We start from the raw sequence: 57,671 nt of genomic DNA on the forward strand, positions 1-57,671 counted from the left end.
GAACTCATCGTAACTTAATGCTCCTTTGTGTGAGATTAAGTTAAAGAGAGCCTTTTTACATTATTTACTTTGTCGGCGATTTCTTGGACGATTTTAAATTTTAGGTTGGCACGCGTCACGCAAAATCCGCTGTTTAAAATTTATGCCTACATGTTTATACTCTCGGTTTTATCCGGCTACATCGCGGTTTTTGCAAAAACGTAAATCGGCAGCGCGCTCCACTGGATCAATATCTTGATAACGGCGACGGCTCAAGCTTTGCTCGTTGGCGCATGGTACGGCGTAGAAGATATGGAGGATGTTTAGTCAAATTTGACTATAAAATGCACAGATAACGGCTCTACGCGGTTTAAATTTAACCTGCCGAGCGCCGGTGGAATTTGGCAAATTCGAGTTAATTTTAGCTACGTTCGGCTTTATTAAATTTACAAAAGCGGCTAGTAAATTTAAACAGATGAGTACCGATTTTGCCGCCGTTCCTATCAAAAAGGTGCAGATTTGGCTGCCCGCATATAAATTTGACAGCCGAGCCAAATTTGACAAATTTTGGCAAATTTTAGTGAGGCCGTTTACCGAGCCGCGCGTCAAATTTGACCCAAGCTCGCCCTACCCGTTCATCTTGGATAGCTTCTCGTTTTTGAGATTTGCCTCCATCTGGCGTATCTCCTCCTCGCCGCTCCTTACGACGTTTTCGTCGCACTCGAAGTTTTTGGCGTCTATTTTTTTCGGGTATTCGACATTTGCCAGGATATATCTAAAAAGGTTGATGCGAGCCTGCTTTTTACTGTCTGAGACGATGATCGTCCACGGACAAAACGGCGTGTTTGAGGCTAGCAGCATCGAGTATTTGGCGATGGTGTACTGATCCCAGAGCTCCTGGCTTTTTTCATCCACTGGGGAGATTTTAAACTGCTTTAGCGGGTCGGTTAGGCGCTCTTTGAAGCGCTTTTTTTGCTCCTCTTTTGAGACCGAGAGGTAAAATTTAAAGAAAATTATGCCCGAGTTTTTGATCATCTCCTCAAATTTAGGCACCTCACGTAAAAACTCCTTGTGCTCCTCCTGCGTGCAAAAGCCCATAACGGGCTCGACGCCGGCGCGATTGTACCACGAACGGTCAAAGATCACGATCTCGCCCGCACTTGGCAAATGCGCGACGTAACGCTGAAAATACCACTGCGAGCGCTCAACGTCGCTTGGCTTTTCAAGCGCCACGATACGGCATCCGCGCGGATTTAGGTGCTCGGTTAGGCGCTTTATCGAGCCGCCCTTGCCCGCCGCGTCGCGCCCCTCGATGATGATGAGTACGCGTAGTCCCTGCTCTTTTACGTGATTTTGAAATTTTAAAAGCTCAATTTGTAGTTTTCGTAGCTCATGCTCGTAGTCAAATTTCACGCTATCCGTGCCGTTTTTACTCACTCTAAACCTCCTTTGGGTATTTTTAAAATGTTACTATCAAATAATTAAAATTTAGCTAAAATACGCCTCTTAATTTAACATTTAACGCTGACTTTATGGGAGCTTGTGTAAAATACGACAAAAAATTTCAAGGAATATTATGATTTTTAGGATGATTTTTGCGGCAATTCTGACTTGCTGTGCTATGTTTGCCGAACCGCTTTCGGTCAAAGAAGCCTTCGGCCTCACCGCGCACGCCGACGAGCAAAACGTCGAGTTTAGATTCGCCCCTGCACCAAATATCCACGTCTACAAAGACAGCCTCGCAGCTAGCCTAGAGGGTAAAAATCTAAACTCGTATCTAAACTTTCCAAAAGGCGAAATTTACGACAAACGCGAGGTTTATACGGGCAAATTTAGCCTTTTCGTGCCGATAAATTTACTAAAAGGGCTTAGCGGTGGCGAAAATTTCACCCTAAAGCTCGAATATCAAGGCTGCGCCAAAGACGGCATCTGCTACCAACCGCAAGTGCTCAAATTTAGCGTCAAAAAGGGGCTTGGCGGCTACTCCGTAGCGCAGTTCATAGAGGCCGCCGAGCCTGAATTTGCCGGCTCGCAGGCGCCGCTCTCCGAGCAAGACTCCATCGCCGCAAGCCTTAGCAGCGCAAATTTCTTCCTCTCGCTCGCCACGTTTTTTGGCTACGGATTGCTGCTCTCGCTCACGCCTTGCATCTTTCCGATGATACCGATCCTATCGTCAATCATCGTCTCAAAGCAAGCTAGGGGTGAGAAAAACGGCGAGGTAAATTTAAGCGCGCCAGACGAAACTTCGGCCAAATTTGATAGCGACAACCCGCACGCTAAAAAGGACAAAAACAAAAACTCGCGCGCTACGAGCGGCTTTTTCCTCTCTCTTATCTACGTTTTTGCGATGGCGTGCGCCTACGCGGTCGCAGGCGTGGCGGCTAGCGTTTTTGGCTCGGGCGTACAAAGCGCACTGCAAACCCCAGCCGTACTGATCGGCTTTAGCCTAGTTTTCGTAGCACTCGCGCTTTCGATGTTTGGACTTTACGAACTTCAGATGCCCCTTGCCATGCAAAACGCGCTTAGCAAAAAAGCCCAAAGCAAAGGCGGTATAATCGGCGTTTTTGCGATGGGATTTTTATCCGCGCTCATTGCTAGCCCATGCGTTGCCGCACCGCTTGCGGGCGCGCTGCTTTATATCGCACAGAGTGGAAACGCGCTATTTGGCGGGCTTGCGCTCTTTACAATGGGGCTTGGTATGGGTGTGCCGCTACTACTTATCGGTGCTAGCTCGGGTAAAATTTTACCGCGACCGGGTGCATGGATGGATAAAATCAAGACGCTTTTTGGCTTTATCATGCTGATAATGGCGGTCTGGCTGAGCGCACACGTGCTGGGCGCTATGGCAGAGCTGCTGCTTTACGGCATTATCGGCGTGTTTGCGAGCGTATTTTTCGGAGCTTTTGATGCGACAAAGGACGAGTACGGCAACGGCAAAAAACTACTAAAAGGCACGGCACTGCTAGCCTTTATCTACTCTGTCTTTCTGATCGTGGGCTCATTTTCAGGCGCAAAATCAGCACTAAATCCGCTCGAAGGCTTTAAAAATGCAGGCGGCGCAGGCGTAAATTTGAGCAAAAACGAGCCCAATTTTATCGCCGTCTCAAATTTGACCGAGCTAGAAAATGCGGTAAAGAGTTCGTCCAAACCCGTGCTTATCGATTTTTACGCGACTTGGTGCGCTAGCTGTAACGAGCTTGACGAGATCACATTTAAAGACGAAGCCGTGCTTAATAAGTTAGCAAATTTCACTCTTTTGCGAGTGGATGTAACAAAAAATAGCAATGACGATGCGCAGATAATGAAAAAATTCGGACTCATCGGGCCGCCGGCGATCCTATTTTTCCGTGCTAGTAGTGACGCACAAGACGAGCTAAAAAATGCACGCCTCATAGGATTTTATCCGCCCGAAAAATTTTTAGCCCATCTTGAAAAATTCGGGCTGTGAAATTTGCGTGGCGATTTTTACGGTTTTATTCTTGAAATTTGAGATAATTAAAGCTGATTTAAATTTCGCTCGCTATAATTTCGCCTATCGTTACCCTGTAGTTTAGTGGTAGAACTGCTGACTCTGGATCAGCTAACAGAGGTTCGAATCCTTTCAGGGTAACCATCAAACCCCTTTTAAACACCCAAAATACGGCACTTTAAACAGATTTGTTATACAGTTTGTTGTACACTTGTTGATTTTGCTAGGCCAACACTACTAACGCTCTATTTCTCTAGTCGTTGCAGTAGATTTTTAGCCGCGGATTCTTTTAGGTTAGGCGTTTGTGATACTTCAGCTCCGCGCAGTCAAATCATTGATCAAATTTAGCCTTAGCTATGCTGCTTCGCAGACCCTACTCCGCCGTTTTTGAAAAGGTAAATATCTTTTTAAGTTTTACAAGCCCAAGCTTTACGCCGCTATATCTCATTATCTTTGCCATCTGCGTCCATCTAGGCTTTTCGTAGCACGGATGAGGGCATTTGCGGCAACTCGGTTTGATATCGTGCGAACAGGCCAAAAGCCGCTCATGAGCGTAGAAAAACAGCTGCTCGCACTCCGTACAAAGCTGCGTCTGAACGCTACGGTTTAGACTTTCGCCCTTATAAATTAGTTCCAAATTTATCTCACGCTTTGGCTCTAGTGCGTGTTTATCAGTGCAGTAAGTCTGTAAAAATTTCGCCAGAGTCGTGACCTGTTCGGTAAATTTCTCATTCGTCATGCATTTTATCTTTGGGCAAATTTACCAAATTTCGGGGCTTTCGGCGTTAATCTATCAGAGCGCCGAATTTCGCCCGCGCCCTTTGCAGATCCTCCTCGCAGTCTATGCCGATGCTGTCGCTTTGCACTTCGAGCATGAGGATTTTTTCGCCGTTTGATAGAGCGCGCAGTTGCTCGAGCTTTTCGGTATTTTCAAGCGTCGACGGCGCAAATGAGCAAAATCTTTTTAAATTTGCCGCACTGTAGCCGTAGATACCCAGATGCGCCTTGTACGCGTCAAACGGCGCGCGGTCAAACGGGATGCGCGATCGCGAAAAATAAAGCGCGTAGCCCGAGTCGTCGGTCACGACCTTGACCAGGTTTTTATCGTCCGCTAGCTCGCTACCCACAAATTTAAAGCACGAAAACATAAATGCTCTCTCCGCGTTTTTCTCGCAAAATTCTCTAAATTTGACGATATTTTCAGGCTCGATAAAGGGCTCGTCGGCCTGTACGTTTATGATGATTTGGCTATCTTTGACGCCGAGTATTCCCGCAGCTTCGTTGATGCGGTCGGTTCCGCTTTGATGAGCCTGGCTCGTCATCACGGCTTTAAAGCCGAATTTTTGCGCGATCTGCACCACGCCCTCGTTGTCTGCGGCGATCACGACCTCGTCAGCCGCGCTCACCCTGCGCGCCGTAGCGACCAACATTGGCACGCCGTTTATTTCGCGTAAAATTTTATTAGGCATTCGCGTCGAAGCTAGCCTTGCGGGGATAATAATCATCGCTCGATCCAAGCTAAAATTTTAGCTTCTATGTCGCTTTTTGCGGCGATTTCGTTATGCACGACGGCTTTTGTAAAGAGCGATTTTATCGCGCTTGGCACTTCGTCGTTAAACTCCGCCGCCAAGGCCTCAAGCCCGCTTTTTTCGTCTTTTAGCGTTTTGTTTTTTAGCGCCTTAAACATACTCGGAGCAAATTTGACCCAGTGTGCGGTAGACGTTATCACGCACGGACGCGTCAAATTTGCCGCCGCTTTAAAGCATGTAGCCGTGTGCGGATCGACGGCGACGCCTTTTGCCGCCCACTCTTTTATGTATTTCTCGCACTCCTCGTCGCTGCAAAAATCAGCGTCAAAGTCCTCTTTTAGTGCGTCTAGCTCGCTGCTTGAAAGCTCGTAAAAGCCCTCGCTCGCGAGACTATCCATCAGCTCCTTGGTTCTCACGGCGCCGAATTTATCAAAAAGCAGCCTCTCGACGTTTGATGAAACCAGGATATCCATCGCAGGACTGATCGTCTTAACCAGGCTTTTGCCGCGCAGATCGTATCGCCCCTGCGTGAAAAACTCAGTAAGGATGTTATTTGCGTTTGAGACGATTTTGATTTTACCGATTTTTGCGCCCATTTTTTTGGCGTAGTATGCGCCCAGAGCGTTGCCAAAGTTTCCGCTAGGCACGACGATGTCAAATTCGCCCTTTAGCTCGCCCATTTTTAGCAGATAAACGTGGGCGTAAACGTGATAGATGATCTGAAATAAAATCCGCCCGAAATTTACCGAATTTGCCGCCGAGAGCGAGAGACCGGCAGCGCTTAGGCGCTCTTTAAATTTCTCGCTAGCTAGCAGGCTTTTTAGCGCGAGCTGCGCATCGTCGAAGTTGCCCTCTATGCCGATTACTTTGAGGTTTGCGGCGTCGGCATTTATCATTTGTAGGCGCTGTACCTCGCTCGTGCCGTCTTTTGGATATAGGCAGACAACCTTGACGCCCGGTGCGTCCGCAAAAGTCTCTAGTGTCGCAGGCCCCGTGTCGCCGCTAGTCGCGCACATTATGAGGTATTTTTCGCCTCTTTTTGCAGCCAGCTCGCTAAGCAGCGCGCCAAACGGCTGCAGCGCCATATCCTTAAACGCGCGCGTAGGTCCGTGATAAAGCTCGTTTACGTAGAGGTTTTCGCCGATTTTTCGCACCTGCACGGGATTTTGCGGATCGTCAAATCTCTCATACCGCTTTACCGCCCTCTCAAACATCGCCGCGTCCGCATCAAATCCAAATTTCTCTATGATTTTCAGAGCGATTTGCGCGTAGGTTAAATTTACCGCCTCCGCAAAAAATTTATCATCCAGCTGCGGTAGCTGCGTCGGTGCGTATAGCCCGCCGTGAGCGGAGCTAGGGCTCAGTAGCGCCTGGCTAAATTCCACGCTTTTTAGGCTCTCACCCGCACTCGCTCTAGTTTGAAATAACTTCATTTACTTTCCTTTTTTATCCATTTTTTGTATTTTTTGCTAGCTTTGTCCACCTTAAAAGCCACAATCTCAGGCAGCTCGTAGTCGTGATGTTTCGCGATAAATTTAGATACTTTTTTAAATTTAACCGCGGTTTTTATGAGTAAAACTCGCTCCTTTTCGTCCTTTATCTCGCCGTCCCAAAAATAGACGCTATTTGCCTTAAAAACGCTGACGCAAGCGGCAAATTTAGCTTTTACGAGCTTTTTGGCTAGAGCTTTGGCTGCGGCCTCATCGGCGCAAGAAGTTAGTATAAATTTCATTTAATGCGTCCCAAAATTTTTAGGAGATTATAGAATTTTCTCTTTGATAATTCGTTTAAATTTATCCGCCAACGTCGTTTTTAGCGCGATAACGGAGAGAGGCAGGCTAAACTCCTCCATCTTTACGGCGTCTTTTCGCGTGACCAGTAGCGATGTAGCACCGTAATGAGCTAGGATTTTTGCTAGCTCGTCCCGCGAAAACGCGTAGTGATCGGGATAAATCTCGTGCCCTACGCAAAGTCTAAAGTATGGCTCCAAACGCTGCGGATTTGCGATAGCGGTCACCAAAACCATCTTTTTAGTTTGATTTATGATTTCGCTCGCACGAATAAAATCCTCGCCCTCTTTTACGACGTAGTCGGCTTTGGCGTAAAATTTGCTCGGGTAGCGATACGCGCCGCTAGGCAGGACGAAATCAAAATAGGGCTTTGCCGATGGGCGGATTAGGACGTTAAATTTTTTGATGTGAAATTTACCAAAGCCATCATCGAGCAGCACGTACTTTGCACCCATTTTTTTGGCCTCATTTATCGCGATGTCGCGGTTTTCGCTCACGATGACGTTTGCGTTTTTCACGCTTTTTGCGTACTCCATCGCCTCGTCGCCGCTAACCGCAACGCCTACTAAAATTTCGCCCGAGACTGCGACTTTGACGAGTCCGCTTGAGGCCCTGCCGTAGCCTCGCAGCACGACGAAGCCGCCCTCAAATTCGTTTAATATAGAAATACTCAGCGGCGTCTTTCCGCTGCCGCCTAGGGTTAAATTTCCGATGCTGATAATCGGAATGCCAAAATCCAAAGTTTTGCTAAATTTGGATTTTAAAATCACGCCAGCACAGTAAAGCGAACTGAGCGGCAAAAGCGCGACAGCCAGGCACTTTTGCCATAAATTTGGAGTGTAAAAATACTCCTGCGCGAAGGCGTAAATTTTCCTTTTAAACACGCGTTTTGGCTACTTCTCGCACGCTCTCGCAGATATAGGCGACCTCTTCGTCGCTAAGCGCGTTGTAAACGGGCAGCGAAAGCACCTGCTGATAGGTTTTTAGCGCATTAGGGAATGAATTTACTTTAAGCCCGTATTTGCTTTTATAGTAGCTTAAAAGGTGCATCGGTTTGTAGTGAAGCGCCGTGTGGATGCCGCGCTCTAGTAGCTCCTTAGCAAACCCGTCGCGGTTTTTGTCGATCTTGATGATGTACTGGATATAGACGTGGTCGCGCTTTTTGATCGGTAGCGAGACGTGCGGGCAGCCTGCAAGCTCTTTGTCGTAGATGGCGGCGATCTGTCTACGCCGAGCGATAAATTTATCCGTTTTTTCAAACTGCGCCACCGCATACGCTGCGCAAAGCCCCGTTAGATCATACTTCACGCCGATATCTACGACGTCGTAGACGTAGCCTAGGTTGCCGTCTTTATCTATGCCGCCATTCACAATCGCGTGGTTTCGCAGTAGTCTAGCGCGCTCGGCGATGGCATCGTCGTCCGTTAGCATAAAGCCGGCCGTCGCGATCGGGTTTGTGAGCTGCGAATGCACGTTAAAGCAAGAGATAAGCGAGCGGTCATCAGAGCCGATTTTTACGCCGTTATAGGTTAGGCCGATGGACTTACCAGCGTCATCGAGCACCTTTACGTCGTACTCCTGCGCGATAGCGTAAATCTCGTCCATATCCGACGCCTGCCCTCCGACGTGGTTTACAAAGATACCTTTTAGCTTTTTGTGATTGTGCACTTTTAGCGTATCTCGCAGCGACTGGGGATTCATGTTGAAGTCGTCTTCGTTGATGTCAACAAATATCGGCTCAGCGTCAAAATGCCTGATCGCCTGCGCCACGCTCGGAGTAGAGTTTACCGAGCAAATGATCTTGTCACCGCGTTTTAGATCCATCGAGCAGAGCGCCAAATGGTGAGCGGCGCTGTTGTTATTGGTCGTAACGGCGTGCTTTACGCCAAAATACTCCCTAAGCTCGGACTCCAGCCTTTCTACGATCACCGATCCGTGGTCGTTTAGAGCCTCTTTGATGAGCGTAATCTCGGCCTCGTCGATAGTAGGTCTATAAAACGCTATCTCTTCCATTGTGCCTCCTTGTTTTTATTTTTATCTTACCTAGTTACGTTTCTTTTTTAAATTTACTTTTGCGCCGATATTCGGACGGCTTTCATTTATTTTTAGCCGAGCTTACCTCTGTTACTTTTAGCAAACTCATCGCGACTTTGCCGTTAAATTTCACCGTTTTTGACTTTCAAAACCTCAGCCAAATTTATCGCCATAGCCGTAAATTTAGCTCAAATTTTTACTCGACGTCCACGCTAGCAATCGGCGGCTGCGAGAGCTTAAATTTATTTGCTCTCATCCTTGAAAATACCGTCGAAACGAGCTTTGGGTCAAATTCGCACGCCAGTTCGGCCTCGCTTTTACTCTGCGTCAAACGCAAAACTTCATCCAGTCGCTCGTAGCTATAGCCTATATCGGCCTCGTCGCTTTGCCCTTCCCAAAGGTCGGCGGACGGGGCTTTTGCGATGATTTTTTCATCGATGCCAAGCTCTCGCGCCAGCTCGTAAATTTCAGTCTTAAAAAGCTCGCCGATCGGATTTAGCGCGCACGCCATGTCGCCGTAGATCGTACCGTATCCAAGAAGGCGCTCGCTTTTGTTGCTCGTGCCGACCACTAGCGCATTTACCTTTGCCGAATAGTCGTAAAGCAGGCACATTCTCGCCCTTGCGCTTAGATTTCCCATGCGCAAATTTGACAGCGACTCGCCGATCTGCGCAGTAAAACTATCCAAAATCGGCTGGATTTCGATGATTTTATGCGTTATTTTTAGATCTTCGCAAAGCTTTAGCGCGTCGCTTAAATTTCGCTCATTTGAGTACTTCGTCGGCATCAAAAGCGCATGCGTTTCAAAGCCCGTGCGCGCGCAAAGAGCGGCTACGACGGCAGAGTCTAGACCGCCGCTAACGCCCAAAACAAAGCCCTTTGCGCCGCTTTTTTGGAGGTAGCTCGCTAAAAACTCGGTTAGCTTAAGGCTGATCTGCGAATAATTTTTCATAACGATTATCACCGATAAATTTAAATTCTAAAATATTATACAATCTTTTTATAAAATTTAACTTTTAAGCTTAAAGAATATACAATTTATTTTAATTAAATTTTATAAAAGGACAAACGTGAAAATTTTTTCAAAACCATGCGGAGATTATCAAACCAACTGCTACGTAGTATCCAAAAACGGGCGCGAGATTATTATTGATCCAGGTCAAGATTCATATGACTTTGTCGTAAAAAATTCACACGCGCCACTCACTATTTTAAACACTCACGGGCATTCCGATCACGTTCTTGACAATGTTAGCTTAAAAAATTTTTTTAATGTTCCGGTCTATATCCATAATAGCGATAATTTCATGCTTCACGAAGATCTTTGGGATGCCGGACAGCAGCCGATGTATGACGCGATCTGCGTAGGCGGAGCGAAATTTGAGGATGTAAAATTTAACATAGAAGACTTTGAGATCGAGTTTATGCACTTTCCAGGACATACGCCCGGATGCTGTATGGTGCGCGTGGACGACGTTATCTTTAGCGGAGATTTTTTGTTTAGAGGCTCGATCGGACGCTATGATTTTCCGTTTTCAAACGCCGAGGATATGCGCCAAAGCTTGCTAAAATGTAAAAATTTGCAAGGCGATTTTGTACTGTATCCAGGTCACGGCGACAAAACGACGCTAAAAGCTGAGCGTGCAAATTTAGATTTTTGGATAAATATGATCGGTAGGGAGATGAGATTTTAACGGGTCAAATTTGAGCTTTTAAGATTTTTTAAAAACGCATTAAATTTAAAGCGGTCAAGCCAAACAAAACGGCAAATTTGGCGTTAAATTTATGCTGGTTTTCCCAAAATACCGCCAAAAAACGGCATAAAATCAAATTTAAAAGAAAAGGCGACGCAAATTTACCGCGCCGCCAAATTTCATCAAATTTGACTTAGCTTACGCGTTTTGCTTCGCCTCTTCTTTGCGTTTTGCTTCGTTTCGTCTTTGCGCGGCTTGTTTTTGCAGGTTCGTTTTGTAAATTTTAAAGATATGATCTTCTAAAATCACAACCTGAAAAGTCCCCTCAAACACCTTTATATCGTTCGTCGTGCCAGTTACCCGCACCTCGCGCTTTTTACTCTCGTTAAAGTGCGAGCGCGCGTCAAATTCGATCGCTTCGTTTAGCTTGGTCGGAGCGAAAAAATGTATCTTAGCGCCGATAACGACGCTAAAAGTCTCATTGACCGCCGCCATCGCCGCGTAGCTAGCCGCAGAGAAAACAAAACCGCTGTGTATGAGCCCCTCGCTATCGGCAACCATATCGCTAGTGGCGAAAAAGCGCGTTTTGGCGCGGTTTGGCTCGAGCTGCGTCACGGCGCCGCTAAGACCGATTTTTATATTCGGCGAGGTTTTTAGTTCGTTGCGAAACGGATTTTCATCCTCGGGCAGTACGACCCCGTCGCTACTGTTGTCGTCGTAGATATTTTCGTCCATTTTTCACCTTTTCATACGCTTAGTTTTAGATAGACCCGTTTTGGCGCCGGATAGCCCTCGACCGTGCGCGCCGGGTCTGCGGGATCGAGGAAATCGCCCAAACTCTGACCCAAGATCCACTCCGTTTTTCGCTGCTCGTGCGCGTCCGTCGGCTTTGTAGCCAAAATTTGCGCGTCTTTAAAACTTGCCCTCTCACACCAGTTTAAAAGCGCCCTAATAGTCGGCACGAAGTAGATATTTGGTATCTTTGAGTAGGTATTTTTGGGGCTCAGGGCAAAATCGCCCTCCATATCAAGATACATCGTGTCCAAAAATAGCTCGCCGCCCGCATTTAACGCGCCTTTTAGCTCTTTTAGCGTACGCACGGGATCGCTTCTGTGATAGAGCACGCCAAGACAAAAGAGCACGTCAAATTTGACGCCGTAGTGCGGCAGATGCTCGACGCCCAGCAGCTCGTACTCTATACCTGAGCGCGCGAACGCATCGATAAATTTAAACTGCAAAAAACTCATAACGCCAGGATCAAAGCCGATCAGCTTTTTCGGGCTCTGGGGCAACATACGAAAGAGATAGTAGCCGTTGTTGCAACCGATATCGCCCACGATCTTGTCCGCTAAATCCATGTGCGGCGCGAGCAGGTTAAATTTGACAAAACTCCTCCACTCGCTGTCGATAAGTATATCGTCTATCTTAAACGGCCCCTTGCGCCACGAGCGTAAATTTAGCGCCGTTTGCAGCGTCTCTTCGCGTTCTGCTGGGGTTAAATTTGCGTTTATCTCGACTATATCGTCAAATTTAAGCTCAAATTCGTGCCCCTTAAATTTAGCCGCCAGCTCCTCTATCTCACGCATCAAAGGCGCGTAGATTTTGCCCGCCAGCTCCCTAGCCTTCGCCGCTCTAGCCGCTTCTAAGCTCATCACTCCGTCCAGTCGATGATGTTTTTAGGGCACTCTTTGTGATAGACGCCCGTCGCGTCGTAGTACTCCTTACACTCGTTGTAGTACTTCGTCGTCACGCCGCGGTCGTTTAAAAACACGCAACCGCCCAGCATAGCCGCCAGAGCCGAAAAAAATAAAATTTGCGCTAGAGTTTTCATTTGAAAAATTTAGCGTGCTTTTTCTTCATGTATTCGACGACTTCGAGCACCTCGTCCACGCCCTCGGCACCAGAGTTTTCCAGCGCGTCGTCGATGCACTCGATGTAGGTCTCGGCGGCGTCCTCGAGCCTATCTTTTTTCACGCCGGCATAATAAAGCATCGCCTCTAACATCATCGAAAGCTCGTAGCTTAGCTCGTCTATGGTAGGTTCTATTTCTTTCATTTTCTATCCTTGTAAAATCGTTTTTTTAGTTATTAGGTCGGTTATCTGCGCTTTTACGTTTTCATAGCTAAAGCTATCCTTAAATCCTGCAAAAAGCCCGCCGCTAGCGTTCACGTGTCCGCCGCCGCCGACTAAATTTTTAGCCATCAAGCTCACGTCCGCCTTACCGTTGGCGCGAAAGCTCAGAGTCTTTTTGCTCGTAACGTCGATGAAAAAATCAATATCTGGGTTAGCGACTAAAAAGTCGTTGCCGATAACGGAAGTGTTGCCGATATTGTAAGTCAAAATGCCGTTAAGATCGTTATATTTTATGCTAAATTTCTCTTTTTCCTCGCTTAGTTTTTTTACGACGAAGGCTGAGATCAGATTGCTTAACGTATCGTTTTTATCCTCTTTGAAAAAATCCTTTTTAAAACCGAAAATCGCCTCGTCAAGCCCGACATAGTCGTCTCCCGCGTCAAAAAACTCCCGCGCGCGCTCGATAAGATAAAAAAGATAGCGCGAGTTTTCAGCCTCAAACATCGTTTTATTTATCTCTTTTGCGTTTGCGACGAGCCCAAGTCCGACCTTGCCCATTTCAAAATTTACGTCGTCTTTTAGCCAGATATCGACTGCGTTTACGACGTCGCTAAAGTGATTTAGGCTCGCATCTATGCCGTAAATTTTAGCGAAAAAATCATGCGTGATCTTGGTTGCACACCTTGAGCTATCTAAAAAATACCAGCCAAATTTGCTCGCGCACTCGGCTCCGCTTTGGTGGTGATCGAGGAGCAAAATTTTAGCGTTTTTATTTGCGATCGCCTTTTCGTAGGCTTCGCACTGCTCCACGGTCAAATTTAGATCAGTTATCAGGATAAGCGCTTTTTCGTCATTTTTAGCCGCTTCGCCCTCGCCGCGATTTTCGGACGCATTTTGCGAGTTACCATTTTGCTCACCGCTTAAATTTGACTGCGCCTTAGCTACGCTTTTATCTGAAATTTGAGCCAAAATTTGATCAAATTTCTCGTCAATCTCCTTGCCGTAGTTTGAGTTATAAAATTTAACGTTTTTAAAATAGTGATTCGTTATTACCTGCGCGCCGTATCCGTCCAGATCGGTGTGCGAGAGGTGATGGATGGTCATTTTATTCCTTACAAATTTGATATTTCTATCGTGCCTAGCGTCTCAAACGGCGTATTTGCCGCGACTTCGGCAAAGCTAAGCACCGTGATATCTATGGAGAAATTCGCGCAGATATCGGCGATAAATTTACGCAAGCTAGGCTCCACGCAAAGTATCATCGAACCGTACTCCGAGATCGGCCGCTTCGCCCTTGCCTCACGCAGAGCCTGCACGATCGCCGAGGTCTGCGAGACGTTTATCATCAGGTGATACGCGCCGTCTTTATACTGCACGGCGTCGATCAGTTTTTGCTGTGCGGCTGGCTCCATTACGTAGAAATTTAATCGCCCGCCCTCATCGACGTAAAGCGAAGTGATAGCGCGAGCAAGCGCGGTGCGAACGTGTTCGACGATCATATCGAGGTTCTTGCTAACCTCGGCGATGTCACTTAGCGCCTCAAGGATACTTAGCATATCTTTTATCGGGATATGGTCTTTTAGCAGCGCTTTTAGCACCTTTTGGATCACTCCGATAGGCGCGATGCGCAGCGTATCCTCGACGATGACGGGGTATTCTGATTTTAGCTTGTCGAGCAAATTTTGCGTCTCTTGGCGGGTTAGGAGCTCGGCGGCGTTTTGTTTTATCAGCTCGCTCATGTGCGTGGAGATGACGCTCGCGGGATCTACGATCGTGTAGCCGCTTAGTATCGCGTCCTCTTTTACACTCGCATCGATCCATAGCGCATCGAGGCCAAACGCGGGCTCTTTAGTCGGGATACCCTCGATGTTGTCGCTAACTAGCCCGCTATCCATAGCTAGAAATTTATCCGCGTAAATTTCGCCCTGCCCGATCACGATGCCTTTTAGCTTAAAGCGATATTCGTTTGGCGGTAGCTGAAGGTTGTCGCGTATACGGATCTTTGGCATCAAAAAACCAAGCTGTGCCGCGATATTTCGGCGCATCGCTCGTATGCGCTCGATGAGATCGGTCTCGGCGATCTTTAGCAGGCCATATCCTAGATCAAGCTCTAAAATTTCAAGCTTTAAGATATCGTTTATCTTGGCTTCCTCTTCGCGGGCGATCTCCTCTTCGCTTTTTTTAGGCGGTTTAGGCGCTGCCGGTCCTTCCTCCTCGCCTTGGGTAGAGCTTGCGCTTTGGGCCTTGGCGGTCAAATTTATCTTACCCTCTTTTACCTCTTTCATTATATAACCCATACTTAAAAACAGAAGCGAGATAAAGCCCAGAGATAGCGTCGGAAGCCCGGGAACCAGGGCAAATATAAATAGTATAAAGCCGACTATCAAAAGCGTTTTGTATTCGCCTAGCAGCTGCGTTAGCGAGCCCTCGGCGAAATTTTCATCGTCCTTGCTAGCGCGCGTGATGATAATCGCCGTAGCCGTCGACGTGATGAGGCCCGGGATCTGACTCACTAGACCGTCGCCAATAGTTAGGATCGTATAGTTTTGCGCCGAAGTAGCCATGTCTAGGCCGTACTGAAACGAACCGATGAGAAAGCCGCCGACGATGTTTATGATCGTGATGATGATACCAGCGACCGCGTCGCCTTTTATAAATTTAGACGAACCGTCCATCGCTCCGTAGAAATTCGCCTCGCCGATGATGGCTTCACGGCGCTCTCTGGCTGTCTTTTCGTCGATCAGACCAGCGTTTAGATCAGCATCTATCGCCATTTGCTTACCGGGCATAGCATCTAGCGTAAATCTCGCCTGTACCTCGCTCACGCGCGTCGAACCCTTGGTAACGACCATGAAATTTATAAGAACTAGGATCGTAAAGACGATCACGCCGATGACGTAGTTGCCGCCTACGACGAACTGCCCGAAGCTCGATATTATTTCGCTCACGGCATCGGGACCGTTGTGTCCTTCGCTTAAAATCATACGCGTAGTGGCGATGTTTAGCGAGAGTCTAAAAAGCGTGATGATGAGAATAAGCGTCGGAAACGTGCTAAGATCGGTAGGCTTTGGCACGTAAACGGCGATCAGGATAATGAGCACCGAGATAGAAATAGAAAGCGCAAGAAAAAAATCCAAAACCGCGCTAGGAAGCGGCACGATAATGATCGCTAGGATGGCGATTATGACGCCGACGATCGTGAGCCCTTTAAACCTTACGATAGGCTCTAAAAACGGTGCGACCAGGGTTAGGATATTGCGCTTTTGTTTTGCCAAAATTTACTTCTTGATTATATTTGCTAACGTAATTGTATCTAAAAAATCGTCAATTTTAGACTGAAGAGCGCTAAACATCGGCCAAATTTGGCATATTCCGCCCTTACTAGATGAGCAACCATCGGCCGAGATCGAGCACTCAAATACCGCCATTTTACGCTTTTCAGCGCTTTCTATTATCCTTTTTATGCTGATTTCTTCAGGCTTTTGCGCGAGCATAAATCCGCCGTTTGCGCCCTTAAACGAAACCAAAATTCCCTCTCTAGCCAAATTTTGCAAAATTTTAGCCAAAAAGCTTTTTGATATCTCAAGCTCGCCCGACATCGTATCGACATCTGATGGAGCGTCTTTTTGCGCTATGTAAATCAGCGAAAGCAGCGCGTATTCGCTTGCTTTTGTCAAAAGCATAAATTCCCCTTAAATTTTTTGCGGATATTTTATTAAATTTTATCTGCAAATTTGATTAAATCAATATTTTTTAAAACAGGTGCCGTATTTTTTGATTTTTATGATATAATCGCCTTTTTTAATCTCACCAATCAGGAGGTCATTATGGCTTTGGATTCGGCTAAAAAAGCAGAAATTGTTGCGAAATTCGCTAGAAAAGAAAAAGATACGGGTTCTCCGGAAGTTCAGATCGCGTTGCTAACAGCAAGAGTCGAGGAGCTAACCGAGCACCTAAAAATCTACAAAAAAGATCACTCGTCTCGCCTAGGACTACTTAAAATAGTCGGCCGCAGAAAACGCTTGATGAAATATCTAAAAGCTAAAGATTACGTAGCTTACACAAAAGTTATCACTGAGCTAAATCTCAGAGATAAATAATCCCAAGCCCTAAATTTGGGGCTTTTCTTTCAAATTTTACTTCTTATTATTTTCAAAATTTAGATTCCTAAAATTTAGCAAAAAACCAAATTTACTATCCTATTACATTAAATAGATTTAATTTTTCCCGCATACCGCTCATTTTACTCAAATTTTACCTTTCCAAAGTTGAGCTAACTACGCTAAAGTTATCTAAATAAATTTTTTAAACTCTAGCCCTTGACAATTATCCGCTCAATGTTGTATAATGCGCCTAGCAATTTAAAGGAGAGAGTGCTAATATGATAAAGGTGAGCAAGCGAGATCTGATACTTGATTCTATCATTCAAGCTTATCTTAGCGACAACGCTCCAATCGGCTCTAGCGAGCTTGGTTCGCGCATGGCGATGTCGATCCCGGCCTCTACGATCAGAGTTTATTTTAAAAAGCTCTCCGACGAGGGCGCGATCACGCAGTTTCACGTTAGCGGCGGCAGGATACCGACGGCAGCGACAATGAGGGATTATTGGCGAGCTAGATTAAATTTCGATGAGACGCTAAATATCGCAAATCCAAGCCTGCTAAAGTTGCTAAGCGATGAATTTGAAATTTACGCGATGGTTTTTGAAAACAAAACCCAAACGCTAAACGAGGTCTTAAATTTAAACAATAGATTTTTGATTTTGAGCTTTAGCGAGGACGAGATAGCGCTCAAATTTAACTCGAAGGTAGAGAAATTTTTGAGCAATCTCATCGGCATAGACCTCGATAGGCTCGAGCTTACCTGTATGCAGGTGGGCCTAAACGAGCTAAGAAATAAGATAGCTGAGCTAAAGCGCAACAAAATTCGCTTTTTAGAAAACGAAAAGGTAGCGCTTGAAATTTTCGGCAAGAGCTTTAAAAACGCGCTAAGCCCTAGTCTTGAGATGGTTTTTGACTCAAATTTAGTCTTTTTCGGCGAAAATTACCTAGGCATGAAGCTTGGCGTAAATTTTGACGGCAAAGAGGCTAAAATGCTTTGCGCGGGCAGCATTTATAATGATTATGAAAGATTTTTAAACAACCTAAAGGAGGCGGCATGAACGAGAATGAAAACGTAGAACTTGAGCAGCAAATCCCGTCAAATTTTGACGAGAGTATCAGCTTTGAGGGCCTTGACGCAAAATACGTCGAGCTTCAAAAGCAGCTCGAGGAGCTAACGGATAAGTATTACAGAGCCAATGCGGACTTTGAAAACATCAAAAAGCGTTTTGAAAAGGAAAAAGCGGACATTGCGACATATGCAAACGAGAAATTTGCGCGGGATCTGCTTCCAGTGATAGACGCGCTTGAGATGGCTGTAAATTTTGAAACCGAAGGCGACGAATACGCGGCAAAAATCAAAGAGGGAATTTATATAACGATAGATCAGTTTAAAAAGTGTTTTGAAAAAAACGGTATCACCGCGATCGAAGCGAACGAGGACTTTGACCCGAATTTCCACAATGCAATGCTGCAAGTAGAAAGCGAAGACGTGGAAAAAGGCAAGATCGTACAAGTGATACAAAAAGGTTACCTCATCAACGGCAGAGTTTTGCGCCCTGCGATGGTGTCGATAGCGAAGTAAAATTTGAAAGAAAAATTTAATAAAAAGGATAAACAATGGCAAAAGTAATAGGCATAGACCTAGGAACGACGAATTCATGCGTGAGCGTGTATGAGCGCGGCGAGAGCAAAGTAATCCCGAACAAAGAGGGTAAAAACACGACCCCTTCGGTCGTAGCGTTTACAGATAAGGGCGAAATTTTAGTAGGCGACAGCGCAAAACGCCAAGCCGTAACCAATCCTGAAAAAACCATATACTCTATCAAAAGAATAATGGGCCTAATGAGCAACGAGAAAAACGCGCAGGAAGCTAAAGCTAGGTTGCCGTACCACGTCGTAGATAGAAACGGTGCGTGCGCTATAGAGATCGCGGGCAAAGTCTACACTCCGCAAGAAATCTCGGCCAAAGTGCTAATGAAGCTAAAAGAGGATGCGGAAAGCTATCTGGGCGAAACGGTCGTAGACGCCGTCATCACGGTGCCTGCTTACTTTAACGACAGCCAAAGAAAAGCAACTAAAGAGGCCGGCACGATCGCTGGACTAAACGTGCTTCGTATCATAAACGAACCTACCGCGGCAGCTCTTGCTTACGGTCTAGATAAAAAAGAGTCCGAAAAGATCATGGTTTACGATCTAGGCGGCGGTACGTTTGACGTTACCGTACTAGAAACCGGCGATAACGTGGTCGAGGTTTTAGCTACCGGCGGTAACGCGTTTCTAGGCGGCGATGATTTCGATAACCGCCTAATTGACTGGCTAACGAGCGAATTTAAAAGCGACTCGGGTATCGATCTAAAAACCGACGTGATGGCTATGCAGCGCCTAAAAGAGGCTGCCGAAACAGCTAAAAAAGAGCTAAGCTCGGCTCAAGAAACGACGATAAATTTACCGTTCATCACAGCCGACGCTACGGGTCCAAAACACCTCACAAAAACGCTAACCAGAGCGAAATTTGAAGGTATGATCGAGGACCTAGTCGCTCAAACGATCACCAAGATAAACGAGGTCGTAAAAGACGCCGGCCTAAGCAAATCAGAAGTCAAAGAAATCGTCATGGTGGGCGGTTCGACGCGCGTGCCTTTAGTTCAAGAAGAGGTCAAAAAGGCGTTTGGCAAAGAGCTAAATAAAAGCGTAAATCCGGACGAAGTCGTAGCTATCGGCGCGGCGATCCAAGGCGCGGTTATCAAAGGCGACGTGAAGGACGTGTTACTCCTAGACGTCACTCCGCTAAGCCTAGGCATCGAGACTCTAGGCGGTGTGATGACAAAAATCATCGAAAAGGGCACGACTATCCCGGTCAAGAAAAATCAGGTATTTTCAACTGCCGAGGATAACCAAAGCGCCGTCACGATCCACGTACTCCAAGGCGAGCGCGAATTTGCCCGCGACAACAAGTCTTTAGGTCAGTTTAACCTAGAGGGTATCCCTGCTGCTCCTCGTGGCGTGCCTCAGATCGAGGTCGAGTTTGATATCGACGCCAACGGCATCCTAACGGTCTCCGCTAAAGACAAGGCTACCGGCAAAGCCCAAAATATCACGATCTCAGGCTCAAGCGGTCTAAGCGAAGACGAGATCAACAACATGGTAAAAGACGCCGAGCTACACAAAGAGGACGACAAAAAGCGCAAAGACGCAGTCGAAGCGCGCAACCAAGCCGACGCACTCGCGCACCAGACGCAAAAGAGCCTTGATGAGCTAGGCGAGAAAATCCCGGCCGAGGACAAAGAGCGCATCCAAAAGGCGCTGGACGAGCTAAAAGAGACGCTAAAAGACGAAAACGCTAGCAAAGAGCAGATCGACGCGAAGGTCAAAACTCTAAGCGAAGCCAGCCATAAGCTAGCCGAAGCGATGTATAAAAAAGACGGCGCCGCGGGCGAGCAAGCAAACGGCGGCAAGAAAAAAGACGACGACGTCATCGACGCCGAAGTCGAGTAAAATTTAACCCTTGTTTAGGCAAGGGTTTTAAACCCAAATTTAAGATTTTGGCGTTTTTGCGCGCCCTTAAATTTACTCCGCCCGTTAAATTTGACGGGCGGATTTTCATAAATCTCTAAATTCGTTATCTCAAATTTACCCAATCCAAATTTGACTTCAAGTAGTTTTTGACCCGCTTGTTTTTGCAAATTTGCCGCTCTGCCAGTAGATTAAATTTGACCATTTTCAGCACAATCCTTAACCAAAATCATCAGTTTGGACTACCGATTTAAATATAATCAAACAAAAAAGGTCCTAAATGTATCTATTTTTCCTGATCGTTCATATTTTGAGTGCCGTCGCCTTCGTCGGTTACGTATTTTTCGATGTTTGTATATTTCCGTTTGCAAAAAAGCACGTAGACGAGGATACGCTCGCTCGCGTCAAAAAGGCCTACACCAAAGGCAGCGCAAAGGTTTTTGGCACTGCGTTTTTACTGCTGATCATCAGCGGCGTTTATATGGCAAAGGATTATTTTGGCGGCGAGAACGGATGGCTCGGTAGCTCATTTCAAATTTTACTCGCGACCAAGATCGGCGTGCTGGGGTTAATGTGCCTAATCACGGCGATATCGCTCTTTTATGTCTATAAGCTTAAAAAACCCGATCCCTTCGGCAAATACTCGCACATCATCGCCCTTGTTTTGTGCGTCATAATGATAATCCTAGCAAAGCTAATGTGGAGGGTTTAGGTAAAATTCAGAAAGACTAACGCTCTAAATTTTACCTTTTTATTGAATTTAGTTTAAATTCTACTTCTCGCCGCAGTCAAATATCTGTGCACGCACGCGGTAGCTATTTACGTAAACAGCGTTTTGCGGACACCCAACTAGTCTACCTAGCTCGCCGTAGCAAAGCGCCTGCTCACTCAAAACGTAAAGAGTTATGCGTTTACCGGTACCCACGACGGCGACGGCTTCGTTTCTTAGGTCATTGAGTGCACCTTTTCTTACCTGCTCCAAAGTCGCTGCGGCGTATCCAGTCGCGTCGTCGCTACCTTCAGCCTCGCCCAAAACCCTACAGTTATACGGCGTATCGCGAACCTCGGTTATTCCGCGAGCGCTTGCATCAAGTGGCTTTGGCGAAAACATAGGCACGCCGCAACCGCCAAGCATTAATACGGACATACAAACCAACATTAAATTTGAGATTTTCATCCCCTATCCTTTAAAATAAATTTTATAAGTATTATATTTCAAAAAGAAGAAAAATACAAGATAAATTTGGCGTAAATTTTAGAATTGTAATAACTCTTTCCAAATGCCTTTTATGGGTTTTAAGGGTTTTAAGAGGATAAATTTTACGGCAACTTTGTTGTTAAAATCGGAGTAAAAACAAAAGCATTTTAGCCGCCAAGGAGCATAGCGGCTAAAAGATAAAAGCAGTTAAATTTAACCCAAAAGCCTGTTAAACTGGCTTTGCAAACTTGCGGTATTGTGCGCTTGAGCGAGGATCGCGGCGTTTGCTTGCAGGACGTTTTGCTTAAATGCGCTTATATTTTTAGCGATGTCGTTATTTTGCAGCTGCGACTCGCTTTGTCTTAGTGCGACGTTTTTGGTTAGACTCGCGTTGATGCCCGAGATAATGCCGTTTTGCGCCGCGCCGATCTCACCTCGCAGAGCGTTTACGCTACCGATAAATTTACTCACGCTATCGCCGCTACTCACGTCAATACCGCTAAAATCAGGCGCGTTTAAATTTACGCTCGCCGAGCCGTTACCGGTTAGGAAGCTCATCTGCCCGCCAAATACGTTTTTACCGTTAAAACTCGCCTGCTGCGTGCTCTCTCTCATAGCGCCCACGAGTGCATCCGCTTCGCTTTTTATCATCTTTTGCTGGTCGGAGTTTAGGATGCCGCCGTTATATCTCACTGAGAGCTCGCCGATACGGTCGGCGCTTTGCGTGATATTTGCTAGCGTGGAGTCTGCGATCTGCAGGATACCGATGGCATCGTTTGCATTTGCGACGCCCTGCTCTAGCGTGGAGCTTTGGGAGCGAAGCGAGTCTGCGATAGCAAGATTTGCGCTGTCGATACCGCTTAGAGCACGCTGTGCGGAGATGTTATTTAGGGCTTTTGCGCTGTTATTTTGAGCTTGTTCTAGGTATTGATTGCTTAGGCTTGAGTTTGCGGAAAAATTTCCCAGTTTCATTTGCACTCCTTTTAAATTTGACCCGATTTTAGCGAAAATTTGATTAAAATTTGCTAGCGGCGAGCACAGCGTCAAATTTGAGCGTTTTAAGCAAATTTAACGTCTAAATTTTACTTTGCCTCGAGGTTTTGTCGCGACTTCGTTTTCTACCGCTTTTGCGCGGCTTTTATACTCATAGGCTTTGCCCGCGATCGCCGCCAAAATCGCAACACCTAAAAATATCCAAAGATAATACCTCTCCTCGCCGTCATAACTAGTAACCGCCTCAAAAACCAGCTCGCCTTGCGCCGGTACGAGCCGCCCATCTTTTATCATCTTGTGGATATCCTCGCTGCTCGGATTTTTGCCGCGCGGATCATACGGCCGCGTCAGGATCTCTATGACGGCAGTATCTGCGATCTCGTAGACGCTAGAGTCTATGAGCTGCCTCGTCCCAAGCGCGTCAAAATAGTAAATTTTATCGCCGTTTGCGTAAACCGCGCCGTATACGCCGTTACGCACGAGCCCTATTTTGCGCCATTGCTCGCTCGTTTTAAGCCTAAAAAGCTCCGTGTGGCGCGAGCCCAAATGCCTGCCGCTCTTATTTCTGTGCCATATTTCGCGGCTTTGCACAAAATAAGTGTGAGCGCCGCTAATAAAAACGCTACCCGCAAGTGGCGAAATTTCACCCGCAAAAGGATCGTCTCCCGCGCGTTTTAGCTCGCCGCTTTCGCCGCCGCTATGACGCTGCCAAAAGTAAATCCCGCCCTTGCCGCGAAAAAGTAGATGATAGGCGTGCGCGCCGGAGACGCCAAAGGGTAGCGAATAAGGCGCAAATTTGGGTGCAAACTCGTGCTCGTCCGCATAAACCGCGCCACTAGCGGGCTCTAAAAGATAGTGCACGCCACCAAAATACGCCGCCTCGTGCAGCTCTGCCGTAAATTTTACCGCAAGACGCGAGCTTTTAAAATAGACATTTCGCCCGTCCGTAACGTAAAAATCGCTAGTTCGTCCACGCGCGTCTAGCACGTATCTTAGCGCCATAGCATCTGCGCTCTCTAGCTGCTTACCCTCAAAATACACCCTGCCGCCTTCGCCGCCCAAAGCCGCTTTTTCCGCCACAAATCCAAAATCTAAAATAGGGGCTAAATTTGCGCTTGAAACGCGCTCGGTTTTATAAATATAGCTTTGCGGTTTATCAGCACCAAATATCGCGTACGCCATAGTTTGAACCATCTCGGTAAAGCCGCCTAGCTCGTAGTTCCTCTCGCCTACGTCGCTACAAAAATAACTAATCTCGCCGTCCGTGAAATATCCGTTGCCAATCGCCCTAGCACGAGATGGCTCTAGCCTGGTCATAGCGAGATTGCCGCAGTAGACGGCGTTTTCGCCCATGCCGACGTTTCGGCCGCGGTAACCCTCAGACGCGAAAACCCTAAATTTATCCGCCCGCACGCCCTTTAGCTCAAATTTGCCTCCGCTTGGGATGAGCGCGTAAATTTTACCCTGCGGCGTAACGTAAAATTCGCTGTTACCTATCTGGGTAAAATCATTCTCCTCCTCGTAGCTAGCGACATAAACGTAGTATAAATTTTTTATCTTTCAAAGTGCCGCCTATTTTTAGAAGCTCTGATGTTTATCGAACTCAAATTTTACGCAAAATGCCTCAAAATTTTAAATTTTCCTATCGCATGGTAAGCTAGCGACCAAACAAGGAAGCAAATACAAATAAGCCGAATAATATCGGTAAAATCGCGAATCTCAAATCTGCCCGTAATCAAAGAAAAAATCACTCCGCCCGCGATACAAAGGGCAAGAAGCGTCAGCGAGATAAAAACCGCAATGTTTATAATTTTTGCCGTCTTGCTCCTGTTTTCGCTATTTTTAGCTAGGGTTTCAAGCAGGGTTATTCTATTTATAAAGCCGTCTCTTTCGTACTCTACGCGCACGAGATCGCCCTGTTCCAGACTAAAATCCGCCGAAAAAACGCCGCTAAATTTAATCCCGTCCAGCTCAAAACTAGCGCCGATGAACTCGTCTCGCTTAATCGTACGTAAATTTAGAGCGCTAACTCTGCCCGTTTTAGTTAATTTTTTCAAATTTGCTCCAAATTTTCGGCGATTTCTAAGACTTCAAAGTATTCGTTCTCTAACGTTTCAAGCTCGCCTTTTGCCGCTTCTAGGTCGTTATAAAGCACGGTTAGGCCGATTTGTTGATAGATTTTAGGATCGCTAAGGCCGGCGTTTAGCTCTTTTATCTTAGCTTCCAGCGCGGCGATTTTCTCTGGGTGCGAGGATAAAATTTGCGTTTGCTTGTAGCTTAACTTTGCGCCGGTTTTGCTCTTTTGCTTTTGCGCTTGCTCGGCTTCGCTTGCTAGGCTTGCTTCAAATTTACCAAGCTCGGCTAATTCGTCTTCTAGCTCGAGATAGACGCTGTACTCTTGATGTAGCACCTCTATTTGCGTGCCCTCAAAGGCCCAGAGTTTGTGCGCGATCTTATCGACGAAGTAGCGGTCGTGACTCACGATGATTATAGCGCCCTCAAAGCTTTGCAGGTAGTCTTCAAGGATGTTGATAGTTGCGATATCCAGGTCATTTGTCGGCTCATCTAGTACGAGCACGTCGTACTCCTTGCTAAAAAGCAGAGCCAGCGCAACGCGGTTTTTCTCGCCGCCGCTTAGCACGCCGATGGGTTTATCGAGGAATTCTTTAGGAAATAGGAAATTTTTAAGGTAGCCATAAACGTGCATATTACGCCCACGCACCATGACGTGATCGCCGCCGTTTGGGCAAAAGGTCTCGATGAGGCTTTTATCGTCATCCAGCGCGCTTCTGGACTGATCAAAGTACCCCACGCGCACTTCGCCTCGCTTGATCTCGCCGCTGCTAGGCTTTTCAAACCCGAGTAAAATTTTAATAAGAGTGCTTTTGCCGCTACCGTTTCGCCCGACTATCGCGATACGCTCGCCTTGCAAAACCCGCGCGTTAAAACCCGAAAAAAGCTGCTTGCCGCCGATATTTTTGCTTAATTGCTTGATCTCAAATAGCATCTTTTTGCGGTTTACGCTTTGCGTTTGGTTAAAATTTTTACTCGCGCGCTCAAGCTCGAGCCTAACGCGGCGTATCACGCCCGGGTTTTTCTTCGCCTCCTCGCGCATGGCTAGCACTCGCTCTTTGCGCCCTTCATTGCGTTTTAGACGTGCTTTGACGCCTCTGCGTAGCCACTCCTCCTCGGCTTTTAGCTGTTTTAGCAAAGTTTCGTGAGATTTAGCTAGGCTGGCTAAAATTTCCTCTTTTTTAGCTAGATAGTTTGCATAACCGCCGTCAAACGACGCCAACGCGCCTTCCTCGATCTCGATGCTTCTAGTTGCCAGCGCGTCGATAAAGTAGCGATCGTGCGAGATGAAAACTATCGTCTGGCGCGAGCTTTTTAGCATATCCTCTAAAAATCTCACCATATAGACGTCAAGGTGGTTCGTAGGCTCGTCAAGTAGCAAAATATCGGGCTTTTTAAGGATCAAAGCGCCCAGAGCCACGCGGCGTATCTCGCCTCCGCTAAGGCTTGCGACAGCGCGGTTTTCGTACTCTTTTAGCTTAAACTCCTCCAGTACGCGCTCGATCTTGCGCTCGATCTGCCAGCCGTCTTTCGCCTCGATAAATTTGATTAGTTCGTCTTGCCTCGCGTTTAGTTCTTTGTTGTGCGGATCGCGGCCGAGCGCTTCTAGTACCGCCGCATACTCGTCGCGCGCATCAAATATCTCTTTTAGTTCTAAATTTAGCGCGTCTTTTACCGTCGCTGCATCGTCAAATTTGGGATTTTGCGCGAGCATTTCTACTTTTACGCCGCCTTGCAGGATACGCCTGCCGCTATCAGGCTCTAGCGAGCCCGCTACTAGCTTCATCAGTGTACTTTTGCCGCTACCGTTTTTACCGATGATTGCGATGCGCTCGCGCTCGTTTACGCTGAGGCTTACTTTGTTTAAAATTTCATTCGGACCGAATTTTTTACTAACGTCGATTAAATCAACTAATGCCATTAGTGTCCATTTTTTTATCTTTTATATATTTTTGTATTTTTTCATCATCAAACACATTATCATAATCCCCAGCAATCTTGCCGCCAACTTCGTTTATCTGAATATCTTTAACAATGTCGTTCAAAAATTCTTTAAAATTTGGATTTTTTTCCGTCAAAATATCAAGTGTAACACTATCAATTTGCCTTTGTTTTGATGCAATTAAAATTTTTGAGCTTAAAATCTCAGTGTCGAGCTTTATAAGTCCTATGCCAAAATTTGCATTTAGTCTTCTTAGCTCTTGCATGATCTCATCATTTTCATCAAAATCAAATACTACCAAATATCCTTCATTAGCCCAGCTTGAGTTTGAAACAGCTTGAAAATACGATGATTTGAGATTTGACCAATCAAGTGAAATTTTAATTTCAAAAGAATAAAGTTTATGATTTATAACATTTAGTTTTTTGAGTAGGTCAAAAGAGGTTTTCGCAAAATCATTAAAACCAAAATGAACACCAACTACATCTGGATGTAACCATTCATTTTGACCACCCTTTTCCTTGATGCTTTTTTCGTGATAGATAGTTTTAGCATATACATCAAACAATGGGCTTTCAAGCAAGAATTTTACAAGCAAAGGATGTAAATCTCGTTCTTTAAATTTCTCTTTTTTTACCTTTTGCTCCAATGCTACACAATTTTCCGAATCAATTTCTTTTTTTGATTCTGCAATTTCTTGATATTTACGCCCCTTTAGTCCAAATCTCGTCGGCTGACGAGAAAGTGCAATAAATTTTGAATCTTGTTTTTTTACATTAGTATAAAGCAGTGCAGCCAAACTATCCTTAGGTGTTATACCGCCAGAATTCAGCTTCTTATCAAAACCTAATTCAACTGCTTTTTGCCAAATTTCTTGAGACTTAAGCGGCTCACGGCTATTATTTAAAACATCATACGCTAAATCCGAAAATGTATATTTTTCCACTATCTTCCCCTTTAAAACGATATATGCATGCTAAGCGCGATGACACAAAGCGTAAGCGCCATCGGCACGTAGATATATCTGCCCGTAAAATACCAAAACGCGCCTTGCTTTTTTGCAGCGCCCGTGTTAATCTCATCCATGATCTCTTCTTTTTTTATGACCCAAAACCACGACACCGCGCCGATCACCGCGCCGATAGGGATGATATAGATCGATACGAAGTCCATCCACGGTCCCCAGCTAGTTATGGCTTCCATATTTACGCCGATACCAAAGCATATTATGCAAAGCGCTATCAGCACGACGCCGCGCTTTAGGCTAGGAAATTTGTGCATTATCGACTCGGCGACAGCTTCGAACATATTTTGTAGCGAGGTCACGCCGCCAAAAATCACCGCCGTAAATAAAATAATCGCGAAAATTTGACCGCCGGGCATGTCTTGTAAAATTTTAGGTAGCGTTACAAAAAGTAACCCGGGCCCAGCCGCAGGATCCATGCCGTAAGCAAATACCGCAGGCAGCATAACAAGCGCCGCCGTCATCGCCGCGATCGTATCAAAGATCGCCGTCTTTTGCGCGCTATCTACGACGTCCTCGTCCTTTGATAGATACGCGCCGTAGACGATCATACCGGAGCCCGTGATAGATAGCGAGAAAAAGGCCTGACCCATCGCCGCTACCCATACCATCGGATCGGCTAGCTTGCCCCAGTCGCTGTGAAAGACGAATTTATACCCGCCAAACGCCCCGTCTAAAAACGCCACTCTAATCGCTAAAATAAAAAATAGCACGAAAAATAGCGGCATCATGATTTTATTTGTCTTTTCGATGCTGTGTGCGCCGAAAAATAGCGTAAACAGCGTACCTGCAACGACGATAAAGTGAAACGGCACGACAGAATAGGACGAAAGCGCAAAGGACTCAAACCAAGTGTTCGTATCCACCGTCATCAGCGAGCCTGTGATCGCCTGAAATAGCGCCTTTAAAACGTATGCGATGATGACAGCGTAGCCGATAGCGATACACATCGAGCCAGCTAGCGGTATCCAGCCTAAAATTTTACCGAACGTGCCCCAGTTTCGACTCTTCCACGCATATTCGTATGAGCCTAGCGTGCCGGTTTTGGCGCGCCTGCCGATAGCGTACTCAGCAGAAAGCCCCACGTAGGAAAATATCGCGATAAAAAACAGATAAACGAGCAAAAACGCGCCGCCGCCGTTCGTACCGACCTTATAAGGAAACCCCCAGACGTTGGCCATACCGATAGCCGAGCCCACGCAAGCGATGATAAACGCCCAGCGTGACGTAAAATTTGTTTTGTGCATTTGATATCCGTTTAGATTAAATTTTCTCAATTATACTTGATTAAGCTAATAAAAAGATTATGCCCCGCTCGCCCATAAAATACGCCGCTTCGCCTTAAAACGCTTTAAATTTATATTTGGGTATAATCGCGCGTTATCTAAAATCCACGTTACAAAAGAGAATTTATGAATTTATCGCTCAAAAAGCTCACTATACCGATATTTTTGGATATGTTTTTGCACTTCGTGACGCTCATCATAAACACATATATGGTGACTAAGGTCAGCGTCCATCTAGTCGGCGCCATGGGTGCTGGCAACCAGATAATGGATCTTTTTATGACCATTTTTAGCTTCCTTAGCGTGGGCTGCTCAGTCGTGGTCGCTCAGGCTCTAGGCGCGCGAAATCACAACCTAGCCAAACGCGTCATACACGCTAGCATCACGTTTAACACGATCATCGGCCTTGGCAGCGCGGTTTTTATTTACTTTTTCGGTTTTGAGATTTTAGAGCTTTTAAACGTCCCCGAGCAGCTTCGTGCCCAGAGCTTTGGCTACTTGCATATGCTCGGTATCGCGCTAGCCTTTGACGGTATCGGCATGGTGCTTGCAGCCGTGCTTCGCGTTTACAACTTCGCCACCGCCGTCATGCTAGTTTCGCTGCTCATGAACGTCATCACCCTTTGCGGTAACGCCATCGCACTTTTTGGCTGGCTGGGACTACCAAACTACGGCCTCTACGGCGTCGCGGTTTCGACCGTTGTCGGACGACTAGTGGGCGTTATCGTGCTATTTTTGATACTGACACGCTACGCGAAAGTTAATATTTTCTTTAAACGCCTATTTAGCCTGCCGTTTGCCATTTTGCGTAAAATTTTATCCGTCGGACTTCCGAGCGCGGGCGAAAATTTACTCTGGATGGCGCAGTATATGGTGGCTTTTGGCTTTGTAGCGAGCATGGGCGAGGCCAGCTTAAACGTGCAGACCATCTACTTTCAGATCACGCTTCTTATCCTTCTTTGCGGAGCCAGTATCAGCGTGGCAAACGAAGTCATCGTCGGCCACCTAGTCGGCGCGATGAGATTTGACGAGGCCTACTCGCGCACTTTCCGCGCGCTTCGCATCGGCTTTATCGCGACTCTCGCGGTCGTTTTGGCGGCGTATTTTTGCAAATTTGAGATCATGGAGCGGTTAAATTTGACCGAGGAGCTAAAGGTCGTCATGCTACCGCTTTTTACGCTTTCTATCGTGCTTGAGACGGGACGAACGTTTAACATCGTAATCGTAAATGCTCTGCGCGCGAGCGGGGATGCTAAATTTCCACTGATGACGGGCGCCGTGTTTATGTGGGGCGTGAGCTTGCCGCTAGGATACTATCTAGGCATCGTGCAGGGCATGGGGATCATCGGCGTTTGGATTGGATTTACCGCCGACGAGTGGCTGCGCGGACTCGTAAATACCTGGCGCTGGAGAAGCAGAAAATGGCAATCAAAACGCCTCGTGTAAAAACCGTTTGCGTAAAATGCGGCGAATTTGACGTCGCGCTAAATTTTAAAAAAGGCGTCAAAACAACTAGACTAAAAGTCGCTAAAACCGGCGAGATCTCAGTCTCACTGCCCTTTTACGCCGCGCAAAAATATGCGCTAGAGTTTGTGCAAAAAAACTACGACTGGCTAAAATCGGCTCACGAAAAGACGCTATCAAATTTACCGCGCGAGGACGAGTTTAGACTACTGGGCGAGGTTTATCGCATCAAATTTGAGCCGAATTTAAAGGGCGTAAATTTGATAAGGTTTGCAAGCGGCTCGGGAGCTTTTGACGGTTTAAATTTGAGCTCGGGCGGGCTAGGCCCGCACCTTTACGGCGCTAAATTTGACGCTAGCGAATTTAACCAGCACCTTGACGAAGCCAAATTTAAAAGCTCGGACGAACGCAAATTTGACGGCGAAATTTACGCTGCGAGTTTAGCTGCGCTAGAAAACCACAAAAAAGCTTTTGCAAGGCGCATTTACGGGCATTTTATAGCTAAATTCGCTCCAGCTGTAAACCGCAAGATAAACCGCGTCGTCGTTCGCAAAATGACCACTCGCTGGGGTAGCTGCAACTCGCGCAAAGGCTATATAAATTTAAGTCTAAATTTGATCGAAAAAGCCCCAGAACTAGTCGAATACGTCGTGCTTCACGAGCTAACCCATCTCATCTACCCCCACCATCAAAAAAGCTTTTATGGCTTTATCGCAGGGCTAATGCCTGATTTTAAAACGCGAGAACAACGGCTAAACAAAAAATAATTTTAAATATGCTAAAATAGAATATTTTTAATTTAAAGGGAGATAATGAAAAAACTTCTAATGCTAGTTGCCGCGGTTTTTGCTCTGGGCGGCGATTTTGAGGACGGCGTAAAGGCCTACGAGGGCTCTAAATTTGTAACGGCTCGCGAGAAATTTGCAGCTGCCTGCGACGCGAACAACGGTCTAGCCTGCGCAAAACTAGGCGCGCTTTATCAGCTGGGCAAGGATATCCTGCCTGACACCAAAAAAGCACTTGAGCTATACGAAAAAGGCTGCGAACTAGGCTCTAAAGAGGCCTGCTCGGGTGCCGGCGGGATATACGTATCAAGCGACAAAGAAAAGGCGCGTGCACTGCTAAATAAGGGTTGCGAGCTTGGCGACGGCTTTTCATGCGCGACTGCGGGATCGTATCTGCTAGAGGAGAAAAAATTTAAAGAGGCATATGCGCTCTTTGAAAAAGCATGCAAGATAGGCGATAGCCTCGGATGCCAATTTGCAAGCGATCTAAAACGCTCAAAAAGACTTTAATTTTTCTTACTCGGGTTAAATTTGACGGTTAAATTTAACCCAAATTTATCTTTTCTATACACTACTTCCAAAACGAAAGCTTTTAAAATTTACGAGAGAGTAATCAACAGGCCGAGAAAGCGCAGGCTTAAGCGCCTACGCCAACCCTCTTCTCCGCTTTATTTTGTATCCATTGAAATGCAAATAACGCCGCGTAAAGCGAAACGCCGATCGCGTAAGAAATGTATTCGTTTGGGATAAACGGGATGTACTTGGCGCACATATTAGGCACCAAAGTTAGCGGCACTACGCACAAAAGTAATGCGCGCTCTAGCATGCTTACGCGTTTAACGAAATACCCCTGAAGCGCCGAAGAAAAGGCAAACATACCAACTAGAGCCGTACCGAAAATCAGCGCCATCTCGAGCGGATTTGTTATCCACACTATGCCTTTAGCGTCGTTTGGATTGGCCGAGTTTACGCTCTCTATCAAAAGCAGCTTGTTGTTAAACACGAAAGAAAACGGCAAAATAGTCGTACGCAGGTCATAGAAAAAGCCTTGCACGCCCACGGTTACGGGATTTGCTTTAGCGATACCAGCCGCAGCGTATGCCGCGATACCGACCGGAGGCGTATCGTCTGCTAGGATACCAAAGTAAAAGACGAAAAGATGCACGGCGATAGCAGGAATAAGAAAGCCGTTTTTGTGCGCCAAAAACAAAATCACAGGCGCGACTAGCGAGCTAACGACGATATAGTTTGCCGTCGTCGGCAAGCCCATGCCTAGTATCAGCGACATTATCGCAGTGAGAAATAGGATGAGCACGATGTTGTTGCCGGCTAAATTTTCCACGACTTCAGATAGCACTTGTCCGACTCCAGTTAGCGAGATAGAGCCCACGATAATGCCCGCTAGACCCGTAGCTATAGCGATCGTAGTCATGCTTTTAGCCGCCGTTACCATCGCCCAAAATATATCCGCAAAGCCGATGATAAAGTCCTCTTTGCCGACGTCCTCGCCGTGAGCCATTTTTTTAACGGGTTCCTGAAAAAGGATAATCAAAAACAGCACGCAAATAGCGTTAAAAGCTGCTGAGATCGGAGATTCGTTTGCAATTAACAATGTATAGAGCAAAACCAAAATCGGGATAAGATAGTGCAGACCGCTCACGAAAATCTTAAGCTTAGATATGCTGGCACCCTGTTCCATGCCTTTTAGCCCTAGCTTACAACTCTCAAGGTGCACGATGAAAAACAGCGACAAATAGCACACAAATGCCGGAATCACAGCCGCTATCATGACGTTTGTGTAACTAAGACCCAAAAACTCGGCGATGATAAAGGCCGCCGCGCCCATGATAGGCGGCATCAGCTGACCATTTACGCCCGCAGCCACCTCGATCGCGCCTGCCTTGGTACTAGTTAGCCCCGCCTTTTTCATCAACGGGATCGTAAATGTTCCAACTGTAACGACGTTTGCCGTGGAGCTGCCGCTCACCATGCCGGTTAGTCCTGACGCGATAACCGAGGCCTTCGCCGGTCCGCCGCGGAATTTGCCCAGCAGCGCAAAGGCTAAATTTATAAAGTACTGCCCCGCTCCGGCGCGCTCCAAAAGCGAACCGAACAAGACAAAAAGATAAATGAAACTCACGCTAACGCCAAGCGGCACGCCAAAAACGCCCTCGGTCGTAAGGTACATGTGGCCGGCGAGCTTGTTTAGGCTAGCGCCCTGGTGCGCGATGATGTCGGGCATATACTGACCGAAATAATCATACGCTAAAAATATCGCCGCGATAATAGGAAGCGCTGGACCGATTATCCTGCGACCCGCCTCAAACAGCACGACAACGGCGACACAGGATACGGCTATATCAAAGCTCGTGTAGTCTCCTGGGCGCTGCGCTAGAGCGTAAAACTCTATGAGCGGATAGAGCGCGGCTAGCGTGCCCACAACACAGAGCGCGATGTCGTAAAACGGTAGGCTGGAGTGGGCTTTTTTATGAATTTTAAGCGGATAGAGCAAAAACAGCAGACAAATAGCAAACGCAAGGTGCGCCGAGCGCGACATCGTCGTGTTCATTGGAAAATACGCGATATAAAGCTGAAAAACCGACCATGCAAAGCAGATAATGCTCGTGAAATATACATAAAAGTTCGAGTTTATCTCGCGCGTCTTTACCTCGACGAACTCCTCCTTTTCCTGCGTCGACTCGGTATTTATTCGTGTTTCGTTTAGATTTTTATCCATATTTGCTCTTAACCTCTTAAATTTTCTTTTTATAAAATTTGGCGATTTTGCCCGTAAAATCGGGCTTTATTTTTAAATTTGACCGGCTTTTCCTGCGCCTCAAAATTTGCTTACAAATTTAACCTTGCGCCATAAAGATGCTGGTTTTGCAAGCGGCAAAAAATCAGCCGAAAATTCGCGCATGAGCCAAATCTAAAATTTGACGCTTGATACGGCTAAAGTAAACTCACCGCCCAAAAACAAGCTAGTAAAGCGTCAAATTTTAAATCCTCAAAAACTAAAAACAAGCCTTTAAATTTAAAAAGCAAGCCGCGCAGGTCAAATTTAACCCACGCGGCTAAGCTGGTTTATTTTATTATGCCGGCTTTTTTAAACTCAGCCTCAGCAGCCGGGTGCAAAGGTGCAGAAAGCCCCTCTACTAGGCTCTCTTTGGTAACCGATGCGAGTGCGGGGTGCAGGCTCTTATACTCGTCGAAGTTATCCAAGATAGCCTTTACGACCGCGGCCACCGCAGTGTCGCTCATGCCCTTGTCGGTTACTAGTACGGCTTTAACGCCGATACTTTTTACGTCGTGATCCACGCCCTCATAGGTGCCTTTTGGTATCGTGCCTTTGGCAAAATACGGCATCGCAGCTATCATCTTATCGACCTGCTCGCCCTCGATGTTCACGATGTCGATAGGTAGCGAGTTTGCCGCGTCGGTGATGTTGGCCGTCGGGTGGCCGACCATGTAGAAGTAGCCGTCGATTTTCTTATCTTTTAGCGCGTGCGGGCATTCGCCAGCAGTTAAAACGCCGTGATGTTTTAGCTTTTTCTCGTCAAAGCCAAATGCCTTAAACACGCCAAGCGCGGTCATTTCATTGCCGCTGCCAGGGTTACCGACGTTGATCGCTTTGCCCTCAAGGTCGTTTATCGAGCCGATGCCGCTTGATTTTGAGACGACGAATGCGAGAAGTTCAGGGTAGATCGAGACGACCGCGCGCAGATTTTGATCGCCGTTTCCGTCAAATTTGCCTACGCCGTTAAATTTATCATAAACCACGTCACTTTGGACGAAGCCGAAATTTAGCTCTTTTTTTAGCACGTTATTTACGTTATAGACTGAGCCGCCGGTTGATTGCACCGAACATTTCATTTGCGGGTCTTTATTTACAAGGCGACATATCGCTCCGCCGACTGGATAATACGTGCCCGTCATCGCTCCGGTACCGATAGATACGAACTCCTTTGCGCCCAGCGCAGACGCGAAAAGCAACCCGGCTAATGCCAAAGATGTAGTTTTCATTTAACTTCCTTTCAAAGAATTTTTCTGATTTTACTCTCAAAATCCGCATTTTGCGTATAAATCTCACTCTTTTTACGAGCTTTTTGGAAAAATTGCGACTATTTTACACACTTTAGCCTTAGAAAAATATTTCTTAAGGTAAAATTTATATATTTTTTACAAGCGAAGCGAAAATCGTATTTTTCATGCGACTTAATTTTTAAATTTTACCCGCCGAGACTTGCGCCTTTAAGACGCTAAATTTGGATTAGTTAAATTTGAGGGTACAGCTTTGATTTCTTTGTATAGAGCTTTAAATTTTAGCATTTTCAAGGTGCGGGTCTCGGCGACTCAAATTTGAAGCCGAAATTTGTAAATTTGACTTCAAATTTGAATACAAAACGATAAGGCGAAGTATCGTGAGATGATTTTGAAAGTTGTGCAGAAAATTTTAATCAAGACTAGGCATGTAGCCTGTCGTAGATTAAAATTTTCAAATCTCTTTCAAAAGTGCTCACGAGACGAGCCGCTAAATTTATTATTTAAACGCGACAAACGTCGCAAAATTCGCCCACCTAAAAATGCATTCTACGTTTTTAAATCCAGCGCTAAGCGCCAAATTTCTATTTTCCGCTTCGGTGTATGGTATGAGCACGTTTTCTAGCGCCTCGCGTTTTTGCGCAATCTCGTAGCGAGAGTAGCCCTGCTCGAGCTTGTATTTTTCGTAAATTTCGATCATATTTTTACTCAGCGTCTTATCCTCAAATATAAGCTTCTCGCTAAAAACAAACACGCCACCGTCATTTAGCGCGCGGTAAATTTTAGCTACGAAATCCTGACGCTTGGGCGGACGGATAAACTGCAGCGTGTAGTTCATCAAAACGGCGTCGCGGGCGTCAAATTCGCACTCCAAAATGTCCGCTAGCTCAAGCTCGATCCTAGCGCCGTACGCCTCAATTTTGGCGCGCGCGTTTTGCAGCATCGCAGGCGCGTTATCCACGCCTTTTAGCGCTAGATCGTTTCTCTTGCGCCAAAGAGCCAGCAGCGTCGAGGCGGTCGAGCAGCCAAGATCTATCGCGCTTGCGCCGTGGGGTAAAATTTGAGCTAAAAAATCGGCGATCAGCTTTTGCGAAGCCGCATAATACGGCACCGAACGCCCGATCATATCGTCAAACACCGACGCCACGCTCGCGTCAAATTCAAACTGTTTTTTTATCGGTTCTTTAAAGATTTCGTCTTTCACGGCTCGCTCCTTTGAGGTACACCATCGCCAACGACGTAGAGATCGCACACGCCGACGAACTCCATCGCCTGCTTGATGTCGGTCCCAATTTGCCCTTTTAGCTCCTCTAGACTTTCAAATTTGCGGTTGTCGCGCAGTCGCTTGATAAAGCAAACCGCAACGTCGCGGGCGCCCTCGATATTTTCGTTTAGCAAGTGCGTCTCGACGCTAAAGCTACCATCCGTACTCACGCGGTTGCCGATAAAGGTAACCGAGCCGTAGGTTTTATAGCCGATGCGAGTCCTCGTCGCATAGACGCCCTCGCGCGGCAAAAGGTAGCTTTTGATGTCCAAATTTAGCGTCGGTACGAGCTCGCGCGATCCGATACCCTGCCCCTTTATCACGCAGCCTTCGATCGAGTATTCGCGGCCTAGCAGGCGGTTTGCCTTGTAGATCTCGCCTTGTTTGATATATTCGCGTATGGCTGAGCTGTGCACGCCCATGCCGTCAAAGCAAACCTCGTCTACGACGACCACCTCGCCGTCAAAAATACGCCGCAAATCATGTTTGTCCCACGCCCTGTTTCGCCCGAAACGAAAATCAAATCCAACGACGATTTTTTGCAGATTTTTAAAATCTCGCTTCAAAAGCGCGATAAACTCATCGCCGCCAAGCCCTTTTATGCTGTCAAAATCATACAAAAAACACGGGTAGCTCGAGTACTCGGCGCGCTTTAGCTTTGGCGTGATGTTGGCTTTGTTTTTGTCGATCACGACTAGTCCGCCGTACTCGCCCAGCTGCTTTAAAAGCTGCTTGTGTCCGCGATGCACGCCGTCAAAGTGCCCGATCGCGACGGCAGTGATATTATCTTTTGTTAAAAGCGTAGAAAAATTCGGCATTTCCTTCCTTTCCTTTTACCTCGCATTCGAGCATTTGGCGCATTATCCAGCCCAAATTTGCCGCCGCAAGCTCAAATTTAGCCCTCGCCTCGCGCACGGCCTTTGCGTCCGTCACGACGCCTTTTTTATTTCGCTTGGCGCTCCTGCCGACCTCAAACTGCGGCTTAAAAAGCAGGATAATATCGCAGTTTTTGCCTGCTAGCGCGTCGATGGAGGGCAAAATTTCTTTAAGTGAGATAAAGCTCACGTCGCAGGTGATGAGATCAAATTTGTGTGCGACGTTTTTGGCGGCGTGGGAGTCAAATTTGGCGTTTTGGTTTTTTGCTGCGGAATCTACGTCAGTCAAATTTGACTCGTCCGTCCTGGCTCCAGCCTGCGTTAAATTTGACGGCGCAAAAGCCGGTTCGCATGGCTCGCTTAAAAATCCGTCTTGCTCGGCAAAATTTAATTTGCCGGGATTAAAATTTGGCTCGATTTGGTTTTTTAAATTTTGCCCCACACCATCAAATTTGCCGTCCGAGAGCGAGCTTTGAAACCCAGCCGCAAACTCGCGCACGTCGGTATTCTCAGCCACTTTCACGCGCGCATCAGTTCGCAGGCTTTTATCCAGCTGCGAGCTGCCCACATCTAGCGCAGTAATGCTTTTGGCGCCGTTTTGAAGTAAAATTTGCACGAAACCGCCCGTGCTTGAGCCCACATCTAGGGCATTTTTGCCTTTGACTTCTAGCGGACAAGCCGCCAAAAAGCTTTTTAGCTTTAGCGCGCCGCGTCCAACGTAGATTTCGCCGACGAGCTCTATTTTTGCGCCGTTTGGGTTTAAATTTCGCTCGCCGTTACAGGCCTTTTTACACGCGGTTTCGACAGCGTCCGTCAAATTTGCCTCGCGTAAATTTTTAGTTTCCGCTTCCGCACTATTTTTGCCGGCTTTCAAATTTACACCCGTAGCCTCGTCTAAATTTAGCGCGTCCGTGCCGTCAAATTTATCAAATTCGCCCACCTCAAAGCTAGGCTTAGAGCAAATTTTTCCGTTTAGCAAAATCTTGCCGCTTTTTATAAGTTCAGCGGCTTTGTTTCGGCTGATATTTAGGCGGTTTGCGACAAATAGATCAAATCTCAATCATCCGCCTTAGCTCGTCCTCGGTTATCGTAGCGACGCCTAGCTCGCGCGCTTTATCCAGCTTGCTACCCGCCTCCTCGCCGTAAAGTACGAAGTCCGTTTTCTTGCTCACCGAGCCGCTTACTTTTGCGCCGTTTGCTTCCAAAATAGCCTTAAATTCATCCCTGCTCTTGCTAAGCGTGCCCGTTATCACAAACGTTTTGCCGCTTATCGCGCTTTGCTTTGTCTCAAAACTCTGCGCTTGCGGGCTTACGAAACGCAAAATTTCGTCCAAATTTTGCCTATTTACCTGCATAAACTCCGCGTAACTCTCCGCCATTGCCTCGCCGAAGCCTTCGATCGCGGCCACCTCGCCAAAGCTTAGCTCGCGCCAGTTTTGCGGATAAATTTGAGCTATCTTTTTAGCCGCTACTTCACCGATGTGCTCGATACCCAGGCTCGCTATAAAGCTATGCAGTGCGGGTGTACGGCTAGCCTCGATGGCACCGAGTAAATTTGCGATCTTTTTATCCTTAAAGCCTTCTAACCGCGCCAAATCCTGCGCCGTAAGCTCGTAAATGTCGGCGATTTTGGCGACCAAGCCCGCTTCAAAAAGCTGATTTACGATCGCATCGCCAAGTCCGTCGATATTTAGACACTTTTTGCTCGCAAAATGTATGAGCGAATTTATCACGCGAGCCTTACACTCGAGGTTTTGACACTTGACGAAAACGCCCTCGTCTAGCAGCATCGACCCGCATACCGGGCACTCGCGCGGCCTCTCTATCGGGGTTTGCGAGCCGTCTCTGCGCTGTTTAAAGACTCCCGTGATCTTTGGTATCACGTCGCCCGAGCGGATAATGCTGATAAAATCATTCTTTTGCACGCCTAGGCGCTCGATCTCGTCGAAGTTATGCAGCGTGGCGGACTTTACTATCGCGCCGTCGATATTTACGGGCTCTAGCACGCCCACAGGAGTCACGACGCCGCTGCGTCCGACCTGAAACGCCACGTCAAGCAGCCGCGTGGTCTTTTCGATCGCAGGAAATTTATACGCAACCATAAATTTAGGAAATTTCTCCGTGTAGCCAAGCTCCTCGCTAGCCGCGATACTCTGCACTCGCACCACGAGGCCGTCCATCATAAAGGGCTTGCTATCTCGCTGCGCTACGAGCTCTTTATACGCCTCCTCGATCTGCTCGGCGGTGCGACAAATTTTGAAAAACTCCTCGCGCTCAAAGCCCTGCGAATAGATAAAATCCATCATCTGCGAGTAGGTTTCTAGGCCCAAATTTTGCTCGCCGTAGCCCCATGGCTTAAACCTCAGCCTGCGCGAGGCCGTCACAGCGCTATCTAGCTGGCGCAGGCTGCCGGCGGCTGCATTTCTAGGATTTGATAGCTGCGGCTCGCCCCTTTGTGCGCGGGCGAAATTTATCTCGTCAAAGTCGTTTTTAGCGATCACGACCTCGCCGCGGATCTCGATCCTACCGTTATAGGCGATTTGCAGCGGGATGTTTTTGATGACTTTTGCGTTACTCGTGACGTCCTCGCCCGTTATGCCGTCGCCGCGCGTGATAGCTCGCACGAGAGCGCCGTTTTCATAGAGCAAATTTAAGCTCGCTCCGTCAAATTTAGGCTGAAGCGCAAACTCCAGCCTCTCCTTGTCGCCGCGCTTTAGCCACGCCAGCAGCTCCTCAAAACTAAAAATATCCTCCATCGACCACATGCGCGCGCCGTGGCGAGCTTTTACAAAGCCCTCGCTAACCTCGCCGCCAACGCGCTTCGTCGGGCTAAACATCGAGATCTCGCCGGGATTTACTCTCTCAAATTCTAGCACTTTATGATAAAGCTCGTCATACTCCTCGTCGGTGGCTATGGGCGCGTCGTCGGTGTAGTAGGCCTTCGCCCACGCGTTTAGCGTATCTACGGCCTCTAAATACTCTTTTTTATCCATTTTTCCTCGTTAAATTTGCTTTGCTTACCACGCCGCGAGCTTTCTCATCGCGTTTTCCAGCCTAAACATCTGCGCGTGCTCGGCCACGTCGTGCGTGCGGATGATCTGAGCGCCGTTTTTAAAGGCCTCCAGATGCAGATAAAGGCTACCGGGCAAACGGTCTTTGATCTCGCTGGGGCTATAAAAATTTATGACAGATTTGCGGCTAGCGCCAGCTAAAAGCGGTAGTCCAAAGCGCAAAAAATGCTCCAAATTTTTTATCAAAATCATATTTTGCTCCGCCGTCTTGCCAAAGCCGATACCCACGTCCAGCACGATATCGCGGCATCCAAGCTCATTCGCGGCAGCGATCTTAGCCTCGAAAAACGCGTCTATCTCGCCGAGCAAATCATCGTAATGCGGATTATCCTGCATATTTTCGGGGCTGTTTTGCATGTGCATGAGGCAGTAGGTAGCGCAGTAGCGCGCCGCTAGAGCGCAGAGGCTAACGTCGCCCGTGATGTCGTTTATCATTTTAAAGCCGTGATTTAGCGCGTACTCTAGGCAATACGGATCAAAGCTATCTAGGCTAAATATCGCCTTTTCGTACAAATTTAGGCGGTAAATTTCGGCGAGTATCTTTTCAAGCCTGGCAAACTCAATCTCGCGTCCGACGTATTTGCTGCCTGGCCGCGAGCTGACCGCGCCCACGTCGATATACTCGGCACCCTGCTCGATCATCGCTTCGATTCTCTCGATGCCGCTTTTTTCGTTCACGCGGCTTGCGGCGTTAAAGCTATCTTCATTTACGTTTACTACGCCCATTATCTGTGCGCGCTGCGGTTTTTTAAACGGAGATTTTAAAAATTTAGTCAAATTTTTTAGACCGAAATCCTGTGCGGACTCTTTTTTGGCAAGCGCCTGCACCTGCGCATCGGTCGCCATCAAAAGTGCGGCCGAATTTGCGCCGTTTAAAATCACGTCGCGGTTAGTGACGAGCTCCGCACCCACGCTTAATGCGTCTTGTTTTAGGATATTTGCGGCAGGCGAGCGCAAATCTTTAATCAAAAAAAAGTTGATCGCCGACTTTTTTTTCATCAAATTTCGCCCCTCGTCGCTAGGACGGATAATCTCGCAGATCTCGTTGAAACCCGTTTGCGGATTGATTTTAAAAATTTTCATCTAAGCCCTTTTTCGTAAATCATAAGAAGTATCGGCGTAAGAAGCGCGTGAGTTTTAGTGTTTAGCTCGGCTAGGCGCACGGCTTTGAAAAAATACTCAAGCTCATCGGCGCTAAATTTAACCCCCTGCGCCGTAGCCTCCAGAGCTATGGCTGCGATTAGCTCTTTTAGATCGTTTTTGCCGAGCTTTTCGGAGCGCTCGAGAGCTGATTTTTCATCGATAAACGCGCAAATTTCTTTTAGCTCGAGGCGTTTGTAATCTAGCCCCGTTTTTTCGCGCTGCTTTTTTTCGAGTCTGTTTTCGGTAACCAGACGCGAACGAACGGTCGGCAGGAGCATATTTTTAGACTCGCAGGCTATGATAAAAAATATATTTTTAGGCGGCTCTTCTATGATTTTTAGTAGAGAGTTTTGAGCCTCGACGCGGAAATTTTTAGCGCCTAATACTAGCAGCTTAGGCTCGCTCTCGGCGATGTAGGCCTCGGCGGCAACCTCTTTTGCATTTTCTAGCAAAAAATCATCCGAGAAAAAAAATCTAACCGAATTTATGCCGTAAAGCCCTAAAATTTCCTCTTTTAAGGCTTCAAAATCGCTCGTGATTACGATTTTGCTTCGCATAGATTAAAGCGTTACTTTCGCAAATAAAGCAGCGTCTATGCTCTTATCAAAGAGCCTAAACAGCGACAAAAGCTTGATATCTAGCGCGCCGTCGGAGGAGCTTAGATAAAAGCTATTTTGCGCCTGCTCGTCAAAAAGCCACATGTAGCTATCGTCCTTGCCTTTGGCTATCTGCGAGCTTTTATCCGCGCTTTTGCCGACGTAAAAAAACACGTAACCGTTTGGAAAAGCAAGGCTAAGCATGTCTAAAAGCAGCGAGACTTCCTCTTTTGAACCGATATTTTCAAAAGATGGATAAAGCGCCTTTAGCGAGAAAAAGGGTAGTACAGGGCGGGCGTTTGTCGGCTTGTTTATATTTTTTAAAAAATACTCTTCAAACCAGCCGCGCTCACTATCTGTGATCAGGATAAACGCGCGCCCTTCGAGTAAAAATTTAAGCTTCGAGGCGAGCAGAGGCGTCCACTCGGTGCGCCTCTCCTCCATCCAACTCATCAGCGAACCCTCCTCGCGGATCGCCTCGAGCGTCCATTTTATAAAATCGCTCATTTATCGAGTTTATAAGCTTCGTGTAGCGCGCGAACTGCTAGCTCGCCGTATTTTTGATCGACTATCATCGAGATTTTTATCTCGCTAGTCGAGATCATTTGGATATTTATACCTTCGTTTGCTAGCGTTTGGAAGGCTAGAGACGCCACTCCGGTGTGGCTTTTCATACCAACGCCAACAACTGAGACCTTGACTATCTCGTCGTTGTATAAAATTTCCCTAGACGCGCTTAGCTTATCCATGCACTCTTTTGCGACGTGAAGCTCGTTTTGCGGTACGGTAAAGCCCAGATTCGTAGTGCCGTCTTGGCCTACGTTTTGGATTATCATATCTACGTTTATATTTTTTTCTGCAAGCGCGGTGAAAATCTCAGCCGCGATGCCCGGCTTATCTACCACGCCTCTTAAAGTTACCCTAGCTTGGTTTTTATCTAGCGCGATACCGCTTACTAGCACTGCTTCCATACTCTCTTCCTTTGTTATTAGTGTTCCTTCGTTGTGATTAAAGCTGCTTCTGGTGACTAAATTTACGTTTAGCTTTTTAGCTAGCTCGACTGAGCGGTTTTGCAGCACCTTTGCGCCTAGGCTAGCAAGCTCTAGCATCTCGTCGTAGCTGATCTTATCTAGCTTTTTAGCCTTTGGCTCGATGCGAGGATCAGTGGTATAAACTCCGTCTACGTCGGTATAAATCTCGCAAAGATCCGCATCTAGAGCGCCTGCTATCGCCACTGCGCTAAGATCGCTACCGCCTCGTCCCAGAGTCGTCGCGTCGCCCTTTTCGTCTATACCCTGAAAGCCCGCTACGACGATGATCTTGCCCGCCTTTAGCTCCTCTTTCATACGCTTAGTATCTATCGCCTCGATCCTAGCCTTAGTATGCACGCTATCGGTGATGATGCCAGCTAGCCTACCGCTTAGACCAACTGCGGGGTAGCCTAAATTTATCAGCGCTATCGTTAAAAGCGCGCAGGTAACGCGCTCGCCAGAGCTAAGCAGCATATCCATCGCCACGCCGTCGGGAGCCTTCGTATAATGCTCGGCGTACTCCACCAGCTGATTAGTCACGCCGCTCATCGCCGAGACTACGACTACGACGTCCGCGCCGCTTTTTTTAGTTTCTATGACTCTCGCGGCGACGTTTTCTATCCTCTCAAGCGTCCCAACGCTCGTGCCGCCGTATTTTTGGACGATTAACATTAAATAAATCCTTTCTCTTTAAAGTAGCCAATAACCTTACCGTAGATCGGCTTTTTGAAGTGGTTTACGTCGCTCAAAACCTCGCTTGAGTTTATAAATCTATATTCGTCAAATTCGGGCTTTTTGGTGTTTATATTTATCTTCGCGCTAGGTCTTAGCCGCACCAAAAAATACTTTTGCGTCTGCCCGTCAAAGTTATAAAATTTCCTACTACTCGTACCCTCAGGGAAGTCGTAGCTAAGCCACTGCGGATACTCGCTAAGCACGTCCACGTCGTCTGTGCCTATCTCCTCTTTGAGCTCTCTTTTTAGCGCCTCGCGCGGCGTCTCGCCCTCGTCTATGCCGCCCTGTGGGAACTGCCAGATGCCGGTCATATCGCACCTTTGCGCGATAAATATCCTGCAATCAAACGGATAAGAGGGCGCAAGTATGACCGCCGCGACGTTTGGTCTATATTTCTTTTCCATCTTTTTTTCCGAGAATTTTTAATTGTGGATTTTAACGAAAAATAGTTAAGATATAGCTAAATATCGCGAGGCCGGCGGAAAAATTTGGCGTCTATACTTAAAATTTTTATTTAAATTTTAAAACTACGGATTTTACTTTTTGGGGCGCGGTAAAATTTGCACGTTTTACTTGGTTATACGTCAAATTTTACCGCCTTGCTCGTCAAATTTGAGCCGTCTATTTTAGCTCCAGTATCGCCCGCACCTCTTCGTCGGTAAACAGACTCGCGCTTTCGTGCTTCTTGCGCTCGGGTGCGGATTTTGGCTCGGCGCGCGGCGTCAAATTTTGCCCGGACTCGTTAAAATCAAACAACGCAGCCTGCACAGAGTCGTCCGAAACGGCCGTTTTTAGGGCTTCATTATAAGCGGATATTTTACTAGACGGTGCCGTTTGCGTAGCTCCGTCAAAAACAGGAGTTTCGCGCGGAGCGGCGGTTTGCGCGCTTTGGCTAGTCGGCGCAGTTTTGGTTATTTCGCTTAAAGCGCTGGTTTGCGAAATAGCTTTTCCTTGCAGATTGGCGTCTTGTCGCGGCGCATCGTCCTGACTGTTTTGCAAATTTTGCTCCCATACGGAAGCCGTTTTCTCGCTATCAGCCATTAAATTTTGTTCAAATTTAGCGTCATCGCTAGCCTGAATACCTTCAAATTTTACGTTTTCATCAAATTTGACCGCCGCACTCTCGCCGCTACCGTCAAATTTATCATCTTGCAAAAACAAAGAGCTGTCCGATAAAAGCTCGTCCCGCTCGTATTGGCGCGCAAAAAGCTCGCTTACGTTGATGGCGTTGCCGTTTTCTAGGCTTGACGTCCTCTCGTTTGCGCACTCGCCGAGCTCCTCGATACCAGTTATACGCAGGCTTGGCATCACAGCCTTAAAGCTTTGCAAAATCGGCAAAAAAGAGCCGTCAAATCCATCTAAAATCACTCGCATATTTAGCCTTTTCAGTTTTTTGGAGCGATTTTATCAAATTTATCTTTTGAGCCGTTTTAAGCTCATCCAAAAGCCGCTTATAACGAAAAATAAAACCGATGCCGAAGCTAAACAAAATATAAATTTACCGATCTCGCCCAAAAAATATCCCGAGTGCAAGCTTAAAACCGCCTTATGAATCGCAAAAAGCCTGGGCATCGAGCTTTTAGCGTCGTCAAACCTCGCATGCCTGATAATTTGCCCCTTGGCGGCGTTTATCGTCATCGTATTTACCTTATCGTCCTCTTCCAGCCCTTTGTCAAAGTAAAATATCATAAAATTTTCGCCGTCTTCTTGCGTGATGACGTTAAAAAGCTCGTAATCCTCTCTATCTCGTTTAAAAATATCTATCGCAGTTTGTAAATTGGCTATCTTAGCCTCGTCCTCCAGCGAAAATCCCCTCACTTGCGTAAAGCTCTTTTTTCTGAAAATTTCCTTTTCGCCAAGCGCGTTATTTACGAGCTTTGCCGCCCAGTCATACGACCAGTAAAGTCCCGTAACACTCATAAAGGCTAAAAATAAGCAAAGATAAACGCCGGCAAATCCGTGCAGGCTGTACAAAAACGCATAGCCTTTGGCCTTGATTTTTAGAGCAAACGCGCGCATAAATTTAGTTTTAAAACTAGGATAATAAATTATCAATCCAGATATAACCAAAATAACCAAGGCGATAGAGCAAACCGCAACGATATGCTTGCCTATAAGCCGCAACGTCTCGTTTTTGCTAAGTCCAAGGCCTAAGTTAGTATGCAAATTTAACATTAGTCCGATAAATTTATCGCCGAAATTTTCGCCCGTTATCTCGCCCGTGTATTGGTTTATAAAATACGACTTAAACTCGCCTTTAGCATTCGTACCGGATACGCCTATAGCGTGATTTACGTCTGAGTTTATCTTGTAGTAGCTAAGCGTAAAATTCGCTTCCCTGGCTTTAAAAATATCTAAAATTTCTCTCGCAGTAAGCTCTTTTTCGCCTCGCTTGACGAAGGTTTTTTGTGAGTTTGCAAGGTCTATAATCTCGTCGTGGTAGGATATGACCGCGCCGCTAAGAGCGACGATAAGCAGCGGTAAAACACAGGCTAGGCTTAAAATCAAATGGACGTTAAACCAAAATTTCTTTTTCTTTAAAAACGGCATCTTTCTCCTTAAATTTAAACTCGAATTTTAAAAACCGATAGCAGGGCGGCGATCGATACACACCGCCCCGCTTAAATACGGCTAAATTTAAAAATTTACGTTAAATCCGAGTCTATATTTAATCCCGTCGGCGATCAAAATTTCATAGCGTCCAGATTTTGTCGTTACGTATTCGTTAAAGATATTATAAACGCTAAAATTTACGCTTGCGTTTTTAGTTAGCTTGTAGCTTGCGCCAGCGTCAAATAGCGTATAATCCTTTATCTCCTCGTCTCCCGGCGAGCCGTAAACGGCTCTGGTTTTGCCTAGATAGTTCATCTGCGTCCAGAAATTTAGATCAGGCGTCATATCGTAGTCAAGCCCTAGTTTTACGGTATGTACGGGTAGATTGTTTAGAGATTTACCCTCGTATGCGCCCGATTTTTGCTTTGATCTAGTGTAAACGTAGCTTGAGTGCAGGGCTAAATTTGATAAAATCTGCCAGTCTGAGGCGAGCTCGATGCCCTTTACTTCGGCCTTGCCGATATTTACGCTCTCCCAGATGCCGCGCCTATAAGTCTTGCCGTTATGCACGCAAGGAACGCCCGGGCGTGCGACGCAAACCGGCTTCGTACCTAGACCGTCTTTTATCCGCGTATAAAACGCCATCGCCGAGACGTTAAGGCTCTCGTCCCCGTATGCGACGCCGGCTTCGTAGTTTAGGCTGGATTCGGGTTTTAGGTCGCTTTTGCCCAGCTGTGCTCCCATGCCGCCGGCAAAAGGCAGGGCAAGCCCGTCGGTTCGCATCTTGATATCAGGCGTCGAGTAGCCCGCCGATACTCCGCCTTTTAGCGATAAATTTTCGCTTAGATGATATACGGCATAGCCGCGCGGAGATACGTGTCCGCCGTAGTCTTTGTCGTGATTATATCTTAGGCCGGCAGTTAGCGTGAACGCGTCGGTTACGTCAAAATCGTCCTCGCCGTATAGCGAAAAATCATATCTCTTTATGTTTGCGGCATCGGCCGTCGTTGCCTTTTCGTTTAGCCTTTCTCTTCTGTATTCAGCCCCCAGACTTAGCGTGTTGTTATCAAAAAAATACGTTCCCTTGGTATTTAGCGTCGTCGTTTTTAGCGTGAGGTCTTGTTGTCCGCTTTCTTTCATATGATCGTGGGTTAAAAAGCTTTCAAGCAGCAGCTTGTCGTATTTGCCCGTATGCGAGAGTGAGGCGGTATATCCGCTCATCTTTTCAAACGCAACGCTCGTATTATCGCCGGTAGCCCTTCTTAGCGTCTTGCCTTCGGTGCGCTCGTATTTATTTACTACGCGGCGCAGATCCAGCGCTATTTCGTCGTTTTCGGTGGCGTTATACATGATTTTCGCGCCGAAATTTACGTCCTCGTTTTTGCGGTTCGTAAAGACTTGCTCGTCTTCAAATTTATGAAAATACCGCCCGTAAAGCGCGATACCCAGCACGTCCGGGATCACTGCGCCGTTTGCGTAAAAACCGGTTTGGTAGTCGTCGTTTATCCCGCTTTTGCCTGCAAGCGTGTAGTAGCCGTTTACATTACCGCTAAACTCGTTTGAAAAGCCCTTAGTGATGATGTTTATGACGCCTCCCATCGCATCCGAGCCATATAGCGAGCTCATCGGCCCTCGCACGATTTCGATACGCTCGATCGTGTTTGCCGGCGGGAGGAAATTTTGAGCGCTACCGACCGCGCGAAGCCCTCTATACGCGCTATCGCTGGTCGCAGGGCGGCCGTCTATTAAAATTTTAGTGTATTTTTGACCAAGGCCTCTCATCGTAATACCGCGTCTGCTAGCCGCCCCAAGTGTCGCGCCGAACACGCCCGGAGCGTCTTTTACGACGCTTTCTATATCTTGATGATTGCGCCTGGCTATCTCTTTTTGCGAGATTACCGAAACGGAAGCGGGCGCGTCTTTGATATTTTGCTCAAAACCCGTCGCGCTAGTTACGGTAACTTCGTTTAGTTTCACTTCGTCGGCCGCCTGCGCGCAAGATAGCGCTAAGCAAGCTAGCATAGGAATTTTAGGCATACTTTTCACCTTTAGACTCCTTATTTAAATTTAAACCCTATTTTACTATAATCAGATAATTATTATCAATACTCCGATAAACGGTAGAGGGATTTTTTATCAACGCTAAAAGGATAAAAAACAAATGAAGGTCGAATTTAAAGATATTTTACGCGCAAACGAGCAAGAAGTCGCGCAAAATTCGGTGCGCTACGGACAAAGCACGTGGCAAGAGCAAGATAGAAAATGTAAGGTTGAGTTTTTTAAAGGCACAAGCGGCGCAAGCTACTGCAGGAGCGAAATAATCTGCAACAAAAGCGTAAAAAGACGGCTTGAAAGGAGCGCTGGCTACTGCTTTTTGCTCTTTAACGACGCAAGGCTCGATACTGGGCTTAAAGCGGATAAAAAAACTTTTTGTCTAAAGGCCGGAGAGTTTTGGATGGGGCGCGTGGATAGCGGATTTGAGGGTATCTGCGAGTATCAGAGCAATAACTATGCAGGACGATGCATCGTGCTAAAAAACGAACTAGCCGACGAGCTAGCGGTATTTAAAAACCTAGGCGAAGAAAACGAAATCTGCATCCAAACGGCTAAGATAAATTTAGCCCAAAGCCTGATTTTACGGGAGCTTTTAGCTGCGAGCGAGTTTGAGGGCAAGATGCGCGAAATCTTTATGGAAGCTAAAATTTTAGAGCTAATCTACAAAAGCTTAGGCGCGCCTAAAACGCCAGAAGCCGATGAAAAAAAGCGCGATTTTAGCGACGAATACGTAAAAATTTTAAATAAAGCTAGGCAAATTTTACTAAGCGACGTCCAAAATCCGCCCAGCATAAAAGAGCTAGCCAGAGCGTGCGCGACGAATGAATTTAAGCTAAAAACAGGCTTTAAAAGCTACTTTGGCGATACGATCTACGGGCTGCTAGCAACCGAGCGGCTAAACGCGGCGAAAAAACTTTTAGAGCGCGGAGACGTCTGCGTGAGCGAAGCCGCAAAAATCGTCGGATACGCCAGCGCTCCGCACTTCGCAAAGATTTTTAGAGAAAAATTCGGCGTTTTGCCGACGCAAATTTTAAAACAAAAGAAATTTTATACGTAAATTTAACGCTCTTGCGGAGCTTTGCGGGAGTTAAGTTAAAATCAAATTTAAACATATCGGCGCGACTTTTTAAATTTAACGGGCGGCAAAAACGGCGGTAAATTTTAAAATTTAAAAGCGTCAAATAGCTTACCGGAGTCGGTTTTGCGCCTAAACCCGGCCTAAATTTACAGCAAACCGATCGCCAAACGGCGCGAAAGCCAAAACACCGCGCGATAAAGCCGCAAAATCTGCTAAAATACGGCAAAAACAAAGGTCAAAATGCTTCTTTACGTCCACATCCCGTTTTGCGAGAGCAAATGTCCATACTGCGCCTTTGGTTCGGTGGTGGGCAAACGAAATTTAACGAGCGCGTATTTTGACGCGATGATTGCGGATTTTAGGGAGCAAATTTTAAAATTTGACGTAAAAAACGGCGAGATCGAGACGGTTTTTATCGGCGGAGGGACGCCTAGCGCCGTAGACGCGGGCTACTACGAGCGGCTATTTGAAGCGGTCGCGCCATATCTGGCAAAGGACGCCGAGATCACGACGGAGGCAAATCCAAACTCGGCAAGCCTAGCGTGGCTATCGCAGATGAAATCATACGGCATAAATCGCGTGAGCTTCGGCGCTCAAAGCTTTTTTGAGGATAAACTGAAATTTCTCGGGCGCATCCATGACGCGAGGCAGATCTACGAAGCAGTCACAAACGCCAAAACCGCGGGGCTAGAAAATATAAACGTCGATCTCATCTACGGCACGAAGCTAGACACCAAAAAACGCCTCGAGCAAGAGGCACAAAATATCCGAAATTTAGGCGTTTCGCACGTATCGGCGTATTCGCTAACGCTTGAGGAAAATACGCCCTTTGCCGGCAAGATAAACTACGCAAAAGATAGTCCGAGGCTGGCGAAATTTATGATAGATCGCATCGAGGAGATAGGACTAAAACAGTACGAAATCTCAAATTTCGGTCAAATTTGCAAGCATAACCTGGGCTACTGGCAGGGCAAAAACTACCTTGCCATCGGTGCATACGCAGTCGGATTTTGGCGAGATCATCGTTTTTATAACGCCTCAAATTTAAACGCTTACGTAAAAAATCCGCACGCTAAAAAAATAGAAAATTTAAGCGCGGACGAGCTAAATTTAGAGCGCATATTTTTAGGCGCTAGAAGCATCGTGGGCATCGATCAAAACAGCCTAAACGCCGAGCAAGAGCAAAGAGCGCTGCTGCTAAAAAATAGCGGGAAATTAAAATTTAAAAACGGGCGATATTACGCCAAAAATTTCCTCACTGCGGACGAAATTTCTTTATTTATCGCGGGCTGATTTATGCAAATTTGAGATAAAAAACGCTAAAATGAGCACTTTAAAATAAAAATTTAGGATAAAAAATGTTTGGCATGAGCTTACCAGAGATCATCGTCATAGCCGTCATCGCGGTGCTATTTTTGGGGCCCGATAAGCTTCCTAGCGCGATGGTCGAGATAGCGAAATTTTTTAAAACCGTCAAAAAAACGGTCAATGACGCAAAAAGCAGCTTCGATCAAGAGATAAAAATCCAAGAACTCAAAGAGGATGCGAAAAAATACAAAGAAAGCATCGCAAAAACCACCGAAACAGTGCGAAAAAAGCTTACCTTTGAGGAGCTTGACGAGCTCAAAAAAGGCGTAAACGACGTCACTAGCGGCATCACGGACGGCCTAAACGACGTAAAAAAGAGCGTCGAAGCGGTCAAAAATCCAGGCGAAGCCGTCAAAAACGCCGTACTGGGCGATAATGAGAAAAAAGAGGCGTAATGTTTGAAGAGCTAAAACCGCATTTAATAGAACTTAGAAAAAGGCTTTTCATCAGCGTCATGACCGTGATCGTGATGTTTGTCGTGTGCTTTAGCTTTTGGAATCAAATTTTAGACTTTATCATCGCGCCGTTGCAAAACACCCTGCCTGACAATCAAAAAATGGTCTTTCTCGAGGTGCAAGAGCCATTTTTCGTAGCGATGAAGGTGGCGTTTTTTACGGGGTTTTTGCTCTCGTTGCCGATTATTTTTTGGCAGTTTTGGCTCTTTGTGGCGCCTGGACTTTACGAAAACGAGAAAAAATACGTCATACCGTTTGTGATCTCGGCGACCTTTATGTTTCTCGTTGGCGCGGCGTTTTGCTACTACGTCGTCGTTCCTATCGGTTTTGCATTTCTTATAAATTTCGGCCAACAACTATTTTCCGCGATGCTAAATATCGGCGGCTACGTCGGCTTTTTTACGAAACTGGTCATTGCGTTCGGTATCGCGTTTGAGCTTCCCGTTATCACCTTTTTTCTCGCTAAACTCGGCCTAGTCGATGATAAGATGCTTAAAAACTCCTTCCGTTACGCTATCGTCGTGATTTTTATATTTGCCGCAGTTATGACGCCTCCGGATATCCTCAGCCAGTTTTTGATGGCCGTGCCTCTCATCGGCCTTTACGGGTTTTCTATCTTTATAGCCGCCCGCGTAAATCCGGCTAAAAACGAGGAGTCGGAAACCGACGAAGAAAAAGAGGACGAATAATCATGAAATCAAGTAGGCTAGCCAAATGAGTCAAATTTTAAATCCAAACTCGCTTGACGCCTACGACTACGAGCTACCGCCAGAGCTGATCGCAAATTTTCCGACCTTTCCCAAGGAGGACGCCAGACTGCTAGTCTACGAGCGAGCTAGCGGGAAAATCTCTCATCTAAAATTCGGCGACTTGCCTGAAATTTTACCGCCTTGCGATATTATTTTTAACGATACCAAAGTCGTAAAAGCTCGAATTCTCGGCAAAAAAGATAGCGGCGGAGAGACGGAGCTTTTGCTAAACTCTCCGCTAGCGGACGGTAAATTTAGCGTCTATATAAAAGGCAAAGTTCGCGCGGGCAGCGTTTTAAATTTTAACCAAAATTTGACCGCCGAGGTCTGCGAACTCTTTGACGACGGCTCGCGCACGGTCAAATTTAGCCAAAACGGCGAACTTTTGGACACGGCCGCGCTTTATAAAATCCTATCTCGCATCGGTCACGTGCCTCTACCGCCATATATCAAACGAAGCGACACCAAAGACGATGAGAGCTGGTATCAAAGCGTATTTGCTAAAAACGAAGGTGCGGTGGCTGCTCCAACGGCTAGCCTGCACTTTAGCGACGAGATGATTGACAAGCTAGCAAAAAACCGCGAGATAGCCTACCTCACGCTGCACGTGGGCGCTGGGACATTTAAGGGCGTGGAGAGCGAGGATATCACGCAGCACAAGATGCACGCGGAGTTTTACGATATCCCGCAAGATACGCAAAATTTAATCAACTCAGATAAGCAAATCCTGGGCGTGGGCACGACGGTAACGCGCTGCGTAGAGGAGTTTGCTAGAAGCGGCAAGTCTAGCGGAGAGTGCAGGCTGTTTTTAAATTTAAACAACAAACCCATCCGTCAAAACTACCTGCTGACAAATTTTCACCTACCAAAATCGACGCTAATCATGCTAGTAACCAGCTTTATCGGACTTGAGCAGACTATGCGGATTTATAAAACAGCCGTGGAGCAAAAGTACAAATTTTACTCCTACGGCGACGCGATGCTGGTTATATAGCCGTGAGTTTCGCGTATATTTTCCTGATTTTTGCCGCGTTTTATATAGCGGTTTTGGGCAGTTGCTATTTTATGGATAAATTTAGAAGGTCAAATGGCGTGATAAAAAAAGAAACTATGCAAAAAAACGGTACGAGCGAGACCAGCAAATCTAGCGAGGCAAACACGCTACCCAAAGTCGATATCGCGGGCGGTTTGCTGTTTTTGGCATCCTCGCTAAACGAGGACGCGCAAAAAAACACGAACTACGTGCTGCTAGACTACGACATCGCCTATCCTAGGCTATTTTACGCAGATATCGCGGCTCTTGCAAAGCTCATCGACGCGATGGCTCAAATTTTCCTTTTAAACGTCTCAAACTCGACCGTTACGATCAAATTTTTACTCTCGAACTACTACAAAAACAACATCAAATTTACACTTAGCGTCCACTGCGATCATGACTTTTTTACGAGCAAAAGCACGCCTCGCGTAAATATGAACGCGCAAAGCCGCAAATACTACGAAACGGCGATGGCGCTAGCCGAGCAAAACGGCTCAAGCATCAGATTTGAGTTTGATCACGGCGCACGCATTAGCACCGAGATTTCGTTGCGTCTTTGCGACGACAAGCTCGATCTCATGCAAAGTTTTAAGATAAAAAATCCCAAAAATTTTAGCGCCCTCATCGCCGAGCCAAACCCCCATTCATTTAATATCATCAAAAAAGATCTCGAGTTTATCGGTATCGACGTGAAGCCGAGCAACGAGTGGAGCATCGTAAAGCGCCACATAGAGGACATGATCTTTCGTCCTAACGTCGTCTTTATCGAGGAGAGCCTGCTACGCGAGATAGATGATGCTCTAGCTACGCTTTTGATAGAAAAAAAGATCGCGCTAGTCGTGCTAAAAACCACGAACGCGGCGATAAATTTAAACCCAAAAATCCGCGTTTGGACGCTAGTTCAGCCCTATCTATCCGACACTCTCGTGCGTATCTTAAATGAAGCTTACGAATTTGAGATGCAAAACGGGGATAAAATTTAGCTTTCTGAAATTTTACTCGCATTTTTAAACTGCCTTGCTTCGTTTGATAACGCCAAATTTGACCCAAAACCACTAGCTCCAAAATGATATAATAAACCAAAATATCGGAGGCTAAAATGAATAAAATAACCTGCATCTGCCTAGGCGTACGAAGCATGCAAAGGGCGCTGAAATTTTACAGAGACGGCCTGGGATTTGAGACGGACTGCAAAGAGGACAATCCGCCCGTATGCTTTTTTAATACGTCCGGAACCAAATTTGAGCTCTATCCCTTGGGCGCGTTGGCGCGAGATATCGACGAAAATAATCCGCCAAAGGGCAGCGGATTTGGCGGCATCACGCTAGCCTATAACGTAAAAAACAAAGAGGACGTGGATAGCACCATAGAGCTAGTAAAAAAAGGCGGGTGAAACTATCGTCAAGGAGCCTCAAGATGCGTTTTGGGGCGGATATCACGCGTATTTTGCCGATCCGGACGGATACTACTGGGAGGTGGCTTGGGGGCCTGATTTTAAATTTAACGAGGACGGACTACTCAAATTTTAACTAGTTGCGGCGTTAAAGTGCTTTTATTTTAGCCCCTTACCCGCTGCAAAAAGGCAAAATCATGAAAGATATAGTCGTATACATACACGGAAAAAACGGAAGCGCGCAAGAAGCGGCCCATTATCAACCGCTTTTTGCAGATAGCGACGTGCTGGGATTTGATTACAAGGCTCGCTCGCCGTGGGATGCGAAAGAGGAATTTATGCCGTTTTTTGAGCACATCCTTAAAAACCGCAGATCCGTGACAATCGTCGCAAACAGTATCGGCGCGTTTTTTGCCATGCATGCCTTACAGGGCATGGGGATAAAAAAGGCGTATTTTATTTCGCCGATCGTAAATATGCAAAAATTGATCGAAAAAATGATGTCGCAGGCGTGTGTGAGCGAGGAGGAGCTGCGAGATAGGGGCGAGCTGGATACAGAATGCGGAGAAAAACTTTCGTGGAAATATCTTTGCTACGCTAGAGAGCATCCTATCTGCTGGACGGTGCCGACGCATATTTTATACGGCGAAAATGACGATCTCACCTCTTTTGAAACGATTTGCGAGTTTGCAAACCAAATCGATGCAACGCTTACCGTTATGAAAAATGGCGAACACTGGTTTCACACAGCAGAGCAAATGCGTTTTTTAGATGACTGGATACGGAGCTATAGCTGATCGGGGGGCTAGGTTTGGATAAAATTTGACTCCAAGTCGTAGCGCTCCCAGTCTATGCGATCAAATTTAACTTGCAAATCTGCCGCTCAAGTCGCTTTTAAATTTTATGCAAAATCTCGGCTAAATTTAGCGCCGAGCCGTAAATTTGACTCAAATTTTACTCACTCTATACGAGGTAACGATCGGCCGAGACGGCCTCAACGCAACTCTGGCGCAAAACTCAAATTTGCCGCCCTTTTACCGCGCGCCAAATTTGCCAACCGCCTCAAAGCCCCAAATACCGCTTTAAAATAATCATCGCCGCGATGCTATCTAGCCGTCCGTCGCGCCTGCCATCGGCGTAAATTTCGCTCGCCTCAAAGCTACTCATCGACTCGTCTTGATAAACGACCTCGCCGTCAAATTCGAGTAGCGATACAAAGTGCGCGATCCGCCGCCGCATCTCGTCCTCGCTAGATCCCCCAAGCGGCACACCCACGACAAGCTTTTTTGCTCCGTATTCGCGCAAAACTGCGCTAACGTCGCGCGCTGCTTGGTTACGATTTTTGCGCAGTACGGGCGTTTGTGGCATCACGGTTTGCCCGACGGCTAGCGCCACGCCAATACGTTTTAGCCCAACGTCGATGGCCATTATGCTCATTTTTATCCTTTAGATTTTCAAATTTAGCGATAAATTTGACGGCCGGCAAGCTCAAATTTGACAGTATCGCTCCGTCAAATTTACAAAAATAAAACGTCGCCCGGGCGCATTTGATACCGTCAAGCCGCCAAAATTTACTTCAGATTTTACCGCCGTTTTAACAAAAACTTGCGCGGCATAAATTTAACGCTAAATTTTACTCCGCAAATACCGTAAGTCCAGATATTCGCAGTTTGCCTTCGAGTTCGTATTCGTAAATTTTATCGCCGAATTTTGCTAAGGCCGCATCGAGACTCGCGCCGTTTTTACAAAATTTTATCACCTCGTCCTCTTGCACAGGTGCGGGTTTACCGCCGAAACGAAGCGCAAAGGCGTCAAAATCGTTTATCAAATTTGCCGCGCCGCTAGCTATTAGCTCATTCGTCCCGTCGCTCTCGCCTAGGCGCTGAGGCAGCGTAAATATCGGCATGCCAAGCTCTTTTGCCATGCGCGCGCTTTGCATCGAGCCGCTTTTAGCGTCGGCCTGCGCGACAACTAGAGCCTGCGAGAGCGCGACTACGATGCGGTTTCGCTCCAAAAATCTATAAGCAAGCGGTGGCTCGCCTGGGTCATACTCGCTAAGGGCTAGCGCATTTTGATAGATTTCCTTGATAATTTTGGCGTTGCTTGGCGGGTAGATTTTGTTTAGTCCGTTGCCAAAAACCGCGATGGTATGCGGATATGCACCCTTGTGTGCGGCGATATCTACGCCGATGGCCGCACCACTAACTACGCAAACGCCGCTGTTTGCTAGCGTCCTAGCTAGCGCCTCTACGCACTGCCTGGTGTAAGCGCTTGCCTTTCTGGAGCCTACGATCGAGACCATCGGACGCTCAAGCAGGGCTAAATTTCCCTCAAAATAGAGCTTTTGCGGTAGCTTTTTTAGACGCGAAAGTCCGCTAGGAAGCTCGGTTAAGACGTTCAAAAAAGATCCTTTAAATAGACGACTTCGACCTCTTGCAGGAGTTTTGCGCTTTCTTGCAGGACTTCGATCGTGTTTTTGTGCGGATGGCCGATCGCGATGGCGTATGAGCGCTTTTTAGCCAGCTCGACGGCGTATTTTAGCTGCTTTCGCACCGCCGCTTTTGAGCCGTCGTGATCCAAAAATACGTCGCGCGCGATGTATGGCATCGAGTATTTTTTCGCTGCGCCGTAAACCTTGGTCGGCGAAGTCGTCTTACTATCGACGAATATCAAATTTTCGTCCCGCATCGCCCGCATCATCCTATCCATCGCGGCCGCATCGCTCGTAAATCGGCTGCCCGTGTGGTTGTTGATGTATTTTAGATTTGGAAAGTCTCGCTTGATACTTTGCAGTTTTTTTGCAATCTTTTCATAGTCGTCGTCGACCGCGAGAGTGCCGATCTCAGCGCCCTTAAAGCCGCCTAGAGCCTGCATAGGCAAGTGAATCATATAAAAGCTAAAACGCCGCGCCAAAACAGGCGTCTCGGGGTGGGCGGAAGTAGCTGGGAAAAAGGACGGCGTGAGCTTTAGATTTACCGCTTTTATCGCGTCTGCCTGGTGCTTGTACGCCACGTCGTCAATGATGATGACTAGGCGCGGTTTGTAGCCGGCTTTTACGGCTGCCTTTACCTCGTTTGTCTCGGTCGCGCTTTTTTTATCCGTCTTTTTTGTGTCTGCAAATTTGGCTTTTTCGTCTTTTTTAGGCTTTTCTTTTTCTATTTTTTCTTGCTCGTTTTGCTCGGCGCTTTGCGGCGCATTTTCGGCGTCAAATTTTACTTCAACCTGCCCCACCTGATCGTTTGCGGTATCTTTTGCGTCGCTAAATTCAATATGGATTTT

At 46.8% G+C, this 57,671-nt stretch carries 56 protein-coding genes, 1 tRNA gene and 3 pseudogenes (1 of these 60 running past the window's edge); 19 read left to right on the forward strand and 41 right to left on the reverse strand.

Features of this window, described 5'->3' with window-relative positions; genetic code table 11:
- Positions 1-606 precede the first annotated feature (606 nt).
- Positions 607-1,416 (reverse strand): polyphosphate kinase 2, encoded by an 810-nt coding sequence (gene ppk2 / locus Q0394_RS00690; RefSeq protein ID WP_002946546.1) that lies wholly within the window; start codon positions 1,414-1,416, stop codon positions 607-609.
- Between the two features lie 139 nt (positions 1,417-1,555).
- On the opposite strand from ppk2, the gene dsbD reads away from it, so the two are divergent.
- Both dsbD and Q0394_RS00700 read left to right on the forward strand, forming a co-directional pair.
- A complete protein-coding gene (gene dsbD, locus Q0394_RS00695; RefSeq protein ID WP_298944975.1) occupies positions 1,556-3,427 on the forward strand; it encodes a protein-disulfide reductase DsbD in 1,872 nt (623 codons plus the stop codon).
- Between the two features lie 91 nt (positions 3,428-3,518).
- Positions 3,519-3,592: transfer RNA gene (locus tag Q0394_RS00700), tRNA-Gln, on the forward strand.
- Positions 3,593-3,821: 229 nt separating this feature from the next.
- Here the strand turns inward: Q0394_RS00700 and Q0394_RS00705 are convergent.
- From Q0394_RS00705 to Q0394_RS00735, 7 genes are all read right to left on the reverse strand, one after another.
- Positions 3,822-4,187, reverse strand: coding sequence for a nitrous oxide-stimulated promoter family protein (locus Q0394_RS00705; protein ID WP_298944977.1), 366 nt, complete (start codon positions 4,185-4,187; stop codon positions 3,822-3,824).
- Positions 4,188-4,233: 46 nt separating this feature from the next.
- Positions 4,234-4,953, reverse strand: a complete 720-nt coding sequence (gene kdsB / locus Q0394_RS00710) for a 3-deoxy-manno-octulosonate cytidylyltransferase (RefSeq protein WP_298944979.1) — start codon at positions 4,951-4,953, stop codon at positions 4,234-4,236.
- Entirely contained in the window at positions 4,950-6,410 is a 1,461-nt protein-coding gene (gene thrC, locus Q0394_RS00715; RefSeq protein WP_298944980.1) for a threonine synthase, read from the reverse strand. Before thrC ends, kdsB begins: the two co-directional genes overlap by 4 nt.
- The gene (gene cutA, locus Q0394_RS00720) at positions 6,407-6,709 is read right to left on the reverse strand and encodes a divalent cation tolerance protein CutA (RefSeq protein WP_298944982.1); all 303 of its coding nucleotides are present in this window, start codon (positions 6,707-6,709) and stop codon (positions 6,407-6,409) included. The genes thrC and cutA overlap by 4 nt, the downstream gene beginning before the upstream one ends.
- A 27-nt stretch (positions 6,710-6,736) precedes the next feature.
- The gene (locus Q0394_RS00725) at positions 6,737-7,651 is read right to left on the reverse strand and encodes a tetraacyldisaccharide 4'-kinase (protein ID WP_298944984.1); all 915 of its coding nucleotides are present in this window, start codon (positions 7,649-7,651) and stop codon (positions 6,737-6,739) included.
- Complete coding sequence (locus Q0394_RS00730) at positions 7,644-8,780, reverse strand: DegT/DnrJ/EryC1/StrS aminotransferase family protein (protein WP_298944986.1); 1,137 nt, start codon at positions 8,778-8,780, stop codon at positions 7,644-7,646. The genes Q0394_RS00725 and Q0394_RS00730 overlap by 8 nt, the downstream gene beginning before the upstream one ends.
- A gap of 217 nt (positions 8,781-8,997) precedes the next feature.
- Positions 8,998-9,753 carry an NAD+ synthase gene (locus tag Q0394_RS00735; protein WP_298944988.1) on the reverse strand — a complete coding sequence of 252 codons (756 nt, stop codon included), beginning with the start codon at positions 9,751-9,753 and terminating at the stop codon, positions 8,998-9,000.
- Between the two features lie 118 nt (positions 9,754-9,871).
- Here Q0394_RS00735 and Q0394_RS00740 point away from each other — a divergent pair, with 118 nt between their 5' ends.
- Entirely contained in the window at positions 9,872-10,495 is a 624-nt protein-coding gene (locus Q0394_RS00740; RefSeq protein ID WP_298944990.1) for an MBL fold metallo-hydrolase, read from the forward strand.
- 198 nt (positions 10,496-10,693) lie between these two features.
- Here Q0394_RS00740 and Q0394_RS00745 read toward each other — a convergent pair whose 3' ends face one another.
- From Q0394_RS00745 to Q0394_RS00775, 7 genes are read right to left on the reverse strand one after another with little or no spacing between them, the layout of a single operon-like run.
- Entirely contained in the window at positions 10,694-11,230 is a 537-nt protein-coding gene (locus Q0394_RS00745; protein WP_002946525.1) for a hypothetical protein, read from the reverse strand.
- Between the two features lie 11 nt (positions 11,231-11,241).
- A complete protein-coding gene (cmoB, locus tag Q0394_RS00750) occupies positions 11,242-12,147 on the reverse strand; it encodes a tRNA 5-methoxyuridine(34)/uridine 5-oxyacetic acid(34) synthase CmoB (protein WP_298944992.1) in 906 nt (301 codons plus the stop codon).
- Positions 12,147-12,326, reverse strand: coding sequence for a hypothetical protein (locus tag Q0394_RS00755; protein WP_002946522.1), 180 nt, complete (start codon positions 12,324-12,326; stop codon positions 12,147-12,149). The genes cmoB and Q0394_RS00755 overlap by 1 nt, the downstream gene beginning before the upstream one ends.
- A complete protein-coding gene (locus Q0394_RS00760) occupies positions 12,323-12,550 on the reverse strand; it encodes a hypothetical protein (protein WP_298944993.1) in 228 nt (75 codons plus the stop codon). The genes Q0394_RS00755 and Q0394_RS00760 overlap by 4 nt, the downstream gene beginning before the upstream one ends.
- A 3-nt stretch (positions 12,551-12,553) precedes the next feature.
- Entirely contained in the window at positions 12,554-13,672 is a 1,119-nt protein-coding gene (locus Q0394_RS00765) for a 3'-to-5' oligoribonuclease B (protein WP_298944995.1), read from the reverse strand.
- An 8-nt stretch (positions 13,673-13,680) separates the two neighbouring features.
- Positions 13,681-15,843 carry a flagellar biosynthesis protein FlhA gene (gene flhA / locus Q0394_RS00770; protein WP_298944997.1) on the reverse strand — a complete coding sequence of 721 codons (2,163 nt, stop codon included), beginning with the start codon at positions 15,841-15,843 and terminating at the stop codon, positions 13,681-13,683.
- Positions 15,844-15,846: 3 nt separating this feature from the next.
- A complete protein-coding gene (locus Q0394_RS00775; protein ID WP_298791755.1) occupies positions 15,847-16,251 on the reverse strand; it encodes an Rrf2 family transcriptional regulator in 405 nt (134 codons plus the stop codon).
- Positions 16,252-16,395: 144 nt separating this feature from the next.
- On the opposite strand from Q0394_RS00775, the gene rpsO reads away from it, so the two are divergent.
- From rpsO to dnaK, 4 genes are all read left to right on the forward strand, one after another.
- Positions 16,396-16,668 (forward strand): 30S ribosomal protein S15, encoded by a 273-nt coding sequence (gene rpsO / locus Q0394_RS00780; RefSeq protein WP_298944999.1) that lies wholly within the window; start codon positions 16,396-16,398, stop codon positions 16,666-16,668.
- A 281-nt stretch (positions 16,669-16,949) separates the two neighbouring features.
- On the forward strand, positions 16,950-17,729 hold the full coding sequence (locus Q0394_RS00785) for an HrcA family transcriptional regulator (RefSeq protein WP_298058218.1): 780 nt from the start codon (positions 16,950-16,952) through the stop codon (positions 17,727-17,729).
- Positions 17,726-18,253: a nucleotide exchange factor GrpE gene (gene grpE, locus Q0394_RS00790; protein WP_002946505.1), complete on the forward strand. Its 528-nt coding sequence runs from the start codon at positions 17,726-17,728 to the stop codon at positions 18,251-18,253. The genes Q0394_RS00785 and grpE overlap by 4 nt, the downstream gene beginning before the upstream one ends.
- 35 nt (positions 18,254-18,288) lie before the next feature.
- On the forward strand, positions 18,289-20,166 hold the full coding sequence (gene dnaK, locus Q0394_RS00795; RefSeq protein WP_298945002.1) for a molecular chaperone DnaK: 1,878 nt from the start codon (positions 18,289-18,291) through the stop codon (positions 20,164-20,166).
- Between the two features lie 14 nt (positions 20,167-20,180).
- Here the strand turns inward: dnaK and Q0394_RS00800 are convergent, their stop codons facing one another.
- On the reverse strand, positions 20,181-20,354 hold the full coding sequence (locus tag Q0394_RS00800) for a hypothetical protein (protein ID WP_298945004.1): 174 nt from the start codon (positions 20,352-20,354) through the stop codon (positions 20,181-20,183).
- Between the two features lie 110 nt (positions 20,355-20,464).
- Between Q0394_RS00800 and Q0394_RS00805 the strand changes: the two genes are divergently transcribed.
- The gene (locus Q0394_RS00805) at positions 20,465-20,896 is read left to right on the forward strand and encodes a trehalose-6-phosphate synthase (RefSeq protein ID WP_298945006.1); all 432 of its coding nucleotides are present in this window, start codon (positions 20,465-20,467) and stop codon (positions 20,894-20,896) included.
- Positions 20,897-20,956: 60 nt separating this feature from the next.
- On the opposite strand, the gene Q0394_RS00810 is transcribed toward Q0394_RS00805, so the two are convergent.
- From Q0394_RS00810 to Q0394_RS00840, 7 genes are all read right to left on the reverse strand, one after another.
- The gene (locus tag Q0394_RS00810; RefSeq protein WP_298945008.1) at positions 20,957-21,361 is read right to left on the reverse strand and encodes a hypothetical protein; all 405 of its coding nucleotides are present in this window, start codon (positions 21,359-21,361) and stop codon (positions 20,957-20,959) included.
- A gap of 234 nt (positions 21,362-21,595) precedes the next feature.
- Positions 21,596-22,354, reverse strand: a complete 759-nt coding sequence (locus Q0394_RS00815; protein WP_298945010.1) for a flagellin — start codon at positions 22,352-22,354, stop codon at positions 21,596-21,598.
- 96 nt (positions 22,355-22,450) lie between these two features.
- Complete coding sequence (locus Q0394_RS00820; RefSeq protein WP_366115498.1) at positions 22,451-23,932, reverse strand: DKNYY domain-containing protein; 1,482 nt, start codon at positions 23,930-23,932, stop codon at positions 22,451-22,453.
- Positions 23,933-23,985: 53 nt separating this feature from the next.
- Positions 23,986-24,432, reverse strand: a complete 447-nt coding sequence (locus Q0394_RS00825; RefSeq protein ID WP_298945012.1) for a hypothetical protein — start codon at positions 24,430-24,432, stop codon at positions 23,986-23,988.
- A complete protein-coding gene (gene abc-f / locus Q0394_RS00830) occupies positions 24,429-26,369 on the reverse strand; it encodes a ribosomal protection-like ABC-F family protein (protein ID WP_298945014.1) in 1,941 nt (646 codons plus the stop codon). The genes Q0394_RS00825 and abc-f overlap by 4 nt, the downstream gene beginning before the upstream one ends.
- Positions 26,356-27,336, reverse strand: coding sequence for an HTH domain-containing protein (locus Q0394_RS00835; protein ID WP_298945016.1), 981 nt, complete (start codon positions 27,334-27,336; stop codon positions 26,356-26,358). Before Q0394_RS00835 ends, abc-f begins: the two co-directional genes overlap by 14 nt.
- Before the next feature lie 11 nt (positions 27,337-27,347).
- Positions 27,348-28,661 (reverse strand): sodium-dependent transporter, encoded by a 1,314-nt coding sequence (locus Q0394_RS00840; RefSeq protein ID WP_298945019.1) that lies wholly within the window; start codon positions 28,659-28,661, stop codon positions 27,348-27,350.
- Positions 28,662-28,826: 165 nt separating this feature from the next.
- Here Q0394_RS00840 and Q0394_RS00845 point away from each other — a divergent pair, with 165 nt between their 5' ends.
- Genes Q0394_RS00845 through Q0394_RS00855 form a run of 3 tightly spaced genes read left to right on the forward strand, consistent with a single transcriptional unit; the run spans position 28,827 to position 31,459 of the window.
- The gene (locus tag Q0394_RS00845) at positions 28,827-30,146 is read left to right on the forward strand and encodes an MATE family efflux transporter (RefSeq protein WP_298945021.1); all 1,320 of its coding nucleotides are present in this window, start codon (positions 28,827-28,829) and stop codon (positions 30,144-30,146) included.
- A complete protein-coding gene (locus Q0394_RS00850) occupies positions 30,122-30,931 on the forward strand; it encodes a SprT family zinc-dependent metalloprotease (RefSeq protein ID WP_298945023.1) in 810 nt (269 codons plus the stop codon). Before Q0394_RS00845 ends, Q0394_RS00850 begins: the two co-directional genes overlap by 25 nt.
- 45 nt (positions 30,932-30,976) lie before the next feature.
- Complete coding sequence (locus tag Q0394_RS00855; protein WP_298945025.1) at positions 30,977-31,459, forward strand: tetratricopeptide repeat protein; 483 nt, start codon at positions 30,977-30,979, stop codon at positions 31,457-31,459.
- A gap of 127 nt (positions 31,460-31,586) precedes the next feature.
- Here Q0394_RS00855 and Q0394_RS00860 read toward each other — a convergent pair whose 3' ends face one another.
- The 15 genes and pseudogenes from Q0394_RS00860 to Q0394_RS00925 all read right to left on the reverse strand — a co-directional run bounded on the left by Q0394_RS00860 (position 31,587) and on the right by Q0394_RS00925 (position 48,304).
- Positions 31,587-33,686, reverse strand: a complete 2,100-nt coding sequence (locus Q0394_RS00860; protein WP_298945027.1) for a TRAP transporter permease — start codon at positions 33,684-33,686, stop codon at positions 31,587-31,589.
- Positions 33,687-34,033: 347 nt separating this feature from the next.
- Positions 34,034-34,972 carry a TAXI family TRAP transporter solute-binding subunit gene (locus Q0394_RS00865; protein ID WP_185897803.1) on the reverse strand — a complete coding sequence of 313 codons (939 nt, stop codon included), beginning with the start codon at positions 34,970-34,972 and terminating at the stop codon, positions 34,034-34,036.
- Positions 34,973-35,489: 517 nt separating this feature from the next.
- Positions 35,490-36,194, reverse strand: a complete 705-nt coding sequence (gene cmoA / locus Q0394_RS00870; protein WP_298945029.1) for a carboxy-S-adenosyl-L-methionine synthase CmoA — start codon at positions 36,192-36,194, stop codon at positions 35,490-35,492.
- Positions 36,191-37,072: a bifunctional riboflavin kinase/FAD synthetase gene (locus Q0394_RS00875; RefSeq protein ID WP_298945031.1), complete on the reverse strand. Its 882-nt coding sequence runs from the start codon at positions 37,070-37,072 to the stop codon at positions 36,191-36,193. The genes cmoA and Q0394_RS00875 overlap by 4 nt, the downstream gene beginning before the upstream one ends.
- Positions 37,038-37,883 (reverse strand): annotated as a pseudogene (locus Q0394_RS00880) (SAM-dependent methyltransferase); the annotation flags it as partial. The gene Q0394_RS00875 and the pseudogene Q0394_RS00880, both read right to left, overlap by 35 nt.
- Before the next feature lie 231 nt (positions 37,884-38,114).
- A pseudogene (locus Q0394_RS11940) lies at positions 38,115-38,189 on the reverse strand (TlyA family RNA methyltransferase); the annotation flags it as partial.
- Entirely contained in the window at positions 38,179-40,122 is a 1,944-nt protein-coding gene (gene ligA / locus Q0394_RS00885; RefSeq protein ID WP_298945035.1) for an NAD-dependent DNA ligase LigA, read from the reverse strand. The gene ligA and the pseudogene Q0394_RS11940, both read right to left, overlap by 11 nt.
- A gap of 24 nt (positions 40,123-40,146) precedes the next feature.
- Positions 40,147-41,283: a dihydropteroate synthase gene (gene folP, locus Q0394_RS00890; RefSeq protein ID WP_298945037.1), complete on the reverse strand. Its 1,137-nt coding sequence runs from the start codon at positions 41,281-41,283 to the stop codon at positions 40,147-40,149.
- Positions 41,280-41,900, reverse strand: coding sequence for a DNA polymerase III subunit delta' (locus Q0394_RS00895; protein WP_298945038.1), 621 nt, complete (start codon positions 41,898-41,900; stop codon positions 41,280-41,282). The genes folP and Q0394_RS00895 overlap by 4 nt, the downstream gene beginning before the upstream one ends.
- Positions 41,901-41,903: 3 nt before the next feature.
- Positions 41,904-42,446, reverse strand: a complete 543-nt coding sequence (locus Q0394_RS00900) for a HobA family DNA replication regulator (protein WP_297966370.1) — start codon at positions 42,444-42,446, stop codon at positions 41,904-41,906.
- Entirely contained in the window at positions 42,443-43,642 is a 1,200-nt protein-coding gene (locus Q0394_RS00905; protein WP_298790437.1) for an aspartate kinase, read from the reverse strand. The genes Q0394_RS00900 and Q0394_RS00905 overlap by 4 nt, the downstream gene beginning before the upstream one ends.
- Positions 43,642-44,109, reverse strand: a complete 468-nt coding sequence (locus Q0394_RS00910) for an RNA pyrophosphohydrolase (protein WP_298945040.1) — start codon at positions 44,107-44,109, stop codon at positions 43,642-43,644. Before Q0394_RS00910 ends, Q0394_RS00905 begins: the two co-directional genes overlap by 1 nt.
- 217 nt (positions 44,110-44,326) lie before the next feature.
- Positions 44,327-45,079 (reverse strand): hypothetical protein, encoded by a 753-nt coding sequence (locus tag Q0394_RS00915; protein WP_298945042.1) that lies wholly within the window; start codon positions 45,077-45,079, stop codon positions 44,327-44,329.
- A gap of 39 nt (positions 45,080-45,118) precedes the next feature.
- Positions 45,119-46,255, reverse strand: a complete 1,137-nt coding sequence (locus Q0394_RS00920; protein ID WP_298945044.1) for a PepSY-associated TM helix domain-containing protein — start codon at positions 46,253-46,255, stop codon at positions 45,119-45,121.
- 87 nt (positions 46,256-46,342) lie between these two features.
- Complete coding sequence (locus Q0394_RS00925; RefSeq protein WP_366115492.1) at positions 46,343-48,304, reverse strand: TonB-dependent receptor; 1,962 nt, start codon at positions 48,302-48,304, stop codon at positions 46,343-46,345.
- 115 nt (positions 48,305-48,419) lie between these two features.
- On the opposite strand from Q0394_RS00925, the gene Q0394_RS00930 reads away from it, so the two are divergent.
- From Q0394_RS00930 to Q0394_RS00965, 8 genes and pseudogenes are all read left to right on the forward strand, one after another.
- Entirely contained in the window at positions 48,420-49,370 is a 951-nt protein-coding gene (locus Q0394_RS00930) for an AraC family transcriptional regulator (protein WP_298945047.1), read from the forward strand.
- Between the two features lie 261 nt (positions 49,371-49,631).
- Positions 49,632-50,684: a radical SAM family heme chaperone HemW gene (gene hemW / locus Q0394_RS00935; protein WP_298945049.1), complete on the forward strand. Its 1,053-nt coding sequence runs from the start codon at positions 49,632-49,634 to the stop codon at positions 50,682-50,684.
- A 65-nt stretch (positions 50,685-50,749) separates the two neighbouring features.
- Positions 50,750-51,154, forward strand: a complete 405-nt coding sequence (gene tatB / locus Q0394_RS00940; RefSeq protein ID WP_002946440.1) for a Sec-independent protein translocase protein TatB — start codon at positions 50,750-50,752, stop codon at positions 51,152-51,154.
- Positions 51,154-51,903, forward strand: a complete 750-nt coding sequence (tatC, locus tag Q0394_RS00945) for a twin-arginine translocase subunit TatC (RefSeq protein WP_298945051.1) — start codon at positions 51,154-51,156, stop codon at positions 51,901-51,903. Before tatB ends, tatC begins: the two co-directional genes overlap by 1 nt.
- Before the next feature lie 25 nt (positions 51,904-51,928).
- Positions 51,929-52,957, forward strand: coding sequence for a tRNA preQ1(34) S-adenosylmethionine ribosyltransferase-isomerase QueA (queA, locus tag Q0394_RS00950; protein WP_298945052.1), 1,029 nt, complete (start codon positions 51,929-51,931; stop codon positions 52,955-52,957).
- 71 nt (positions 52,958-53,028) lie between these two features.
- Positions 53,029-53,982 (forward strand): hypothetical protein, encoded by a 954-nt coding sequence (locus Q0394_RS00955; RefSeq protein WP_298945053.1) that lies wholly within the window; start codon positions 53,029-53,031, stop codon positions 53,980-53,982.
- A 116-nt stretch (positions 53,983-54,098) separates the two neighbouring features.
- Positions 54,099-54,528: pseudogene (locus tag Q0394_RS00960) on the forward strand (VOC family protein).
- 61 nt (positions 54,529-54,589) lie between these two features.
- A complete protein-coding gene (locus Q0394_RS00965) occupies positions 54,590-55,189 on the forward strand; it encodes an alpha/beta hydrolase (RefSeq protein ID WP_298945055.1) in 600 nt (199 codons plus the stop codon).
- Positions 55,190-55,454: 265 nt separating this feature from the next.
- On the opposite strand, the gene ruvX is transcribed toward Q0394_RS00965, so the two are convergent.
- The 3 genes from ruvX to Q0394_RS00980 all read right to left on the reverse strand — a co-directional run.
- The gene (gene ruvX / locus Q0394_RS00970) at positions 55,455-55,829 is read right to left on the reverse strand and encodes a Holliday junction resolvase RuvX (RefSeq protein WP_298945056.1); all 375 of its coding nucleotides are present in this window, start codon (positions 55,827-55,829) and stop codon (positions 55,455-55,457) included.
- Between the two features lie 196 nt (positions 55,830-56,025).
- Positions 56,026-56,793: a DNA-processing protein DprA gene (gene dprA, locus Q0394_RS00975; RefSeq protein ID WP_298945058.1), complete on the reverse strand. Its 768-nt coding sequence runs from the start codon at positions 56,791-56,793 to the stop codon at positions 56,026-56,028.
- Positions 56,790-57,671 carry the 3' portion of a divergent polysaccharide deacetylase family protein gene (locus tag Q0394_RS00980; RefSeq protein WP_298945060.1) on the reverse strand. The gene runs 735 nt beyond the window's last position, so the window shows 882 of its 1,617 coding nt (coding positions 736-1,617); the start codon falls outside the window, past its right edge; the stop codon is at positions 56,790-56,792. Before Q0394_RS00980 ends, dprA begins: the two co-directional genes overlap by 4 nt.

Origin of the sequence: uncultured Campylobacter sp. (genome assembly GCF_938039205.1) — a bacterium.
Classification (GTDB): Bacteria; Campylobacterota; Campylobacteria; order Campylobacterales; family Campylobacteraceae; genus Campylobacter_A.

Coding starts and splice junctions, on each gene's coding strand:
- rpsO (WP_298944999.1), top strand. CDS start 16,396: ATGGCTTTGGATTCGGCTAAAAAAGCAGAAATTGTTGCGAAATTCGCT.
- Q0394_RS00805 (WP_298945006.1), top strand. CDS start 20,465: ATGTATCTATTTTTCCTGATCGTTCATATTTTGAGTGCCGTCGCCTTC.
- kdsB (WP_298944979.1), bottom strand. CDS start 4,953: ATGATTATTATCCCCGCAAGGCTAGCTTCGACGCGAATGCCTAATAAA.
- Q0394_RS00895 (WP_298945038.1), bottom strand. CDS start 41,900: ATGCGAAGCAAAATCGTAATCACGAGCGATTTTGAAGCCTTAAAAGAG.
- cutA (WP_298944982.1), bottom strand. CDS start 6,709: ATGAAATTTATACTAACTTCTTGCGCCGATGAGGCCGCAGCCAAAGCT.
- grpE (WP_002946505.1), top strand. CDS start 17,726: ATGAACGAGAATGAAAACGTAGAACTTGAGCAGCAAATCCCGTCAAAT.
- Q0394_RS00850 (WP_298945023.1), top strand. CDS start 30,122: ATGGCAATCAAAACGCCTCGTGTAAAAACCGTTTGCGTAAAATGCGGC.
- Q0394_RS00865 (WP_185897803.1), bottom strand. CDS start 34,972: ATGAAAACTACATCTTTGGCATTAGCCGGGTTGCTTTTCGCGTCTGCG.
- ruvX (WP_298945056.1), bottom strand. CDS start 55,829: ATGAGCATAATGGCCATCGACGTTGGGCTAAAACGTATTGGCGTGGCG.
- Q0394_RS00815 (WP_298945010.1), bottom strand. CDS start 22,354: ATGAAACTGGGAAATTTTTCCGCAAACTCAAGCCTAAGCAATCAATAC.
- Q0394_RS00915 (WP_298945042.1), bottom strand. CDS start 45,079: ATGCGAGTGATTTTAGATGGATTTGACGGCTCTTTTTTGCCGATTTTG.
- Q0394_RS00705 (WP_298944977.1), bottom strand. CDS start 4,187: ATGACGAATGAGAAATTTACCGAACAGGTCACGACTCTGGCGAAATTT.
- Q0394_RS00955 (WP_298945053.1), top strand. CDS start 53,029: ATGGATAAATTTAGAAGGTCAAATGGCGTGATAAAAAAAGAAACTATG.
- tatB (WP_002946440.1), top strand. CDS start 50,750: ATGTTTGGCATGAGCTTACCAGAGATCATCGTCATAGCCGTCATCGCG.
- Q0394_RS00900 (WP_297966370.1), bottom strand. CDS start 42,446: ATGAGCGATTTTATAAAATGGACGCTCGAGGCGATCCGCGAGGAGGGT.
- Q0394_RS00930 (WP_298945047.1), top strand. CDS start 48,420: ATGAAGGTCGAATTTAAAGATATTTTACGCGCAAACGAGCAAGAAGTC.
- Q0394_RS00810 (WP_298945008.1), bottom strand. CDS start 21,361: ATGAAAATCTCAAATTTAATGTTGGTTTGTATGTCCGTATTAATGCTT.
- Q0394_RS00785 (WP_298058218.1), top strand. CDS start 16,950: ATGATAAAGGTGAGCAAGCGAGATCTGATACTTGATTCTATCATTCAA.
- Q0394_RS00875 (WP_298945031.1), bottom strand. CDS start 37,072: ATGCCGAATTTTTCTACGCTTTTAACAAAAGATAATATCACTGCCGTC.
- Q0394_RS00775 (WP_298791755.1), bottom strand. CDS start 16,251: ATGCTTTTGACAAAAGCAAGCGAATACGCGCTGCTTTCGCTGATTTAC.
- Q0394_RS00860 (WP_298945027.1), bottom strand. CDS start 33,686: ATGGATAAAAATCTAAACGAAACACGAATAAATACCGAGTCGACGCAG.
- thrC (WP_298944980.1), bottom strand. CDS start 6,410: ATGAAGTTATTTCAAACTAGAGCGAGTGCGGGTGAGAGCCTAAAAAGC.
- Q0394_RS00965 (WP_298945055.1), top strand. CDS start 54,590: ATGAAAGATATAGTCGTATACATACACGGAAAAAACGGAAGCGCGCAA.
- Q0394_RS00735 (WP_298944988.1), bottom strand. CDS start 9,753: ATGAAAAATTATTCGCAGATCAGCCTTAAGCTAACCGAGTTTTTAGCG.
- queA (WP_298945052.1), top strand. CDS start 51,929: ATGAGTCAAATTTTAAATCCAAACTCGCTTGACGCCTACGACTACGAG.
- ligA (WP_298945035.1), bottom strand. CDS start 40,122: ATGGATAAAAAAGAGTATTTAGAGGCCGTAGATACGCTAAACGCGTGG.
- Q0394_RS00765 (WP_298944995.1), bottom strand. CDS start 13,672: ATGACCATCCATCACCTCTCGCACACCGATCTGGACGGATACGGCGCG.
- Q0394_RS00745 (WP_002946525.1), bottom strand. CDS start 11,230: ATGGACGAAAATATCTACGACGACAACAGTAGCGACGGGGTCGTACTG.
- tatC (WP_298945051.1), top strand. CDS start 51,154: ATGTTTGAAGAGCTAAAACCGCATTTAATAGAACTTAGAAAAAGGCTT.
- Q0394_RS00855 (WP_298945025.1), top strand. CDS start 30,977: ATGAAAAAACTTCTAATGCTAGTTGCCGCGGTTTTTGCTCTGGGCGGC.
- dsbD (WP_298944975.1), top strand. CDS start 1,556: ATGATTTTTAGGATGATTTTTGCGGCAATTCTGACTTGCTGTGCTATG.
- Q0394_RS00840 (WP_298945019.1), bottom strand. CDS start 28,661: ATGCACAAAACAAATTTTACGTCACGCTGGGCGTTTATCATCGCTTGC.
- dnaK (WP_298945002.1), top strand. CDS start 18,289: ATGGCAAAAGTAATAGGCATAGACCTAGGAACGACGAATTCATGCGTG.
- Q0394_RS00730 (WP_298944986.1), bottom strand. CDS start 8,780: ATGGAAGAGATAGCGTTTTATAGACCTACTATCGACGAGGCCGAGATT.
- Q0394_RS00755 (WP_002946522.1), bottom strand. CDS start 12,326: ATGAAAACTCTAGCGCAAATTTTATTTTTTTCGGCTCTGGCGGCTATG.
- Q0394_RS00920 (WP_298945044.1), bottom strand. CDS start 46,255: ATGCCGTTTTTAAAGAAAAAGAAATTTTGGTTTAACGTCCATTTGATT.
- hemW (WP_298945049.1), top strand. CDS start 49,632: ATGCTTCTTTACGTCCACATCCCGTTTTGCGAGAGCAAATGTCCATAC.
- Q0394_RS00760 (WP_298944993.1), bottom strand. CDS start 12,550: ATGAAAGAAATAGAACCTACCATAGACGAGCTAAGCTACGAGCTTTCG.
- Q0394_RS00845 (WP_298945021.1), top strand. CDS start 28,827: ATGAATTTATCGCTCAAAAAGCTCACTATACCGATATTTTTGGATATG.
- Q0394_RS00910 (WP_298945040.1), bottom strand. CDS start 44,109: ATGGAAAAGAAATATAGACCAAACGTCGCGGCGGTCATACTTGCGCCC.
- Q0394_RS00905 (WP_298790437.1), bottom strand. CDS start 43,642: ATGTTAATCGTCCAAAAATACGGCGGCACGAGCGTTGGGACGCTTGAG.
- cmoB (WP_298944992.1), bottom strand. CDS start 12,147: ATGAGCTTAGAAGCGGCTAGAGCGGCGAAGGCTAGGGAGCTGGCGGGC.
- abc-f (WP_298945014.1), bottom strand. CDS start 26,369: ATGGCATTAGTTGATTTAATCGACGTTAGTAAAAAATTCGGTCCGAAT.
- folP (WP_298945037.1), bottom strand. CDS start 41,283: ATGAAAATTTTTAAAATCAATCCGCAAACGGGTTTCAACGAGATCTGC.